This is a genomic window from Deltaproteobacteria bacterium (assembly GCA_016874775.1).
Classification (GTDB): domain Bacteria; phylum Desulfobacterota; class Binatia; order Bin18; family Bin18; genus VGTJ01.
Genome location: VGTJ01000028.1, coordinates 1 through 41,691, shown reverse-complemented (window position 1 = coordinate 41,691; position 41,691 = coordinate 1). Strand labels below are relative to the sequence as shown.

At 51.4% G+C, this 41,691-nt stretch carries 41 protein-coding genes; 36 read left to right on the top strand and 5 right to left on the bottom strand.

Annotation, left to right across the window (positions count from 1 at the left end):
* Positions 1-389 precede the first annotated feature (389 nt).
* The 20 genes from FJ147_06980 (at position 390) to FJ147_06885 (ending at position 20,315) form a co-directional block, all read left to right on the top strand.
* Entirely contained in the window at positions 390-1,229 is an 840-nt protein-coding gene (locus tag FJ147_06980; protein ID MBM4255628.1) for a hypothetical protein, read from the top strand.
* A 93-nt stretch (positions 1,230-1,322) separates the two neighbouring features.
* Positions 1,323-2,735 carry a 23S rRNA (uracil(1939)-C(5))-methyltransferase RlmD gene (gene rlmD / locus FJ147_06975; protein MBM4255627.1) on the top strand — a complete coding sequence of 471 codons (1,413 nt, stop codon included), beginning with the start codon at positions 1,323-1,325 and terminating at the stop codon, positions 2,733-2,735.
* Between the two features lie 19 nt (positions 2,736-2,754).
* Entirely contained in the window at positions 2,755-3,498 is a 744-nt protein-coding gene (gene pgeF, locus FJ147_06970; protein MBM4255626.1) for a peptidoglycan editing factor PgeF, read from the top strand.
* 18 nt (positions 3,499-3,516) lie between these two features.
* A complete protein-coding gene (locus FJ147_06965; protein MBM4255625.1) occupies positions 3,517-4,518 on the top strand; it encodes an NAD(P)-dependent glycerol-3-phosphate dehydrogenase in 1,002 nt (333 codons plus the stop codon).
* A 112-nt stretch (positions 4,519-4,630) separates the two neighbouring features.
* Positions 4,631-5,155 carry a ribonuclease P protein component gene (gene rnpA / locus FJ147_06960; protein ID MBM4255624.1) on the top strand — a complete coding sequence of 175 codons (525 nt, stop codon included), beginning with the start codon at positions 4,631-4,633 and terminating at the stop codon, positions 5,153-5,155.
* A gap of 22 nt (positions 5,156-5,177) precedes the next feature.
* On the top strand, positions 5,178-5,417 hold the full coding sequence (gene yidD / locus FJ147_06955; GenBank protein ID MBM4255623.1) for a membrane protein insertion efficiency factor YidD: 240 nt from the start codon (positions 5,178-5,180) through the stop codon (positions 5,415-5,417).
* A gap of 24 nt (positions 5,418-5,441) precedes the next feature.
* A complete protein-coding gene (gene yidC, locus FJ147_06950) occupies positions 5,442-7,079 on the top strand; it encodes a membrane protein insertase YidC (protein ID MBM4255622.1) in 1,638 nt (545 codons plus the stop codon).
* 22 nt (positions 7,080-7,101) lie between these two features.
* Positions 7,102-7,935, top strand: a complete 834-nt coding sequence (locus tag FJ147_06945) for a KH domain-containing protein (GenBank protein ID MBM4255621.1) — start codon at positions 7,102-7,104, stop codon at positions 7,933-7,935.
* 3 nt (positions 7,936-7,938) lie between these two features.
* Positions 7,939-9,333, top strand: a complete 1,395-nt coding sequence (gene mnmE, locus FJ147_06940) for a tRNA uridine-5-carboxymethylaminomethyl(34) synthesis GTPase MnmE (protein ID MBM4255620.1) — start codon at positions 7,939-7,941, stop codon at positions 9,331-9,333.
* A 20-nt stretch (positions 9,334-9,353) separates the two neighbouring features.
* Positions 9,354-11,216: a tRNA uridine-5-carboxymethylaminomethyl(34) synthesis enzyme MnmG gene (gene mnmG / locus FJ147_06935; protein MBM4255619.1), complete on the top strand. Its 1,863-nt coding sequence runs from the start codon at positions 9,354-9,356 to the stop codon at positions 11,214-11,216.
* Positions 11,217-11,222: 6 nt separating this feature from the next.
* A complete protein-coding gene (rsmG, locus tag FJ147_06930; protein MBM4255618.1) occupies positions 11,223-11,900 on the top strand; it encodes a 16S rRNA (guanine(527)-N(7))-methyltransferase RsmG in 678 nt (225 codons plus the stop codon).
* Between the two features lie 595 nt (positions 11,901-12,495).
* A complete protein-coding gene (locus FJ147_06925; GenBank protein MBM4255617.1) occupies positions 12,496-13,302 on the top strand; it encodes a ParA family protein in 807 nt (268 codons plus the stop codon).
* Positions 13,299-14,198: a ParB/RepB/Spo0J family partition protein gene (locus FJ147_06920; GenBank protein ID MBM4255616.1), complete on the top strand. Its 900-nt coding sequence runs from the start codon at positions 13,299-13,301 to the stop codon at positions 14,196-14,198. The genes FJ147_06925 and FJ147_06920 overlap by 4 nt, the downstream gene beginning before the upstream one ends.
* Before the next feature lie 84 nt (positions 14,199-14,282).
* On the top strand, positions 14,283-14,714 hold the full coding sequence (locus FJ147_06915; protein MBM4255615.1) for an ATP synthase F0 subunit B: 432 nt from the start codon (positions 14,283-14,285) through the stop codon (positions 14,712-14,714).
* Positions 14,711-15,340, top strand: a complete 630-nt coding sequence (atpF, locus tag FJ147_06910) for a F0F1 ATP synthase subunit B (protein MBM4255614.1) — start codon at positions 14,711-14,713, stop codon at positions 15,338-15,340. Before FJ147_06915 ends, atpF begins: the two co-directional genes overlap by 4 nt.
* The gene (gene atpH, locus FJ147_06905) at positions 15,318-15,860 is read left to right on the top strand and encodes an ATP synthase F1 subunit delta (protein MBM4255613.1); all 543 of its coding nucleotides are present in this window, start codon (positions 15,318-15,320) and stop codon (positions 15,858-15,860) included. The genes atpF and atpH overlap by 23 nt, the downstream gene beginning before the upstream one ends.
* Positions 15,861-15,976: 116 nt before the next feature.
* Positions 15,977-17,485: a F0F1 ATP synthase subunit alpha gene (locus FJ147_06900; protein ID MBM4255612.1), complete on the top strand. Its 1,509-nt coding sequence runs from the start codon at positions 15,977-15,979 to the stop codon at positions 17,483-17,485.
* 4 nt (positions 17,486-17,489) lie between these two features.
* On the top strand, positions 17,490-18,347 hold the full coding sequence (gene atpG, locus FJ147_06895; protein MBM4255611.1) for an ATP synthase F1 subunit gamma: 858 nt from the start codon (positions 17,490-17,492) through the stop codon (positions 18,345-18,347).
* A gap of 8 nt (positions 18,348-18,355) precedes the next feature.
* Positions 18,356-19,771 carry a F0F1 ATP synthase subunit beta gene (atpD, locus tag FJ147_06890; protein MBM4255610.1) on the top strand — a complete coding sequence of 472 codons (1,416 nt, stop codon included), beginning with the start codon at positions 18,356-18,358 and terminating at the stop codon, positions 19,769-19,771.
* 133 nt (positions 19,772-19,904) lie between these two features.
* The gene (locus FJ147_06885) at positions 19,905-20,315 is read left to right on the top strand and encodes a F0F1 ATP synthase subunit epsilon (protein ID MBM4255609.1); all 411 of its coding nucleotides are present in this window, start codon (positions 19,905-19,907) and stop codon (positions 20,313-20,315) included.
* Positions 20,316-20,389: 74 nt separating this feature from the next.
* On the opposite strand, the gene FJ147_06880 is transcribed toward FJ147_06885, so the two are convergent.
* Positions 20,390-20,752: a hypothetical protein gene (locus FJ147_06880; protein MBM4255608.1), complete on the bottom strand. Its 363-nt coding sequence runs from the start codon at positions 20,750-20,752 to the stop codon at positions 20,390-20,392.
* A 78-nt stretch (positions 20,753-20,830) separates the two neighbouring features.
* Here FJ147_06880 and lnt point away from each other — a divergent pair, with 78 nt between their 5' ends.
* The 11 genes from lnt (at position 20,831) to FJ147_06825 (ending at position 32,576) form a co-directional block, all read left to right on the top strand.
* Positions 20,831-22,417: an apolipoprotein N-acyltransferase gene (gene lnt / locus FJ147_06875; protein ID MBM4255607.1), complete on the top strand. Its 1,587-nt coding sequence runs from the start codon at positions 20,831-20,833 to the stop codon at positions 22,415-22,417.
* A 140-nt stretch (positions 22,418-22,557) separates the two neighbouring features.
* The gene (locus tag FJ147_06870) at positions 22,558-23,607 is read left to right on the top strand and encodes a peptide chain release factor 2 (protein ID MBM4255606.1); all 1,050 of its coding nucleotides are present in this window, start codon (positions 22,558-22,560) and stop codon (positions 23,605-23,607) included.
* A 46-nt stretch (positions 23,608-23,653) separates the two neighbouring features.
* On the top strand, positions 23,654-24,067 hold the full coding sequence (locus FJ147_06865; protein ID MBM4255605.1) for a hypothetical protein: 414 nt from the start codon (positions 23,654-23,656) through the stop codon (positions 24,065-24,067).
* Between the two features lie 101 nt (positions 24,068-24,168).
* Positions 24,169-25,074: a PAC2 family protein gene (locus tag FJ147_06860; GenBank protein ID MBM4255604.1), complete on the top strand. Its 906-nt coding sequence runs from the start codon at positions 24,169-24,171 to the stop codon at positions 25,072-25,074.
* 14 nt (positions 25,075-25,088) lie between these two features.
* On the top strand, positions 25,089-26,471 hold the full coding sequence (rimO, locus tag FJ147_06855) for a 30S ribosomal protein S12 methylthiotransferase RimO (GenBank protein MBM4255603.1): 1,383 nt from the start codon (positions 25,089-25,091) through the stop codon (positions 26,469-26,471).
* Between the two features lie 37 nt (positions 26,472-26,508).
* The gene (locus tag FJ147_06850; protein MBM4255602.1) at positions 26,509-26,934 is read left to right on the top strand and encodes a TraR/DksA family transcriptional regulator; all 426 of its coding nucleotides are present in this window, start codon (positions 26,509-26,511) and stop codon (positions 26,932-26,934) included.
* Positions 26,935-27,013: 79 nt separating this feature from the next.
* Complete coding sequence (locus tag FJ147_06845; protein ID MBM4255601.1) at positions 27,014-28,381, top strand: glycerate kinase; 1,368 nt, start codon at positions 27,014-27,016, stop codon at positions 28,379-28,381.
* Positions 28,382-28,421: 40 nt separating this feature from the next.
* Positions 28,422-29,024: a sulfite oxidase-like oxidoreductase gene (locus FJ147_06840; protein MBM4255600.1), complete on the top strand. Its 603-nt coding sequence runs from the start codon at positions 28,422-28,424 to the stop codon at positions 29,022-29,024.
* Between the two features lie 217 nt (positions 29,025-29,241).
* On the top strand, positions 29,242-30,372 hold the full coding sequence (locus FJ147_06835) for a homoserine kinase (GenBank protein ID MBM4255599.1): 1,131 nt from the start codon (positions 29,242-29,244) through the stop codon (positions 30,370-30,372).
* A 174-nt stretch (positions 30,373-30,546) separates the two neighbouring features.
* Positions 30,547-32,037 carry an acetyl-CoA carboxylase biotin carboxylase subunit gene (locus tag FJ147_06830; protein MBM4255598.1) on the top strand — a complete coding sequence of 497 codons (1,491 nt, stop codon included), beginning with the start codon at positions 30,547-30,549 and terminating at the stop codon, positions 32,035-32,037.
* A gap of 20 nt (positions 32,038-32,057) precedes the next feature.
* Positions 32,058-32,576: a biotin/lipoyl-binding protein gene (locus FJ147_06825; protein MBM4255597.1), complete on the top strand. Its 519-nt coding sequence runs from the start codon at positions 32,058-32,060 to the stop codon at positions 32,574-32,576.
* Here the strand turns inward: FJ147_06825 and FJ147_06820 are convergent.
* Positions 32,573-33,487, bottom strand: coding sequence for a methionyl-tRNA formyltransferase (locus FJ147_06820; GenBank protein ID MBM4255596.1), 915 nt, complete (start codon positions 33,485-33,487; stop codon positions 32,573-32,575). The two genes, FJ147_06825 and FJ147_06820, sit on opposite strands and share 4 nt — an antisense overlap.
* Positions 33,488-33,508: 21 nt before the next feature.
* Entirely contained in the window at positions 33,509-34,441 is a 933-nt protein-coding gene (locus FJ147_06815; protein MBM4255595.1) for an N-formylglutamate amidohydrolase, read from the bottom strand.
* Between FJ147_06815 and FJ147_06810 the strand changes: the two genes are divergently transcribed.
* The 4 genes from FJ147_06810 to FJ147_06795 all read left to right on the top strand — a co-directional run bounded on the left by FJ147_06810 (position 34,394) and on the right by FJ147_06795 (position 38,089).
* A complete protein-coding gene (locus tag FJ147_06810) occupies positions 34,394-35,170 on the top strand; it encodes an IclR family transcriptional regulator (protein ID MBM4255594.1) in 777 nt (258 codons plus the stop codon). The two genes, FJ147_06815 and FJ147_06810, sit on opposite strands and share 48 nt — an antisense overlap.
* 96 nt (positions 35,171-35,266) lie before the next feature.
* The gene (locus FJ147_06805) at positions 35,267-36,019 is read left to right on the top strand and encodes an electron transfer flavoprotein subunit beta/FixA family protein (GenBank protein ID MBM4255593.1); all 753 of its coding nucleotides are present in this window, start codon (positions 35,267-35,269) and stop codon (positions 36,017-36,019) included.
* An 11-nt stretch (positions 36,020-36,030) separates the two neighbouring features.
* Positions 36,031-36,999 carry an electron transfer flavoprotein subunit alpha/FixB family protein gene (locus FJ147_06800; protein ID MBM4255592.1) on the top strand — a complete coding sequence of 323 codons (969 nt, stop codon included), beginning with the start codon at positions 36,031-36,033 and terminating at the stop codon, positions 36,997-36,999.
* 256 nt (positions 37,000-37,255) lie between these two features.
* The gene (locus FJ147_06795; GenBank protein ID MBM4255591.1) at positions 37,256-38,089 is read left to right on the top strand and encodes a hypothetical protein; all 834 of its coding nucleotides are present in this window, start codon (positions 37,256-37,258) and stop codon (positions 38,087-38,089) included.
* Here FJ147_06795 and FJ147_06790 read toward each other — a convergent pair.
* Complete coding sequence (locus FJ147_06790; protein MBM4255590.1) at positions 38,076-38,825, bottom strand: glucose 1-dehydrogenase; 750 nt, start codon at positions 38,823-38,825, stop codon at positions 38,076-38,078. The genes FJ147_06795 and FJ147_06790 overlap by 14 nt on opposite strands.
* A 114-nt stretch (positions 38,826-38,939) precedes the next feature.
* On the opposite strand from FJ147_06790, the gene FJ147_06785 reads away from it, so the two are divergent.
* Entirely contained in the window at positions 38,940-39,821 is an 882-nt protein-coding gene (locus FJ147_06785; protein MBM4255589.1) for an alpha/beta hydrolase, read from the top strand.
* 34 nt (positions 39,822-39,855) lie between these two features.
* Here the strand turns inward: FJ147_06785 and FJ147_06780 are convergent, their stop codons facing one another.
* Positions 39,856-41,577 (bottom strand): hypothetical protein, encoded by a 1,722-nt coding sequence (locus FJ147_06780; GenBank protein MBM4255588.1) that lies wholly within the window; start codon positions 41,575-41,577, stop codon positions 39,856-39,858.
* Positions 41,578-41,691: the final 114 nt, after the last annotated feature.

Here is a 41,691-nt window from a genome sequence, read left to right as displayed (position 1 = left end):
TCCTTTTCGCAGCGTGCCCGGTACTCCCACCATCGGTAGCATGGCGTATCCATCCTCTTCCTCTATATCTGCGCGCCTCTTGACCGCAGTCCACGCTCGCTTACCACCCTACCCTTCCAAGTCGTGTACCTCACCGCGACGCTCCTTGACCCGCAGGGGAATCCATTTCGCAATCAACGAGTGACGTTTGAGGCGGAATTTCCCGACGCTATTTTCATTCCCCCGAACCCGACGGAAAATGATCCACTTGCTTGTCTTGGTCAATCAGGAACCGGCAACAGTACACGTTGTACTAATCGTGGTGCTGAATTACCGACGACAATGGCTTGGCGGAAGTCACGCTATTCGCTATCGTTGGGCCCCCAAATGCTCCGAGGAATCCAGATCGTTTGATGCGCATTATTGCCGAAGCACCAAATTCGCTTGATGTCGCTTCGTCAATATCGGTCCCGTTTACCGCGGTCGGATTTCTCATCGGTGGAGACCTTTCGATTACTCCACCAAAAGTCGTGCTCGTAAACCCATTAGTACAACCAGGAATAGATGGCCCTTCCGTAACATTTACGATCCAAGGTGGGCGTCCTCCGTATAGCTGGAACAATGAGAATAAAGACCTTGGCAGGCTTAGCCCAACAACCCCGCCAACAGATTTGGGTCAACGCTTTGTGTACACCATCACTGGATCATTCCCTACTCCCACAGCGGAAGCACTGACCGACACGATCACTGTGACTGACGCAGCAGGAAAAACACAAACGACGACGGTTACCGTTATATTTGCTGATTGCGAACTCAAAGCAGACGAGAAAACCATAAAGCTCACTGGGCCCGTGGGAGGCGAGACCTTCTCAATTCGAGTGTCTGATGGTGTGCCACCATTTACCGTCACTGAAGATTTCCCTGGCACTCTTGCTGCCGGATCTCCACAAACACAATGTAACAGTTCACAAAAAGATTGCTCTCTCCTCTTCACGCTTGCAACTCCAGCTCGGGAAGTCGCCCCAGATACGATCATCATTCGCGACTCTCGCGGGTGCATTGCCAACATCGCACTGACCACCGAACTCTGTGGGAATGGGCGGCTCGACGCCGGAGATGAAGAGTGCGATGGCGGAGACTTCCCTGGATCGTTCAATTCATGCTCAGCTCTCGGCAAAACGGGAGTTCTGCGCTGCAAATCAGAATGTACAATCGACGATAGCAAGTGTCAGGACCCACCTACTCCTTAAAAACCCTTGCGAGGGGGCACGGCAGGCTGCGCCTCCTCGTCAGTTCTCCCCCCTCTCGTTGACGCCATACTCATGGGTTTGTAGTGTGCTGAGGTGGCGTCACGATATACTCCAACCGATAAACAAAATAATCGACGATCTTGGCAAGTAAACTCTCGCAAACCAAGTCCATTTTTACGGAAAGATGGTGATGAGAAGAGAGCAGACCGTTATGCCCGTCCACAGCGAGAAATACCTCCCTCTCGACCGCGAGGTGAAGAGCGCTCTCAGACATATTCAAGAAACCGTGAAAGTGCCCCTGTTCAACGTCCACCATGTCCACATTATCCTGCATGCTTTAGCTGTCCTTTCGTTCGGTTCCCCTACCTGCAACAGCTTGAGAAGAAATGCGAGATTGTTTCGCAGGCTATTAAGAGCTACCCCTCCCTTTCCTCTCTTTTAGTCCCTTCTCTCATTGCCTCCCCCCATCAGTTTGGTTATCGCATGCGCGCCAAATTGGCAGTGCGGCGAGTAAACGGGAAAATCGTTATCGGACTCTATCGGCCAGAGACACATGATGTGGTCGACACCTCTGCCTGCGCAGTTCATCCAGAGCCAGTCAATGAAGTCATACAATTTGTGCGTGAAGCGATGGAGCGCCTCGATATTGCTCCGTACGATGAGGTCCAAGACCGAGGACAACTGCGATATCTCGATATTCGTTACAGCTTGTGGCAAAAACAAATGGTGCTGACGCTCGTCACTCGCCATATGCATTTCCCGCAAGCACGAGATCTCGTTTTCCACCTTGAGCGCAAATTTCCTTTTATCAGTGGTATTGTTCAAAATATCCACGACAAACCTGGGAATGTCATTTGGGGAGATCGCTTCCATCCTCTTCGTGGCCGAGACACGCTGCTCGAAAGAATTGGGCCATTTCGTATCATCGTTCCTGTCTACGCTTTCTCACAAGTGAATCCTCCTGTTGCACGCCGCATCTACGAAACTGCATTAGAGTGGGCAAATATAACGAGTCAGGAAATCGTTCTCGATCTGTACTGCGGGATTGGCCCGATTTCTCTTTATCTTGCATCGAAAGCACAGTTGGTGATCGGCATCGACGACAATGAAGGAGCAGTGAATACCGCCAAACAGAACGCTCGTCGTAATGGGTACCACAACTGTCGCTTCTTCGCTGGGGATGCTGCGACTAAACTCCGCGAGATCACCACCTCGCTACCACAGATTGCTGTTGCCGTGATCAATCCTCCTCGAAAGGGATTGAGTCCGGAAGCGTTCAGTGCGCTGCTGGATGCCAACATTGGACGAATGATTTACATCTCGTGTGAGCCAACAACACTGGCGCGAGATCTCGACTGTTTTACTCAAGAGGGATACGTAGTGAAGAAAGTCCAGCCGTTTGACATGTTTCCACAAACCGACCAGGTTGAAACCGTTGCCCTTCTTGAACGCACCAGTAATCTCCATTCATCTCAGATAGCGCGAGAAGAAACGGCCCCATCGTAAGCGGAGTTGAGCGGCATTCATGAAAACGACCCAACTTTGGACTTTCCCCTTACCTCCACACTGGCTTCATGCAGAAGGGTGGGATCGATTTCCTGCACTCGTTCATGGTTTCTCTACGCATATCGAAAACCGCGACCAGCTCTCCATCGACCTTAACGCCTGCGGCTGGGATTTTCGCACGCTCAAGCAAGTCCACGGGGATGAAATTCTCTTCGTTACTGCTGGCTCAACGAAGGACGTAACAGAAGCAGATGGATTCATCACACAAGCAGAGGGCGTATTATTGGGAATCGCAACCGCAGACTGCGTACCGGTCCTTCTGGTGGCTCCACAACAACGAGTCGTTGCAGCATTGCATGCTGGTTGGCGAGGAACGCTGAAAGGCATTACTGCCCGTGCGTTGGAACTGCTTTCTTCTTCATGGCATGTCGAGCCCACCGAGGTGTGGCTCGCCTGTGGTCCTGCTATTGGGCCCTGTTGTTACGAAGTCAGTCGGGACGTGGGAGAATCGCTCTATGAGCGATGGGGAGCAGGGACTCCGGCAACTTGGCAACCCAAAGGAGAAAAAGGCATGCTTGATCTTCGCTTACTTAACCTTTTGCAGGGCGAACAGTCTGGGGTTCCTCGCAATCAGATGCAGATGGTAGGACCGTGTACTTTCTGTGATGTCTCTCGATTTGCGTCCTATCGCCGTCAAGGAGCACAGGCTGCTCGCCAATTCAGTGTTATTGGCTGGCAACAGGTGATGAATAACTCACGATAGTCACTGAGGACATTCCCCGTGCATGTTGCTGTCATTGGCGCAGGAGGCTGGGGAACTGCGCTCGCTGCATTGCTCGCCTCTATCGGGCACCACGCCTGTGTATGGGTTAGACGACCTGCTCTCTTTGAAGAACTACAAGTGACACGAGAGAATCACCGGTATCTTCCTGGGGTGACTCTTCCCGCAAGTTTGGCATATGCGAATTCTCTGGCAGAAGCTGTCAGGGGAGCTACGCTGATTGTTCTCTCCATACCGTCGCACGCTATACGGGCAATAGTCCGTCAACTTTCCCCTGTTCTTTCTGGGACACCACTCGTTGTTAGTACGACCAAAGGTATAGAAGAAGAAACGCTCAAAACTGCCACCAGTATCCTTCAGGATGAACTGCCCTCTGTTTTGCACCCTTGTCTTGCAGTGCTATCTGGTCCGAGCTTTGCCGCAGATGTTGCGCGAGGACTGCCGACAGCCGTCACTGTCGCTGCAGAACAAGAGAAAATAGCTACTACAGTTCAGCAAGTATTCTCATCACCCAAGTTTCGCGTTTACACCACCACCGATGTTGTCGGCGTAGAAGTCGGTGGCGCAGTAAAGAATGTCATAGCCATCGCCGCTGGCGTCAGTGACGGCTTAGGGTATGGTCACAGTGCGCGTGCGGCACTCATCACACGAGGATTGGCCGAGATTACTCGCCTTGCGGTACGCATGGGAGCTACCCCACAAACCTTATCTGGTCTTGCTGGTATGGGAGACCTTGTCTTAACCTGCACCAGCACCCTCAGTCGTAATTATACGATAGGCCTCCGTTTTGGGCGAGGCGAACAGATCAGTGATATTCTCGCTGGAATGACGACAGTTGCTGAAGGCGTACGCACTTGTCGCTCAGTTTTTTCTCTCGCTCAGCGCCTCGGCGTCGAAATGCCAATTGTTGAACAGGTCTGCGCTCTTTTGTACGGCAACAAACCAGCACAGCAGGTCGTCACCGACCTGCTGACTCGTGAAACCAAACCGGAATTTTCTTAAGCGCGAAACGATCAAAGACCGAAGGACCCAGGGGGGAAAATTGACAGACCTGCTTCAGTATGGTCAGATGCGGGCTCTTTTTCCATAAGAATAAGTCAAGAAATCGGTACGGATGAACCGCAATGAAAAGAACTTATCAACCAAGCAACCTTCGTCGCAAACGCACTCACGGGTTTCTCACCAGAATGAGCACGACCGCTGGCCGCGCAGTACTCAAAAGACGGCGCGACAAGGGCCGCAAGCGCTTAACCGTCACAGTCGCACCCAAACCAGCACATCGCTAAATCCCTCGGACCATTCATTCCCAAAATCTGTTCGGCTGCTTGAACGACGGGAGTTCCTTTTTCTTCAGCAGAAAGGAAAAAAACGACACAGTCCGCATTTTTTGGTGGCAACTGTCCCAGCCCGAGGACAACATTCCCGCTTCGGTATTACCACATCCCGCCGGTTTGGGAATGCCGTCGTTCGTAATCGTATGAAACGGCTATTGCGCGAGTTCTTTCGTACTCATCAGATGCTCATCTCTCCAGCGTGTGATATTGTGGTGATTCCGAGGTCTGGGGCAGATCAACTCACTCTTGCCGAGATCTGTGACGAGTTGGGAAAGGCATTTCCCTTTGTTCAGCCAAAGAAGTAAAGTGGCGCGATTCTTTCCTGCTATTATTCACTCGATTGCTGCTGTAGGAGTAATCGCATTGAAAGGTGGGATTCTATTCTATCGTGGCGCGATTTCTCCTTTGCTTGGACCAACATGCCGCTTTTCCCCCAGCTGTTCGGCCTATGCACTCTCAGCAGTCCAACGATATGGCTTTATCAAAGGTAGTTGGCTCAGTATCGTGCGCATTATCAAGTGCAACCCGTGGCATCCAGGGGGCCATGACCCCCTGCCTGAGCGATGAGTTTCTCATAAGAGGCATTCAGTAGTGGACAATAAAAGTTTTCTTGCGGTGGTCCTGTCGCTTCTCGTGCTTGTGGTGTATCAAGCCTTAGTCTCGTATTTTTATCCACTACCGCCTCCCTCGACACGAAATCCATCTGCTCCTCAGACGGCTTCACCGACAACAATGCGGACGCCAACGATCGAGCAGCCTGCCCAGGCACAATCGGCACCTCAAGACTCGCCTCTGACAACAGCCCCTGTTGCGGCAGCACAGGAGATCAGCGTTGAGAATGAGGTCTATCGTGCGGTTTTTACCTCCGCCGGTGGACGGATCAAGAGCTTTCGTCTGAAACAGCACCCTGGTGATGAAGGGAAACACAGCCCGCCGCTCGAAATGATTCAAGCAGGTGGTCGCGGCGAGTTACCACTAGGTGTACTCCTCGAAGGAAACGGAGTCACTTTAAGTGACGACGGCGTTCGCTATACGGTGACTGGCAAGGATACGATCCTGCAAGGCAGTGACACCGCGACGCTCGAATTTCGTGGCACGACAGCAAACGGTACGACTATTGTCAAAACTTTTTCTTTCTCGGGACAGAGCTATGGCATCGCGCTCGACACAAAACTAGCAGCCCCTATTCAGGAAGGGCATGCGCTCTCGCTTTTGTGGACGCACGCCTTTGATCAGCACCATGCACCATCGTATAGCGAACCAGGACCGGTTGCCTTAGTGGGCCGGAAATTTGTCTACAACACCAATTCTGGCGTCAAAGCCGAGCCGCAATCCATTGGACCAGATCGTGTTCGCTGGGCTGGGTATGCTAACACGTACTTTCTGTCTGCGATAATTCCTCCCGAAGGAGAGAAAAACGCCCTTCTCTTTCAGGCCAACGATGGTACGGTGACAACAAAACTGTCGATTCCACACGAGTCACAAAATGTGCAATACACCATATATATCGGTCCGAAACAGACCGATGCACTCAACACGGTCAACCCATCTCTTGATCGGGCAATTGACTTCGGATGGTCACACTTCATCGCCAGACCCTTATTATCTTTGCTCAAGGTGTCTCACTCACTTACGGGGAATTACGGTCTCGACATCATTCTTCTCACGGTTCTGGTAAAGCTCGCATTTTTTCCGTTGAGCGCCAAAGCTTTTCGATCCATGAACGAGATGAAGAAGGTCCAGCCCCAGCTTGAACAAATCCGCGAACAGTACAAAGATGATCGTGAAAAACTCAACCGCGAGATGATGGAGTTATATCGTCGGAATAAGATCAATCCACTGGGAGGTTGTTTGCCCATGCTGGTGCAGATTCCCGTGTTTATCGGCCTGTACCAAGTCTTTATGTATGCGATTGAATTGCGGCAAGCACCGTTCTTTGGATGGATTCAAGATCTCTCACAGCCTGACCGCTTAGGGTCAATGTGGCTCCCGTTTGTCGAGCCTGCTGGAATTCCGGTGTTGACGATATTGATGGGAGCCACAATGGTGATCCAGCAAGCAATGACACCGATGCCTGGAGATCCGGTGCAGCAGAAAATGATGATGATCATGCCGGTGATATTCACCATTATGTTTATCAATTTCCCTGCCGGATTAGTGCTATACTGGCTGGTGAATAATGTCCTGAGCATTGCTCAGCAATACGCCCAAAACAAAGGGATCGTATAACGCCGAGGGGGTAAGAAACGCAATGAATGCCGTAGAAGCTGAAGGAACAACGCTTGAAGAGGCAATCGCCAGTGCGCTGCGACAACTCCAAGTAGAGCGCGACCGTGTCGAAATCGAGGTCATCGCACAACCAACCAAAGGCTTTCTTGGTATCGGTGGCAAAAAGGCACGCGTTCGTGCTTCGCTCAGAGTTCCCCTTTCTGCACGAGCCAGCGAACCGAGAACAGAAACTCCACGATCTTCGCCGCGACCACCTGAACAAAAGACAGCCCCGCAACCGCTGCCGACACAGAAAGCGGAGGCTGCATCAGAGGCAGGGTCTCGTACGCACACGCCACTCTCTCCCGAAATAGCCGAGAAAGCCTGCTCGACGTTGAAAGAAGTCCTTGGACTGATGGGTACAACTTCCACGCTCAAAGTGGAAAATCGAGGAGATGAGAGTGTCATCAATGTCACTCACGTCACCGACTTACCTGAAGGCTTTCTCATTGGCCATCGCGGACAGACGTTAGATGCCCTTGAGTATCTGGTCAATCGCATAGTCACCAAAAGTGACGACATCGACGCCCACGTTGCTGTCGATGTGGAAGGGTATCGGGAACGCCGACGGAAAAGCCTGGAGAATCTCGCTCTCCGCTTAGGAGAGCGCGCCAAACGGCGGCGCAAGTCCGTCACGCTCAGTCCGATGAGTCCACGAGATCGTCGTGTGATTCACTTAACACTAGAAGGCGATCCGCTGGTCACTACGAAGAGTTCTGGTCACGGGTACTTCCGTCAGGTCAGTATTGTTCCAGAAGAAGGACAACGAAAAGAAAGAAGTCGCTCCGCAGGCCGACCCCAAACCGCTGAATCATGACCAGTGTATACGCATGACACGATTGCCGCGCTTGCGACCCCGACTGGCTCTGGTGGCGTCGCAATTGTTCGTATAAGTGGCCCGCAAGCCGAAGCCATTGCGCGCAAAGTTTTCCGCCCATCTGCTCCACGGGAAACATTCGTTTCCCATCTCCTCCATCTTGGTCACATTCTCGATCCGGTTCTTAACGCGCCGCTTGATCAAGGGCTGCTCGTGATAATGTATACACCACGCAGCTATACTGGAGAAACTGTCGTTGAGATTCACTGCCATGGTGGCGTATTGCTCTCACGACGCGTGCTCGAAGTAGTGTTAAGCCAAGGCGCACGGTTAGCTCTTCCTGGAGAGTTCACCCAACGTGCATTCTTCAATAATCGACTAGACCTCTCACAAGCTGAAGCTGTTCTGGATCTGATTCAAGCTAAGAGTGATCGTGGATTACAAGTCGCGTGGCAGCAATTATCCGGACGGCTATCGGAGGCTTGTTCCACCCTGCGAGAGCGGCTCATCAGCATTACAGCATACGTTGAAGCGTTCCTTGATTTTCCAGAAGACGATATCCCGGAGAAAGCACAGGGCGAGCTCCTAGAGGAAATGCACGTGCTCGCAGATGATATGTCATCACTACAAGCCACTTTCCGCCAAGGCAAAGTGTTCCGAGAAGGTGTTCGTACTGCGATTGTAGGTAAGCCAAATGTTGGAAAGTCGAGCTTATTGAATCTCCTTTCTGGGACTGAGCGCGCCATTGTCACCGCAGTACCAGGAACCACTAGAGATGTTCTTGAAGAGACGATCACCGTAAATGGAATACCCCTGCTTATCTGGGACACCGCAGGGATTCGTCACACAATCGACGAAGTCGAACGTATAGGTGTTGAACGTGCCCTTGAAGGCCTCAATGCTGCGGAGATCGTCATTGCGATGTTCGACGCTTCGCGCCCATTAGATCAGGAAGATGAATTGATTTTTTTGCTGATCAAAGAGAAACCAACCGTTGCACTTCTTAATAAGACAGATCTGCCAGTTGTCGTGCATCCACAAGATCTTGCCCAACGCCTTGCGCATAATTCTCCAATTTCTTTCTCAACCAAGTCAGCCACCGGCATGAGTGAACTCGGGCAACAAATCGAGCAACTCGCTCTCGGCAACGAATCACCACAGGATGGTAAGTCACCCTTTTCTGGCACCATTGTGACTCAGACACGACATCGAGATGCCCTCCTCAAAGCAGGACAAGGCCTCCGTCAGGCACAAGCAAATTTACAAAACGGTGTGCCTCTTGACTTGGTAGCCGTTGACCTCCACGCGGCTCTCGATCACATTGGTGAGATCACTGGTCATGTGAGTAGTGAAGATATTCTTGATCGCATCTTCCGAGATTTCTGTATTGGTAAATAACTAACTAGGTGGTATCGCTCATGGTCTACGATGTTATCGTCGTTGGCGCTGGTCATGCTGGTATTGAGGCAGCACTTGCTGCCGCTCGTCTGGGTAGCAAAACCCTCATGTTAACATTGAATCTGGACCATATCGGCCAGATGTCATGCAATCCCGCAATTGGTGGAATCGGTAAGAGTCACCTTGTCCGAGAAATCGACGCACTCGGTGGCGAGATGGCCAAAGCCATTGACGAGACTGGCATTCAATTCCGGGTACTCAACACCCGAAAGGGACCAGCTGTTCGGGCAACTCGTGCACAAGCGGATAAAGCCTTGTATCGACAGCGGATGAAACGTGTTATCGAAACGACAGAGAATCTCACCTTGCGCCAAGGCAGTGCAGAACGGTTGTTAATCGAAAATGGTGAAGTCCGAGGTATAGAAACTCAGATAGGCGAAACCTTTCTTGGACGTAAAGTCATTCTAACCACAGGGACATTCCTCAAAGGCCTCATTCATGTCGGCCTCAAGAATTACTCTGCCGGACGAGCAGGAGACTTTTCCGCTGAAGGGCTAAGCGACCATTTACGGGAATTGGGATTTCACGTTGGGCGACTGAAGACCGGAACCTGCCCACGACTGGATAGCCGTACAATCGACTATAGTGTCACTACGCCTCAATATGGGGACGAACCCGCTCCGCCGCTGTCTTTCTCGACTGCCCACATCGATCAACCACAAGTGCCTTGTCATCTGACCTATACCAATGCCACGACTCACCAAACGATTCTTTCTGGATTAGATCGCTCCCCTTTGTACTCAGGTCTGATCCAGGGCAGAGGTCCACGCTATTGCCCATCAATTGAGGATAAAGTCGTCCGCTTCAAGGATAAGATTCGCCATCAGATTTTCCTGGAACCCGAGGGACGTGACACGGTCGAAGTGTACCCCAACGGACTGTCAACCAGCCTTCCACTAGACATTCAATTGCAGATGGTTCGCTCGATTAAAGGACTTGAGCGAGCAGAGATCATGCGCCCTGGCTACGCGATTGAGTATGACTATGCTGACCCTACTCAGCTTTTTCCGACTCTGGAAACCAAGCTGGTGCGCGGGTTGTACCATGCCGGCCAGATTAATGGCACCACCGGCTACGAAGAAGCCGCATCTCAAGGACTTATGGCGGCAATCAATGCTGTCCTCAGCTTACGGAAGGAAACGCCTCTTATTTTCACCCGCGATCAGGCTTACATTGGTGTCCTGATTGACGATCTCGTCACCCGAGGGGTTGGTGGCGAACCGTACCGTATGTTTACCTCGCGAGCAGAGCATCGTTTGCTCCTGAGAGAAGACAATGCCGACTTGCGGTTACGAGAATATGGTCATGCTGTCGGCCTGGTACAGGCGATTGACTATCAACAGACAACTCAAAAAAAGCAAACTATAGAAGATGAGGTTCGCCGACAGGAGGAAACGAGCATTGTGCCTAATGAGAGGAACAATACCCTAATGGGCACGTTTGGCAGTGCTGCCCTGAAAAACCCAGTCTCCCTGGCACAGATCCTCCGCCGTCCAGAAGTGTCATTTGCGATGACCCAAGAGCTCAGTCCCGCGCCTACCCCTGTTTCCCGTGAAGTTGCGGCCGAAGTTGAGATTGCAATCAAGTACTCCGGTTATATTCGCCGCCAGGAAGAAGGAGTTGAACGCCTGCGGCATATCGAAGATGTTCGCATCCCAGACAACCTTGACTACAAGAACGTCCAGAGTCTTTCGGCAGAAGTACGGGAAAAACTGATCTCCCTACAACCACGTTCACTTGGACAAGCTTCGCGCATTCCTGGGATTACACCGGCCGCGTTGTCGATTCTCGCTGTTCATCTCAAACGTGTCGGGGCATCTTGAGGATCTATGCTCGCACTAGAGCATGTAGATCTGCTGGTCAAAGGCGCTAAACAGCTCAATGTCGAACTGACTGAGGAACATGTTGCCCGGGTTGCTATCTATCTCGAAGAACTGCAACGCTGGGCAAAGATCGTCGACCTGGTTTCTCAGTCAGACCCAGTAACAGTCATTCGCAAGCACATTCTTGATTCTCTGGCAGTTCTCCCGCTTTTGCCCCAAGAGGGACGATTACTTGACCTTGGCAGTGGCGCGGGCTTTCCAGGACTGCCCATTGCCCTTGCGAGACCTACCCTTTCCGTGAACTTACTCGAACCCCGTCGCAAGCGAGCCAATTTCCTCAAGGATGTCATCAGAAAAGCGACTCTCCCCAATGTCCGTGCTTATGAAGGGCGTGCTGAAGAATTTACGACCAAGGAAGGTTGGCGATCCGCCTTCGATGTTATTGTTTCTCGTGCCACGTGGAACATTCGTGAGTATCTCACCCTTGCAGGCCCTTTCCTAGTTCGAGGAGGAGTTATGGTTACTATGAAAGGAGCTGCAGCAGAAGAGGAACTGAGAAGCGAAGAGAATTGGCTCCAAGAACATGGCTATATGATCCAAAAAGTGGAGAACTACGACTTGCCCTTTGGTAAGGAACAACGGTCACTTATCATCTTTTCCAGGCACGATAGAAACAGACCATGAAGGAAACTCACTGTCCGCTTTGTTATGAGACGCTTGAGATAAGAGACGTAGCACCTTGTGAAGAATGTGGTGGGGATCCTGACGAATTACGACACTTCCGAGGTGGAGAGCACAGCTACGCCGAGTATGAGGTGTTTCCTGGTCTTAACCTGATACTTTGTGACTTTTGTGATGTGGATTTTGGTTCGTACAATCCCACATCTTTTGGGCTAGTTCCTAAATCTCGTATTGGATTCGAGAAAATGAGTCGAATTCGCTTATTAGTGACACTGCAATAGACCACGATAAGTTTTGCAAAAAATGTGGTTGCCGGTTAGCTTTTCTTCGCTTTGTACAATGTGCGCGGAAAAGAATGCTGGTTAAAGGATCTTGATCTGAGTGTTTTTTGCAATGTTCCACGTGGCACATTGCCGCAATTGTGCCACGTGGAACATTCGACTGTTTTACGTGGAGACGTGGAGGCGCATGAGACAAGGCTTATTGGCAGGAGATTCTCTACGTTTCCGCATGAAATACCCTTCGTAACCTCCATGATCATAAAGAGATTTCACGGGGCGCTTTTCTTCTTTTCCGCTCTATGTTAGGGGAAGCAACCGTGGGCAGGATCATCTGTATCGCCAATCGTAAGGGTGGGGTTGGAAAAACAACTACTGCTATTAATCTTTCTGCTTCTCTGGGAGTTGCCGGAGAGCGTACGCTTTTGGTCGATTGCGATCCGCAAGGCAATGCGACAAGCGGTATTGGGGTTAAGGCTGAGGCTGAGACTCCGACTATTTATGAAGTTCTTTTGGGCGAGTGCAAATTGCTCGATGCGATTCAGAAAACCGCCATCGCCAAACTTGATGTGTTGCCAGCCAATCATGATCTCATCGGTGCAGAAGTGGAGCTGCTCAATATTGAAGATCGTGAGTATCGTTTACAAACCCTTCTCCGCAAAGCCCGCGAGCAGTATGCGTACATCCTGATTGATTGCCCTCCGTCCTTGGGCTTGTTGACCGTGAATGCGTTGACCGCTGCTGACAGTGTGTTGGTGCCGTTGCAGTGTGAGTATTATGCCTTGGAAGGACTTCGCTCACTGTTAGAGACTATGTCGGCCATTCGTGAACAGTTGAATCCTGATTTGGCGATTGAAGGGATTCTGCTGACCATGTTTGACGCGCGCAATAATCTCAGCCAGCAGATTGCCGATGAAGTGCGCGAGTTCTTTCCTCACAATGTGTTTGATGTCGTGATTCCGCGCAATGTGCGCCTGACGGAAAGTCCGAGTCATGGCTTGCCGGTGATCCTCTACGACCCGTCGTGTCGTGGAGCACAGAGCTACGTAGAACTGGCGCGAGAAATCGCCAAGCGTGATCCGCAGGCGTGGTCTGCGCTTGCGCATGCGGAAGGAGCCGAGCGATGAGCGAAACTGTGAGTTTAGTGAAGCGTCGCGCTCTTGGTCGTGGACTAGGGGCACTGATTCCGCAAGGGACGGCAACAACCCCTCCTCCTGCTGACCGCCGAGTGTTGATAGCCGAGATCCGCCCCAACCCCAACCAGCCACGGCGTTATTTTGACGATGTCCGGCTCACCGAACTTGCCGAATCGATCAAACAGCAAGGGATTTTGCAACCGCTGATCGTACGCAAAGTCGAGCCAGGGTACGAATTGATCATCGGAGAGCGGCGCTTACGAGCAGCCCAAAAAGCCGGTCTTGATCGTGTTCCGGTCATTGTCAAAGAAGTCACTGACGCGCAAAGCATGGAAATGGCGCTGGTTGAGAACATCCAGCGTGAAGAACTCACTCCTATCGAAGAAGCTCTCGCCTATCGTCAGCTCATGGAAGAACTCCACCTCACCCAAGAAGAGGTTGCCACACGGGTTGGTAAAAGCCGACCAGTGATTACGAACTTATTGCGGGTCTTAAATCTTCCTGATGAGATCAAAGAAGAAATTGACCGTGGTGGACTCTCAGTTGGTCACGCGCGGACTCTTGTTTCACTGGGAACACCAGAGCAACAAATTGCCATTGCGCGCCGCATCATGCGCCAAGGGCTATCAGTCAGAGAGACCGAAACACTGGTATCACAAGCAGTTTCTCAACCATCAACAGAAGCATTGCCGCCTCCTACGGCCTCAGGTTCCACTGGAGAACAAACAACTGCCCATGATATTCATGTATCTGCATTAGAAGAAGAGCTTATGCGCACATTCGGCACAAAGGTGCGTCTACGGCCAAAAAAGAAAGGTGGCCGCATCGAAATCGAATATTATTCCAACGAAGAGCTTGAAGGGATCCTTGCTCGCCTCCGTAGATGAGCTATTGCTCATCCTCTACACTCACAGAGACAATCTCAACGGCTCGAACATGAAGGCTGTCCAATCAGTAAGGAGAATACGTCTGTGTTATCGATCGACCCGCAATGGCTAGTCTTCCAAATCATCCTCTTTCTCGCGGTATGGATGTTTTTACGCAAATTTCTCTTTGAGCCCCATTTAGCTGTCCTCCAGCAACGCACCCAGCGCAGCGAAGGAGCTCTCAAAGAAGCTCAGCAAGTCAGGGCCGATGCCGAATCAATAGAGACTCGCTATAAAACCCAACTCGCCGAAACTCGGACTGGCACCATGCAGCAAGTCGATACGGTCTATAGAGCTGCAGAAGAACAGGCAAAAGTCGTGACAGACGAAGCTCGGAGCGAGGCGAATCAGACGCTGGCCAATATGCGGGCAAGCTTACTGCAAGAGATTGAAGCTGCAAGAAAGGACCTAGAGTCTCGCACCCCAGAATTTGCCCGTACGATTGCGGAAAAACTGCTCGGGAGGCCCTTGACGTGAGTATGAAGAGCCATTTAAGAAAAGTGGTCGGTTTCGCCACGACAGGTTTTTTGCTTGTCTTACCCTCTCTTCTTTTAGCGATGGAGGAGGAAGGACATGGAGGAAATGGGGAAGGACATCACGGTGAGCACGTTCCTTCCGTATCAGAGCTGCTTTTCCCCGCAATAAATTTCCTTATCTTCGCCTTTATTCTGTGGAAATACGTTATTCCTCCGGTTCGCGGTGCGCTCCGTCAGCGGCGTGAGAAGATTGCTCAGGCTCTTTATGAAGCGAAGCGAGCAAAAGAAGAAGCGCAGAGTCTGCGCAGCGAATACGAACAGCGACTAGCTGGACTCGCGGCTGAACAAGAAAAGATGCGCGCCCAGGCTCTGGAAGCTGCCGAGCGAGAACGGGACCGTATTGTCGAAGAAGCGCGACAAATGGCAGAACGGGTAAAGAACGAGGTACAACAGATTGCTCAACGCGAAGTCGAAGAAGCGCGAAGGACGCTTCGCCAAGAAGTCGCCAATCAAGCGGTGCGTATGGCAACAGAGTTGGTTCAATCGCGCCTCGGACAAGCCGACCACCGTCGTTTCGTTCAAGATCTCGTGACTGAGGTACAGAATGCCGCAAACTCCAGCCGCTAGACGCTATGCCAAAGCCTTGCTTGACCTTGCTCAAGCGCAGAAAGCTGAAGAGGTTATTGCTAACGAGCTATCGCAAATCGTCACCGCCATTGCTGATCCAGCAATCGAAAAGGTGATGTTACTACCGACCCTTCCTCTCACTGCACGGAAGGAGATCGTTGAGCAGCTCATTACGTCAGCAAAACCGAACCCAACCTTGAGTAGTTTTCTGCGGGTGTTAGCTGATAACGACCGGCTATCCATGCTGAAAGATGTGTACGATTCCTACCAAGCCCTGCTTGAGCAAGCGAGTGGGAAAGTTCGTGCGCAGATTCGCACGGCAGCGGCATTATCGAACAAAGAACTGAAGTCGATTGTAGACGCGTTCTCTCGCCTGACCAAAAAGACCGTTCTCCCCACAGTAACGGTCGATCCTACGCTCCTAGGGGGTGTCGTAGTGGAAATCCAAGGCAGGGTATGGGACGCAAGTTTACTCGCGCAGCTTCGTCGCATGGGCGACGCGCTCGCGCAACAGATATGAAATGAAAACATCTCGCTAAGAAAAGCAACGTACGTTTATTTCTACAGCGCAACGCGCAGCGAAACTGCCACTGAGGAGTTCGGACTGCGCGTTGCCATTGCAAGGATGAGGGAGCAATGGAACTGAAAGCGGCTGAAATTAGTGAAATCATTAAGCGACAGATTCAGGGCTATGACAAACAGGTAGAAGTCCGAGAAACCGGAACAGTCCTCTCTGCAGGTGACGGTATTGCTCGGGTCCATGGACTCGACCGTGTTGCCTCTGGTGAGTTGCTGTTGTTCCCCCATGACATTTTCGGGATCGCTTTGAACCTGGAAGAAGACAACGTCGGTGCCGCCGTCTTCGGTGAAGTTCAGGCCATTAAGGAAGGCGATGAAGTTCGTCGCACCGGCCGCATCGCTGAAGTCCCGGTTGGTGATGCCATGCTTGGTCGCGTCGTAAACGCGCTTGGCCAGCCAGTCGATGGCAAAGGTCCGATTTCGACTAAAGAGACCCGCCGCATCGAAATCAAAGCGCCCGGTATCGTCTTGCGTCAACCTGTGAAGCAGCCCTTACAGACTGGGATTAAAGCCATCGACTCAATGATTCCGATTGGGCGCGGACAGCGGGAATTGATCATCGGTGACCGGCAAACTGGCAAGACCGCGCTGATCATCGATACCATCATCAACCAAAAGGGCGGTGATGTTAATTGTATCTACGTCGCGATTGGACAAAAGCGCTCAACCGTTGCGCAAGTGGTCGAACGCCTGACGCGCGCTGGTGCGATGGATTACACGACCGTTGTCATCGCCACTGCTTCTGAAGCTGCGCCGCTGCAATTTATTGCCCCGTACGCCGGAACCGCGATCGGTGAGTTCTTCCGTGATACCGGGAAGCATGCCTTAGTGGCGTACGATGACCTTTCCAAACACGCGGTTGCCTATCGCCAGCTTTCCTTGTTGCTCCGCCGTCCACCGGGCCGCGAAGCCTATCCTGGTGACGTGTTCTATCTCCATTCGCGCCTGCTCGAACGTGCTGCCAAGATGAGCGACGCACAGGGTGGTGGGTCGTTGACTGCACTCCCTGTGATTGAAACCCAAGCCGGTGACGTTTCGGCCTACATTCCAACCAACGTCATTTCCATTACTGACGGTCAGATCTATCTGGAAAGCGACTTGTTCTACGCTGGTGTTCGTCCTGCGGTGAACGTCGGTATTTCAGTGTCGCGCGTCGGTGGTTCTGCTCAGATTAAGGCGATGCGGCAGATCGCTGGTTCGTTGCGTCTCGACCTCGCGCAGTATCGTGAAATGGCTGCCTTCGCTCAGTTCGGTTCAGACCTCGATGCTACGACTCAGAAGATGTTAGCGCGTGGCTCGCGGTTAGTGGAGATCTTGAAGCAAGGTCAGTATCAGCCGCTGCCGGTCGAACGACAGATTCTCTCCTTGTATGCTGGCACGAACGGATATGTCGATCAGCTCCCCGAAAGTGCGCTGAAGAAGTACGAAACCGAGTTGCACCGCTTCGTCGAGAACCGTTACCCAGAAGTGTTTAGCGATATTCGTAGCAAACGCGAATTGACTGACGACGTCAAAGAGAGAATGAACTCAGTCCTCAAAGAGTTTAACGAAACGTTTACGGCGTAAAACTATGGCAACGCTCAAAGCAATCCGCCGGCGCGTCTCGTCGGTCCGCAACATCCAGCAGATCACCAAAGCGATGAAGATGGTCTCTGCAGCCCGGCTACGCCGTGCTCAAGAAGCCGCAATCGCTGCGCGCCCGTATGCAGAAAAACTCGAAGCCGTCTTACAAAATCTGTCGGCAGGACAAGAGATTGCGCACCCGTTACTCGCCACCCGCGAGGAGAAAAATATCGATTTATTGATCGTGACTTCTGACCGCGGTTTGTGTGGTGGGTTTAACTCCAACTTGATTCGCATGGCCGAAGCGTTCATTCGAGAGCATCCTGAACAAAAAGTGACGCTCTCGATTGTCGGTCGGCGTGGCTATGATTATTTCAAGCGCCGCTCGCATGCTATTGGTGAGCATCATACCGATGTCTCTGGCCGTCTGAATTCAGCTTTGGCACATGATATTGGAGTGCGGCTGAGCCAACGCTTCACCAGTGGTGAGACTGACGGTGTGTATGTATTGTATGCACGCTTTCGTTCGGCGGTCGCACAAATACCCACGATTGATAAGGTGCTGCCGATCGTTGCCAAAGAACGGACGTCGACCCAAGCGCCGACGGAATATCTCTACGAGCCGCAACCGCAAGAGTTGCTCGAAACGTTGCTCGGTCGCTATATCGACATGCTTATCTATCGAGCGATGCTTGAGTCGGTGGCGAGTGAGCATGGCGCACGCATGACGGCGATGGACAATGCGACCAATAATGCAGTCGACATGATTAGCCGTTTGACGCTCGATATGAACCGCGCTCGCCAGGCGGGTATTACACGCGAACTATTGGAAATTGTTTCTACCAGTGAGTCACTAAAAGGATAAAGAAGAGGATTCTCATGAACGTCGGAAAGATCACGCAGGTGCTCGGAGCAGTCGTCGATGTCGAGTTCGAGAACAGTGCACTGCCACCTATTTACAATGCGCTGCAGGTGACGAATCCAACTGTCAGTGACAGAGAATGGAACCTGATTCTCGAAGTCGCGCAACACTTAGGTGAAAATACCGTTCGCTGTATCGCCATGGACAGCACCGAAGGTCTGGTTCGTGGCACTCCGGCTCGTGACACTGGCAATGTCATTACCGTCCCTGTCGGAGAAGAGACGCTCGGACGTATCCTCAATGTCGTTGGTGAGCCAGTGGACCAGGGCGCCTCACTCGATCACGTGAAACGTTCGCCTATTCACCGTCCGGCACCGAGCTTTGCCGATCAGGCGACTGAAGTCAAAATCCTTGAGACCGGTATTAAAGTCGTTGACTTGCTCGCCCCCTACCCGCTCGGCGGAAAAGTCGGACTCTTCGGCGGTGCGGGTGTCGGCAAGACTGTTATTCTCATGGAGTTGATTAGCAACATCGCTACCCAGCACGGTGGTTACTCCGTGTTTGGTGGTGTCGGCGAGCGTACCCGTGAAGGCAATGACCTGTGGCTCGAAATGAAAGAGTCAGGCGTTATCAACAAAACTGCCCTTGTGTATGGGCAGATGAATGAGCCGCCCGGTGCACGTGCTCGTGTCGCGCTTTCCGCCTTAACTGTGGCTGAGTATTTCCGCGATGTTGAACACAAGGACGTGCTGTTGTTCGTCGATAACATCTTTCGCTTCGTGCAAGCGAACTCAGAAGTGTCGACGCTCCTGGGACGTATTCCTTCGGCAGTTGGTTATCAGCCCACGTTGTCGACCGACGTCGGTGATTTGCAAGAGCGCATCACGTCAACGAAGAATGGCTCGATCACCTCAGTGCAAGCCATTTACGTCCCTGCTGACGACTTGACTGACCCAGCGCCAGCCACGACTTTCGCTCACCTTGATGCGACCACCGTGCTGTCGCGGCAGATTGCCGAATTGGGCATCTACCCAGCCGTGGACCCGTTGGACTCCACCTCGCGTATGCTTGATCCTAACGTCATCGGTGAAGAGCACTACCAAGTCGCTCGTCGGGTGCAAGAAATTCTGCAACGCTACAAAGACCTGCAAGACATCATCGCCATTCTTGGAATCGACGAATTGTCAGAAGAAGACAAAATCGTCGTCTCGCGGGCGCGCAAAGTGCAGCGCTTCCTCTCACAGCCGTTCCACGTGGCCGAACAGTTCACCAACATTAAGGGTGCATATGTGAAGGTGAAAGACACGATCCGCAGCTTCAAAGAATTGGTTGATGGCAACTATGACGACCTGCCTGAGCAAGCATTCTACATGGTCGGCACCATCGAAGATGCGAAGGAAAAGGCCCAGCGGTTGGCAGCGCAATAAGAAAGTTCAAGGTTTAAAGACTGTGCTTTGGGGTTGGGGGCTAGGGACTTGGAGTTGTTGAAAGAAAAAAACTAGCCCCCAGCCCCTAGCCCCTAGTCCCAAATTTCCCTACTGACTACCGAAAACTAACGCTATGGCAGAAACTCTTCGTCTCCGTATTGTGACTCCCGAGCGACAGGTGTTCGATGAAGAAGTTGATGAAGTCACCGCGCCCGGAACTGTCGGTGAGTTTGGAGTGCTTCCTAATCACGTGACTTTTCTCTCGTCTCTGCAGCCTGGACGCTTGCTGTATAAGCAGAAAGGTCAGACGCACACACTGGTTGTTGGGCGTGGATTTGCTGAAGTGTCGGATAACACCATGACGGTGCTTGCTGATAGTGCCGAAGAAATCGGCTCTATCAATGCTGAACGTGCACGAGTTGCACTACAGAAAGCGGAAGAGAGTCTGAGGAATCTTTCTCCGACTGATCCAACCTTTGCTGAGCTTGATGCGGCACGCCGCCGGGCGCAGGCGCGTATTGAGATTGCTGGGGCTGGTCACTGAAGGTTAAGTGTGAATGCTTCTGTGTAGGGGCACAGCTTGTGCGCCTCTACAATAGAAATCGAGGCGGTTCTCGTTTATTCGTACTGATATCTCTTGACCGACCTCTTCCTCTTGAGTTTGTTAATCTCCCGCCGCTGACGTCTGATTTCTCGGTTCTGTGCACTAATCTGCGCTTGTTGATAATTTTGCCGGTTCTCTACTCCCTGTAGCTGGTCCCCAATAATACCACCGCCAAGAGCCCCCATTGCTCCACCGATCGCCGCTCCTGCACCAGGGGCACCAACCGCAGCACCAATGATTGCACCAGTTGCAGCTCCTAGCCCACCACCAACTAAAACACCTTTCTCTCGTTTGTTGAGCGGTTGTGAACAGCCGGCTACCAACGTAAGCAGCAAGAAGAGGATAATTCCAGATCGCACAGGTTTTGCCACCGACATGATCAACTCCTTCAAGAGAATGACATCAAGATAAGTCTATAGGACATTTTTAACAGAACCAAACTCTCCCTGGTCTCTATGACTCTTTCCCTTCGTTCTTCCTCGCGATACAGTTTTTCCCCTATGGCTGTAGTCACCTCCCTCAGCGGTGCTTTCCTGAGCGGTGTTTTACTTGCTTTGGCATTCCCCAAAATCGATTTCAGCTTCTTGGCTTGGATCGCTTTTGTCCCACTCCTTTGGCTTGTACAAGAGCAGACTCCACGAAAAGCATTTGGTTATGGTTTTGCCGCAGGTATGGGATTTTATCTTGGTACTGTGTATTGGGTCGTACACACCATCGGTTTGTATAGCAACATTCCTCCACTCGTGGCTGTCGGTCCGCTGCTACTAATGTGTATGATCCTCGCTTCGTATACCGGCGCTTTCGCTGCAGGACTGCGATTCTACCAACAGCGCAAGGGATCGATCGCCGTGTTTGGTCCCATTCTATGGGTGACACTTGAATGGTTACGCTCGTTTTTCTTTATCGGATTTCCGTGGGTCAAGCTTGGGTACTCTCAATATCCTCACTTGAACCTCATGCAGGTGGCTGAGTTTACCGGTATCTATGGGGTTTCCGCGCTCGTTATTTTCGTCAACCTGGTAATTTTTACCCTTCTCTTTTCCTCTTCGTCACGACGATGGCCCCTCTTCCTCTCTCTCGTTGTGCTCATTGGCGGGCTTTACTCGTGGGGAATGTGGCGACGTGAGCAGTTAGCTGCTCTGCCAATCGCTCATAAACTCCGAGTTGGCCTCATTCAGGGAAACATCCCGCAAGACACCAAATGGAACCCAAATTTTCAAGAAGAAACGATGGTCCGTTACGAACAACTTACCAGACAAGCAGTGGCTCAAGGTGCAGAGTTCATCGTTTGGCCGGAGACCGCAGCGCCCTTTTATTTTCAATCCTCACTCCCACCGCATATGCCGGACCGTGAGAAAGAAGAAGCCTATCAAGAACGACTTCTTCGTCTCGCAAGAGAACTGCAGACACCTATCTTGTTTGGTAGTCCCGCCTTTACCGTAGACGGACAAAAAGTGTCAATGTTTAATCGGGCGTATTTGCTCTCATCTACAGCGGAAGTTCTCAGCTCGTATGACAAAATCCAACTCGTGCCCTTTGGCGAGTATGTTCCTTTTCATAGTTTGTTATTCTTTCTCGATAAATTGGTTGTCGGTATCGGTGACTTCGCTGCTGGAACAACCACCACGGTGTTTACGTTACCCCAAACAAAGTTCGGCGTCTTAATCTGTTACGAAGGAATTTTTCCAGCCCTCACTCGTCAGTTTGTCGCCCAAGGCGCAGAAATGCTCGTGAATATCACCAATGATGCCTGGTTTGGCCGCACGTCTGCTCCATATCAACATCTTGTGATGGAAGCGGTGCGCACCATTGAAAATCGCGTCCCGCTGATTCGGGCAGCCAATACAGGCTTCTCTGCTGTTGTCGGTATTGATGGACAGATTCACAACCGCACGAATTTGTACGAAACGACAATCCTGGTTGAAGACCTGAGCTGGCCACAGGTCAGGAGCTTTTACTCACGATACGGCGATGTCTTCGTCTGGTTCTGTGTTGTAAGCACCGGTCTCATGCTAGGATATAGCTGGGTAAAACAAAGATAAGTGAAAATTCCCCTTTTGATGTGTCGCTGAGTCATAAAGAGTCAGCAGTTTTTGTCTCATCTACATCAAGTAGAGATATGCGGAGGTTTCCATGTTGTTAGAAGTAAAAGAGAAATTGGCGCAACTACGGACGCGGGTCGATAACCTCGGGAGGCGTCTTTGACATCGCGGGAAAAGAAGCCCGTGCAGCAGAACTCGAGACACTCACCGTCGCAGAAGACTTCTGGAAAGATCAAGAAAAAGCGCAGACAATTCTCAAAGAGAGATCAGGGTTAGTCGCAACCATCACCCAATGGAAAAAATACCAGCGCGGGCTTGATGATGCAGCGGTGTTTCTCGAAATGGCTGAGGCTGGCGACACAGAAGCGGAAGCTGAAGTAGAACAGCAAACGACACAACTGGAGAAAGAGGTCAGCCAAGCCGAGCTCGAACGTATGCTTGGCGGAGAACACGACGCTGGCAACGCAATTCTGAGTCTCCATCCCGGTGCAGGCGGTTTAGAAGCACAGGGCTGGGCAGATATGCTCTTACGCCTGTATTTGCGCTGGACAGAGCGTAAAGGGTACAAAACAGAAATAGTCGACTATCAACCAGGTGAAGGCGGAGGACTCAAAAGTGCAACGTTAACTGTTGAGGGGCCTTATGCCTACGGGTACCTCCGAGCTGAGGCTGGGATTCATCGCCTCGTTCGCATCTCACCATTTGACGCCAACGCTCGCAGACATACTTCTTTTGCCTCGGTGTTTGTCTATCCAGATCTTGACGACACCGTCGAAGTCGACATCCGCCCAGAGGATCTGCGCGTTGATACCTATCGGTCGAGTGGTGCTGGTGGACAACACGTAAACAAAACCGATTCGGCGGTACGCATTACTCACCTGCCAACTGGGATTGTTGTTGCATGCCAAAACGAACGTTCGCAACATCGCAATCGCGCAATGGCCATGAAAGTGTTGCGGGCTAAACTCTATGAAGTCGAGCTCGAAAAACAAAAAGAGAAAATGGAGGATCTGCACAAGAGTAAAAAGGACATCGCCTGGGGAAGTCAAATCCGTTCGTATGTCCTTCATCCCTATCGTATGGTCAAGGACCATCGCACAGGAGCAGAAGTCGGCAATACAGATGCGGTGCTGGATGGAGACATTGATACATTTATCGAAGCCTATTTGCTCCACCGCATAGCTGCATAAGCACGGTTGTGCAAACAGTCACGCTTCATGAAGAAGAGGAACCGTCATGGAGGAAGACAAGAGAGGTCGCGATCTTGCACAAGCAGTGACGATTCCAGAAATTTCCTTGCGGCTTCAATACGTGCGGGAAGCAAAAGGACTATCCCTGCGAGAAGCAGAGGCGGCAACCCGAGTGCCTGTACATTACTTACGCCTGCTAGAAGGAAGAGGGGACAGCCGTCTCCTCTCCGATATTCTCGATCTCGTACCATTTCTTCGCACCTATGCTTTATTTCTCGGGCTTGATCCGGAGGAAACGATTGCACAATTTGTCCAGTCCGTTCATACGAAAGAAGACGCGCTTAGTGAACTCAGTGCCCCCCCATCGACCCCCCAGTCAACTGTTCGCCCAATGCTGCTTCTCATTAGTCTCGCAAGTGTCGTTCTTATCGCCGTCCTCTGGCTCATTCGCAAATCGTAACGAATCCCTTGGCAATAGGTAGAGAAGCATATAGACTCCAGCGGTCTTGAATACGCTCCGTAGCACCTCGGCTCTGGAGCACGTCCTGAGGAGGGACCGCCATGAGCGCTATGACAATTGAAACAATTCCACAGTTAACTGATCCAGTGTTGATCGTTGCTTTCGCCGGTTGGAACGACGCTGGCAACGCCGCAACCCATGCTGCACAGTTTCTTGTACAACAGCTGCAAGCTCGTCGTTTTGCGACTCTCGATCCGGAAGAGTTTTACAACTTCAGCGAGTTGCGTCCCCAGGTACGGCTTCGGGATGGCCTATATCGTGAGGTTATCTGGCCAGCGAATGAGTTCTCATATAGTGATGCTGCAGTTCTTCCCCGTGGCCTCGTGCTAGGAGTTGGTATCGAACCACATCTCAAATGGAAAACCTATTCAGCAGCGATTCTTGACCTCGCCAAACAATGTGGAGTGCAAATGGTACTCACACTCGGCGCACTGCTAGCCGATGTTTCATATTCACGTCCGGTCCGTGTCGCCGGTTTTGCGAGCGACCCAGCTTTGGCCGCACGATTGCAACTGACCTCTTCGCGCTACGAAGGGCCAACTGGAATTGTCGGTGTCTTCAACGATGCGTGCCGTCGTTCAGGAATTCCCTCGGCTAGCTTTTGGGCCAATGTTCCGCATTACATTTCCGCCGCACCAAATCCGAAAGCCGCCCTTGCATTGGTCAAGAGGGTGGAAGCGTTTCTTCATTTCTCAATGGATACAACTGAACTCAGCACCCAGTCGTTTACCTTTGAGACAAAGGTTGCTCAGGCGGTGGCTGAGAACCCCCAGATGGCAGCCTACGTTCGCCAACTGGAAGCGCGAGAGCAACAGGAAGAAGGATTTGAGGTAGAGCCTGCACTAAAAGCAAACGGCGGCGGGAATGGGCATGCTAACGGGAAAGATATGGAAGCTGAGTTACAGCGCTTCTTACAACAACGCAAGAATAAGAAGGACGATGAGTGAAAAATCTCTCACCGATGGAACAATCAGTGTACATGGTCAACCTCGGTTGTCCCAAGAACTTGGTCGATGGCGAGGTTATGCTTGGACTTTTGGCGCGCGAAGGATATACGCTCACACTCGATCCTGAACAGGCTGGCGTATTGATGGTGAATACATGCAGTTTTATCAATGAAGCGAAAGAGGAATCGATCAACACCATCCTCGAACTAGCGCAACATAAGGAGCAAGCACCAAGCAAACGGCTAATTGTCACAGGCTGTTTAGCACAACGCTATAGCCAGGAATTACGCGAGTCTCTCCCCGAAGTCGATGTCTTCGTTGGGACTGGCGAGTTTCTGCGAATTACCGAGATTTTGCAGCAAAAACGATCGCAGCTTGATGGGCCGGTGAGCTACGTTGGCGCCGCCCACGTTCTCCACGATCATACAACTCCACGCATCGCGACGACAGCGTTCTATACAACGTATCTCAAGATCGCTGAAGGTTGTAATCATAAGTGCGCGTTTTGCATCATCCCCAAGATTCGTGGCCTACAGGAGAGTCGTCCGATTGACTCGTTAGTGACCGAAGCGGAAACGCTGGCTGCACAGGGGGTAAAAGAACTCAATCTGATTGCACAGGATCTGACCGCGTATGGACGCGAACGACGAGATGGAACAACGCTACTCGCGTTATTGCGAGCGTTGAGCCGCATCGATGGAATTGCCTGGATCCGTCTCTTGTACTGCTATCCCAATTATCTTGATGAACCGCTACTACGTTTTATCGCTGAGGAAGCGAAAGTGTGTTCGTATCTGGATATGCCACTCCAACATATCAGCGATCGTATGTTGCGCGCGATGCGTCGAGAAAAAGGAGGAGATGGTATCCGGCGGTTACTTGAGCGTATTCGTACCTATATTCCTGGTGTCGTTTTACGGACCTCGTTCATTGTCGGATTTCCTGGTGAGCAAGAGGAAGATTTTCAACAACTGCTTGATTTCGTGGGCGAAGCGCAAATCGACCATGTCGGCGTATTTCGCTATTCACAAGAAGAGGGAACAGCAGCGGGAACATTACCCAATCAAGTCCCAGAAGAGGTCAAACAGGAACGCTGGCACCGCTTGATGAAACAACAGACCCAGATCGTTCGACGAAAAAACCTCGCCCTGGTTGGGAGCGAGCAAGAAGTTCTCGTCTGTGGCTATGACGAGCGTGGTCGGCTCTGGGGGCGGATCCGGGGGCAAGCACCGGAAATTGACGGGATTGTGGCCATGGAACAGGCGCAGGGTGAGGTGGGAGAGATTCTTCCCATGCGGATTTCCGCAGTGTCAGGGTATGACCTTCGGGCAAAACCGCTTATAGAAAAAGCAAAAGAATCTCACCAAGAGATTGACTTAGTGCATCTTCCCCTCTAGATTCCCCGATTACTTTTCGTGTCGGAAGGAGTGGGGTATGAGAAAAACCTTCTTGAAAAAGACTCGTGAGGCCCTTGTTGCACGGAGGGAACAGATTCTTAAACAACTCAACGAGGAAGTGAAAGAAGGCAGAGAATCCGCTCTTGATGAAGGAATGGACACTTACGACCTCGCCAGCGAAGAGCGGAGCCGTGAGATTAATCTTATCCTTAGTGATCGTGACCGCGATAAGCTGCAAGCCATTGAGGATGCACTGGAACGCATTGAAGACGGCTCTTATGGCATCTGTGAGTCCTGTGAGGAGGAAATTGCTCCCGAACGGCTTGAAGCATTGCCATTCACTCGTCTGTGTGTTTCTTGTCAAAGTGATATGGAGAGAGAGGCGAAACAGCACCGCCGCCCGGACGATGACCGTGGCCATCGCCGAACGAACTTATCAGACTTTGATGAAGACAATTTCTAGTCGTTCTGCGAGCAAAGCGTAGTGAGGGAGTACGATTCGCTTCCTCACTTTTCGCTCTCCCATCTCACACACAGCTGAGATGTCCTTCCCTCTATCAATACGAAACCAGCTACAAGCATTGTTTTCTGCGGCAGTGGCAGCCGTTGACCCGCGTGTTCTCATAAGTCGTATAATACAGAAAGAGCCCAGCGGTTTACTTGTCCACCGCCCTGGAAGTGATTCTTCCCAATTACACTTTCCAGTTCACCGGCGAATCCTCATCGTTGGCGCTGGCAAAGGTGCTGGTTTTCTCGCCCAAGGGCTTGAGCAACTTCTTGTGGAACAGGAAATCACAGGAGTTGTCGTTGTCCCTGTTGGCCAACAAGTCGATCTTCACCATGTCACAGTGGTGCATGGCGAGCATCCGATTCCAGGACCAGGCAGTGTGCAAGGGGCAGCAGCGATCTTCGATCTTCTTGCACAGAAAAGACCGGATGACTTGATCTGTTTCTGCTTGACCGGTGGCGCATCAAGTTTGCTCGTCAGTCCGGTCGATGGCATCTCACTTGCCGATAAAGTCGCGGTCAATCAACTCCTGCTCGCCTGCGGCGCTGATATCCATGAGGTCAACAGTGTCCGAAAACATCTCTCTCGTATCAAAGGTGGCGGACTTGCGCGTGCCGCGTTTCCCAATCACATAGTGGGTTTTATTCTCTCCGATGTCCTTGATGATGATGTAAGTACGATCGGGTCAGGACCAACTGCGCCCGACCCAAGTACGTTTGCCGAGGTATGGGCGATCGTCAACCGCTACGCCCTTCTTCATCAACTGCCACCGTCAGTCCGCTCTTATCTGTCCAGCGGGAAGAATGGCTTCCAGAAAGAGACTCCCAAACCCGGAGATGCAGTTTTTTCTCATGTCCATAACATCCTTGTCGGCTCCAATCGCTTAGCCCTTGAAGCAGCTGCCAGTAGGGCGCAAACACTCGGTTTTGTTACACACCTGATCGCGACCTCCCTATCCGGGGATACGACCGAAACCGCGCGAGTTTTTGCCGCTACTCTTCGTTTGTTACACAGGACGAGCCAATCTCCGCTCTGTGTGCTTGCTGGAGGAGAAACAACGGTCCACCTCACTGGGACAGGTAAAGGCGGGCGTAACCAAGAATTCGCACTTGTTGTCGCTGACGAATTACGGGGAGAGCGTGGTTGGGCATTATTAAGTGCAGGCACCGATGGTATTGACGGACCAACCGATGCTGCAGGTGCATTTGTTGATGGCAACAGCCTGAACAGAGCACGCCAGTACGGGCTCGATTCTTCGCAGTTTCTTAAACAAAATGATAGTTACACATTCTTTTCCACGCTCGGGGATCTTTTTGTACCTGGCCCCACTGGGACAAACGTAATGGACATCAAAATAGCTCTTCTCTGGCCTTCGACGTTCACCGCTCACACAGCCTCTTGAACTCTTGCATAAAAGCCGAGACATTATTAAGAGAGGGATTATGACACGAAACCGTACAACAGACACGGCTGGCCGCGTTCCCCCAGGGCAACATTTAGTGGAGAAATGGCCGGTACTGAGCTATGGACCCACGCCACGCTTCAATCCTGCGGTCTGGGATTTTCGCCTTTTTGGTTTAGTCGAGCGCCCAATACGTCTCAATTATCAGCAGTTCCGCGCATTGCCGCAGACTCGGCTGACCACAGACTTTCACTGTGTCACCACCTGGTCCCGTCTCGATAACCAATGGGAAGGGACACTCGCCACAGATGTCGTTACGCTCATTCAACTCAAACCGGAAGCTCGCTATGTGACTATCCATTGCGAAGGTGGTTATACAACGAACCTGACACTTGGGCAGTTTCTTGATGACGACGTGATTCTTGCTCATCGTCATGATGGTCAAGATCTTGAGCCTGATCACGGCTGGCCACTTCGCTTAGTAGTCCCGAAGTTGTATGCCTGGAAAAGCGCTAAGTGGGTAAGAGGAATTGAGTTTTTAGCCCAAGATAAACGTGGCTTCTGGGAAGTACGTGGATATCACAATCGCGGGAATCCGTGGAAAGAAGAACGCTATAGCGATCAAGAAGAAGACGAAGAATAGTATCCTAACTCATTCATACTCCTTCTGATTTTCTTCACTCGATCCTTCGTACCCTTCCTGTCTTGACTGAACGCCTATTCAATTTAATTTCTATTATGAATGGACGTTCAGTCAAAATTTTCTTGACAATCCCCACCTGAGAGCGCTAAAGAAAGCTAGCGCACTCCTCCGACCAACGGCCTCCAGGTGCGACACCGGAGTACCGGAGAAACAGAACATGGCAGTGTACACCCCCTTAGATCACCGGACGGTGGCGAATTTCGTCACCTCGTACGGTCTAGGTACCCTCAACAAAATGACCGGCATTCCTGCTGGATCTGTCAATACTCACTATTTGTTAGAAACTTCCAAAGGTCGGATCATTCTCAAAATCGATGAAGTGAAAAGCGTAGCTGATGCTGAACGTGAGCTGGCATTGTTCCTCTTCCTGCGTACTCGTGATTTCCCCTGTCCTCAGCCACTCGTGGATCGTCAGGGACAGTATTATCGCCTGTACAAAGGAAAGCCACTGTCTCTCTATACGCTGTTAAATGGAAAAAGTGTCCCAGAAGCGCAAATGTCAAAGGCTCAACTGGAACATATCGGACAGCTGCTTGCTACTCTTCATCAAGTCGGTTCTGATTATCCGAAAGATGAAGAGAATCGCTTTAGTGCCACCCGGATTCTCGCTCTTTACCAGGAGGTCAAAGAGCGACTGCCTGGGTATCTGCGTCATTTGACACACATGCTTGATGACGAAATGCTCTACCAACAGGAATATCAAGAAGATCGATTACCAAAGGGGATCATCCACGGGGATTTGTTTGCAGATAACCTGCTGTTCCGCAAAGACAAGGTTGTGGGTGTCCTGGACTTTGAGGCGGCTTGTCAGGGGAAATTTATTTATGACGTCGCAACCGCAGTAAATGCGCTCTGCTATATTGATGGACGCTTTGAGATTGACCGTTTTGACACCTTCCTATCAGGCTACCAGAGCGTACGAACGCTCACCCTTACGGAGTGGGATGCCTTCCCCAATGAATTACGCTTCTCCGCTTTTCGTTTTACCATCACGCGCCTCAAAGACTTCTTTCTGCGCCCCATGGAAGCACGAGATCGCGTAAGCAAAGATTTCCGCGAGTTTTTTGATCGACTGCAGGTCTTACGTCGCGAACGTCCCGGTGGTATGAACCGACTTCTCCTGGCCATGGCAACTGGCTATGATTATCGCCAGTACCAAAAACCTCCGGCAGCTCGAGATAAGCCGGAAGGGCGAACACCAATAAAGAATAGGAGAAGCGGAGGAAGACAGCGAGAAGCCTTGACGTTGCAAGTGCGAACACAGAAACGAGTCGCTGCGGCTCGCTAACACGGGCCATAGCCCCCTCGCACTTTGCTATACGCTGCGACCCTTTGGACACGTCATTCTGAGTGAAACGAAGAATCTCTCTGGGAATCCCTTCGTTTCATTCGAGGAGACATCCCTAGGGCACCACCCTCGTTATGAGTTGAGCTCAGGCTGTTGCCCCCCATCACCACCATTATGTTCAAGAAGATTCTCATCGCCAATCGCGGCGAGATTGCCAGCCGGATCGCACAAACGTGTCGTGAACTCGGTATTGCTACCGTTGCCGTATACTCTGAAGCTGATCGCTCCTCACCTCATGTGTATGTAGCTGATGAAGCGTTGCATATTGGTCCGGCGCCAGCGAAGGAAAGTTACTTGAATGCCGAGGCGATCATTACTGCCGCACAACGAACCGGCGCGCAGGCAATCCATCCAGGCTATGGCTTCCTATCGGAAAATCCCACCTTTGCCCGTTTAGTAAAAGAGGCTGGCCTTACCTTTATTGGCCCCTCGCCCGATGCCCTTGCTGCGGTTGGTAATAAAATCTTCGCTCGCCAGACAGTGACCAAGCTCGGAGTCCCGGTCGTTCCTGCGTTAGAGAACCCTTCGCGTGACCCTGAGGTTCTGCAGACACAAGCGCGTGACCTTGGTTATCCGCTTCTGATTAAGGCGGCCTCTGGCGGAGGTGGCAAAGGCATGCGCATCGTGCGCGACGAAAAAGACCTGCTCGAAGGAGTTGCTGCAGCCGAGCGCGAGGCACTTGCCGCGTTTGCCGAAGGAACAGTCTATCTCGAACGCTACATTGAACGCCCACGTCACGTTGAAGTGCAAATTCTTGGTGATATGCATGGCACCCTCATCCATCTGGGTGAACGGGAATGTTCGATTCAGCGGCGATATCAGAAGATCCTGGAAGAAACTCCTTCACCAGCAGTGAATGAGAAACTCCGTGAGGAGATGACCGCCGCAGCGCTCACCGTGGCCAAAGCTGCCGGCTATTACAACGCAGGCACGGTGGAGTTTATCCTTGATGATTCCGGGCATTTTTATTTCCTTGAAGTGAACGCACGGCTACAAGTCGAACACCCAATTACAGAATGGATCACAGGGTTAGACCTCGTCCGTGAACAGATTCGCATTGCCAGCGGCGCGCGGTTGGGTTTCACTCAAAGTGATATTCAACGGCGTGGACATGCATTTGAATGTCGAATTTATGCCGAAGACCCAGCCCACGGCTTTCTCCCCTCTCCAGGCAAAGTGTTACTGTGGCAAGCACCGACCGGTCCTGGCGTGCGCGTTGATGCCGGAGTCGTTTCGCATACCGAGGTGTCTGTTTATTATGACCCGATGATCGCTAAGCTCTCGACTTGGGGTCAGGACCGAGAACAAGCACGTCGTCGCATGGAATCGGCCCTGCGCCAGTGTCTCGTCTTAGGGCCCACAACAAATATCCCATTCCTCCGTGACCTGCTTGCCCATCCGGCCTTCATCGCTGGAGCCACCCATACCGGTTTTCTTCCTGAGCATTTCGCCCAGTGGCAGGCTGAGGCAGCACCACGTCTCAACGTGGCCGCGTTTGCTGCTGCAGTTAGTCACAAACAGTCCACTCCACAAGCTGCACAAAGTGTACAATCTGCTAGTGAAACCCCGTGGCAGCACCTTGGTGGTTGGCGTATTGGCAATTAATCCGCTAAGAGAGAGCACGTATGAAAACAACATTGCATGCACGGGGAAATGCGCTGACGGTCGAATATCGGCAGAACGGCGACGAGTACACTGTTACAGTGGGGGATACAGCGCTACAAACACAGATTCTCGCGACACATGAAGGTGCGCTAACGCTCGTGGTTGATGGGCAACTCCTGCACGCACATGTCGTCAGTGACGGACCGCGGACGCTCGTCGCTCTTGATGGGCACGTGTACGAATTTGCCCGTGGGGAAAAGAAAAGTTCTCACAGCCGTCAACGTGAAGCTGGGCGCTTGAGCCCAGAGATCCGCTCACCAATGCCGGGAAAAATTCTTGACGTTCGAGTGACAGAGGAAGCAAACGTTGAAACTGGACAGGTCCTGGTCGTTCTTGAAGCGATGAAAATGGAGAACGCGTTAACTGCAGAAGGACCTGCCCGTGTTCGCAAGATTCACGTTGCTGCCGGAGAACTGGTTGAACTCGGCCAACTGTTAGTCGAACTCGAATTCCCTCAGGCTGCAACACAGGGTGATTAGCCTAACCGCGCACCAACCTGGATACCACTTTGTTTGGCAAACTCTGACGCTGCAATTTTTCCACCGTCACCACGGACTTTTTTCGCGATGATTGTTCCCCCCGGTGCAGCAATGTGTAAGTCTTCGCCTTCAATTGCGGTCACTTGTCCTGGTGACGCCGCAGATGAGCCCGATTGCAGCCGACAATCATACAACCGCACCATCTTCCCTTGCCATGCGGTATGCGCTCCGGGTTGTGGGTCGCATCCACGAATCCGATTGTAAACAACCTGGGCTGACTGCGTCCAATCAATCCGTCCATGTTCATCTCCACACGGAGGATCATAGTTTGCTCGTGACTCATCTTGGACGATACGAGGTGGATTGCCCGCTTTGATCAGGTCAACCGACTCAGTAATCGCGTCAACTCCAACCGAGAACAATTTATTGAAGTATAATGTCCCGGTCGTATCGTCTGGTCCGACGTCAACTTCTTTCTGCAAAAGAATTGGTCCAGTATCTATTCCTTCATCAACCCAAAACAAGGTGATACCGGTTTTCGATTCACCGTTGATCAACGCCCAGTTAATCGCGCTACGACCACGGTATTTTGGCAACAACGATGGATGAAAACAGATGCTGCCGTATCGTGGTAGGTTGAAGACCTGTGGCGGCACGATCTGTGTGACAAAGGCAAGGATGGCTAAATCCGCATTGAGGGCTGCAAACTGATCGCGTACTTCAGGCGTCTTCAAGGTCTTATGTTGATGTACTGGAATCCCGAGCTGAATCGCGCGTTGTTTCACTGGGTCGAACTTCCCGCCTGGAGCATCTGGCGGACAGAATACCGCAAGGACTTCTTCGCCTTTGGTAGTCAGTTTTTCGAGCGTCTTTTCAGCAAATGCAGCTTGGCCAATAAGAATGATACGCATGGATCTTTTCCCTTCCTTCACTCATGCTTGTGCTTTACCAACAGGCTGAGGAAAAAGGACACGGCACACACGGCCAATCACTGTCGCCATACGTCGTGCTCCCTCAGCCGTGGCGATGAGATTATTATTTATTTCGAGTTCAAGGTACACTAAATCGTTTCGTTCGCCATGAGTACGGGCACTAAAAATCAGTCCATCATATCCTGAGTATGGCTCGTTATAGAGGACACGATGGCCATCATGGCCAAGCCGTCCCCCAACCTCCTGCGCTAAATCCTCGTAACGATCGAATAACACTCCCATATCAAACCGACGTTCTTTCTTTCCTAGAACAGGGGTGAAACTGTGGATACTCAGGAGAACTGGTTGATCGTTTTTTCTTTGTGCAAGTAAATTGTCAATTGCTTCATGATATGGTCGGTAGAATGTATCGATGCGATTCTGCCGTTCCTCTGGTGACACATCGCAATTTCCTACGATAACCGTACGATCACTTTCCTTCACGATGATGTCATGGTCATTGAGATCACGGTTACAATCGATCAGCAGGCGGGAATATCGAGAACAAATTGCTGGTGCATCAAGGGTTTGCGCGAGATAAGCAACAACCGAACGTGCGCCAATATCCCACCCGATATGTTGTTGAACTTCTGCTGGCGAAAGGCCGAGGTTCTGATACTCCTGCGGTAGTGCATAGGAGGCATGCTCACAGGTCAGAACCAAAGGAAACTGTCCTTCTAGATTAATCAGCTCAAACGCATTGTTATTCTGCCGCATGCCTTCTGAATTACTGAAGGAGGGGGGAAGTTGCAAGTCGTCCCGGATAAAACTCCGTTGACAAATGAACAGGTTATTCATATAAAGTAAAACGTTTTTTGCTATCTGACCGAGGTGCAAGGAGGCAGCATGGTTCGCCGTGAAAAGAGCAATTACATTATCCAGGCTGTAGCTCATGCCCTGGATGTGCTTGAGCAGTTCCACGGTGATGCAGAGTTGGGAGTCACAGAACTTAGTAAGCGATTACGACTTCATAAAAACAATGTTTTTCGAATTCTCGCGACGCTTGAATCACGCGGTTATATTGAGCAGAACCGATCAACTGAGAACTATCGTTTAGGAACACGTTGTTTGCAAATGGGGCAAAGTTACATCCAACACATGGGGTTACTCAGGCAAGCACGTCCGATTATGGCGGATGTTGTCAAAGCATGTCATGAAAGCGCGTATGTAACCGTCATGCGCAAAGGAAAAGTTGTTCCCCTTGATATGGTCGATTCTGACCAACCAGTCCGTATCGTCTCCCACGTTGGGGAATCACTTCCGCTGTACTGCACGGCTGCCGGAAAAATTCATCTTGCCTTTGAACCAGCTGAAGAAATTCAACGCAACTTTCCAGAAGGACTCGAGCGTTACACTGAAAACACAATTGTTGACCGTCGGATCTTGGTCGAACAGTTAAAAGAAGTTGCTACTGTGGGCTACGCACTGGAAAACGGTGAGTATCTTGCTGACGTACGTACCATTGCAGTCCCCATCCGAGATTACACACGTACTGTAGTTGGAAGCCTTGCTGTAAGCGGTCCCGCGTATCGTATTCCTTCTGAACGGATTGAGAAGGAACTCTCGCCTTTGGTACTTAACGCCGGACATGAACTCTCAGTTCGCTTAGGCTATAACGCATAGAACGACAGCGCTTGACAGGGTCATGCAGACACGCTGAAGTAGGGCGGCATCTCAGCCGTCCCCCCACCACATCATCACATATGGAGGAATAGTGGAGTGAAAACGCTAGTTACGGTCAAGCGCGTTCCTGACCCTGAGACAACGATTCGCGTAAAACCCGATGGCTCAGGAATCGTTACTGACAACGTGAAGTACGTCATCAACCCATTCGATGAAATCGCAATTGAAGAAGCATTACGCATCAAAGAAAAACTCGGCGGTGAAGTGGTCCTTGCCAGTATTGGCACCAAGGTTGTTACCGAACAACTCCGCACCGGGTTAGCAATGGGCGCTGATCGGGCAGTTTTGATTATCAGCGAACAAGAACTCGACTCACTGGCAGTGGCTCGTGTTTTTACCAAACTGGTTGAGACCGAAAAACCGGACCTCGTCATCATGGGCAAACAAGCAATCGATGACGACTCCAATCAAGCTGGCCAGATGCTTGCCGCCCTTCTTGATTGGCCTCAAGCAACATTCGCCTCAAAAGTCGAACTCGCTGCGGATCAGAAGTCAGCCCAAGTTACTCGCGAGGTCGATGGTGGATTAGAAACGATTGGCTTCTCTTTACCGGGCATTATTACTGCTGACCTCCGTTTGAATGAACCTCGCTATGCCTCACTGCCAGGTATCATGAAAGCTCGGAAGAAAGAGATTAAAGAGGTTGCGATTGCCAGCTTAGGTGCTGAGATGACCCCACAACTGAAAGTACAAAAGCTCGAACCCCCAGCCAAGAAACAAGCTGGCAAGAAACTGGAAACCGTCCAAGCGCTCGTGGATTCGCTCCACACTGAAGCGAAAGTCATCTAAGGAGTACTGACGTGGGTAACGTTCTTGTTTTTGCTGAACATCAAAAAGGCAAATTTCCTAAGAGTACGCTGATCGCATTACAAGCAGGAAAAGAAGCGGCAAGCAAACTCGGCGGCAATTGTATCGCCACTGTTTTAGGGTCAGGCATTGATGCAGCAGCGAAAGAAATCTCTGGCTATGGAGTCGCTAAAGTTATTGCTACCGATGACCCAGCGCTCGCCAATTACCTCGCTGATGCTTATGCCTCAGCACTCGAACAACTAATCAAAGCGAACGATGTCTCGTTGTTAGTCGCCACATCAACCGCTGTGGGCAAAGACCTGTTGCCACGAGTGGCTGCACGTCTCGGGGTTGGTATGGCCACCGATGTGGTTACGATTAACGCCGACGGCACGTTTAAGCGACCGATGTATGCAGGTAACGCACTGGCAACGGTCTCACTCGATGGTGCAGTAAAAGTCATCTCGGTTCGGGGAACGGCATTCGATGCTGCGCAACCTGGTGGACACGCCCCTGTAGAAAAAGCGAGTATTAATCTCGATGCTAGCGCGAAGAAAATGCAATTCGTCTCTTTTAATGAGATCAAGTCTGATCGTCCACAACTGACCGAAGCACGCATTGTCGTGTCTGGCGGTCGCGGTTTGAAGTCGGGAGAGAATTTCACCACCTATTTGGAACCGCTCGTTGATGCACTCGGTGCAGCGATGGGTGCAAGCCGCGCGGCCGTCGACGCGGGTTTTGTTCCGAACGACCTGCAAGTTGGCCAAACCGGAAAAGTTGTCGCACCAGAATTATACTTTGCGGTTGGCATTTCCGGCGCGATCCAACATCTGGCAGGTATGAAAGACTCCAAGGTGATCGTCGCGATCAACAAAGATCCCGAAGCACCAATCTTCAACGTCGCCGATTATGGTCTCGTTGCCGACCTCTTCAAAGCTGTCCCCGAGCTGACGGAGGAAGTGAAGAAGCTCAAAGGATAAACGGTAAGAGCGACCCGCCTGCTGACTTGTGACTTCATCTGGGCACGGTGGTCCGTGCCCTGGTATTGATCTCCTTCCCCACAAAATTCCAAATATATCACTCTCAGTTACATTTCTCTACTAACTGCAGGTTTCTTTGTACAAGCAGAACAAAGAAAGACGGGAAAGGGAATTTCTCGGCTATTTTCTCTGTTTACACGGTTAGGACCCGGATCCATTGCTCCGGTTATAAGCGAAAGCAAGGAGGTCAGATACCGTGACACAGGAAGAGGGCGCGCATCTCCCTTTCATGCCCATCATAAAGAAAACGGCCTTCGTTCTTTGCGGGCTCATCCTCGTCCTTACTATTCGCTTTTTCCCAACGCTCCTAACAGAGCTCAAGCAATCTCTACATACCAACCTCTTTCGCTATAGAATGAGAGAGTTGGACCGTGCCCTTCAAAACCGACCGATTCCTCGTGTTGCTGGGGTATCGAGAGAAGTGGTGGAGAAAATTGTTAAACGCCATGAAAGCGAACTCAAAAAAATCCCCGGTGTAGAAGGGATCTTTGTTGCTGGCGATAAAATTATCATCCACATAAGGGTATACACAGATAACAAAGGACAAAAGCTAGAATATCTGCCAGCTCACCTCCAGGCTCTCCCTCAGACAATAGAAGGCATCCCAGTTACTGTTTCATCCTTGTCTGTTTATCCTCCTCCACCAGGGGTAATTATTCTCAAACCTAAAGGAAAAAGAGAACGTGCAAAAACCTGCCCAGCAAACTTGTATGAAACAAACTTGCATGGATGGCGCTTCTGTTTTGATCCCGTACATCCTGAACCGATTCCAGGTTTGATGATGCTTCCTATTGCTGGCATTCCTCCCGAACAGGCATACAAAATTCTTGATCGCAATCGTAACAGACTCATGGCTCTTCCGGGGATTGAGTCAGTTGGAATGGGCGCAAACGGTATTTATGTCACAGCAGCTCATCCCTCCATACTGCCAAAAGAAGTCGAAGGACTCCGGCTAGAAGTGCACCCGGTCTCAAAAGTGGAAAAACGCGAAGCGCGCTACACGGCAAACATTGCTCTTACCGCGCCGTAAACCCACCGTCGATCACTAACTCACTTCCTGTCACAAACGACGACTCGTCGGATGCCAAATAGAGGACACCATAAGCGACTTCCTCAGGCTTGCCGTCACGTCCGAGTGGTGTCATGCGTAAGACCATATCGCGTCGCTCGGGGCTGAGCGGAGCCGTCATCGGTGTTTCGATACGACCTGGATGGATGGAGTTCACACGAATCTTATCTTGCGCATATTGAACCGCAGCGTTTTTGGTCAGTAACCGCACAGCACCTTTGCTTGCCTGATACGCTGGGATATTCGAGAGACCAACGAGGCCAGCAATCGATGAGATGTTGATAATCGACCCGCCCCCAGCACGCCGCATGGCTGGGATAGCATGCTTCATCCCTAGAAACACGCCAGTCTGATTGATGTTGATCACTTCGTTCCACGCTTCCAAGCTGGTTTCATCAAGCGGCGCCATCCGCACAATACCAGCGTTATTAACCAGAACGTTGAGTTTGCCATAGGCTCGCTCGGCCATTTCCACTGCTCGTTGCCAGTCGCTCTCTTGTGTCACATCCAGATGGATATAGGTTGCCGCACCACCTTGTTGCACAATTCCTTGCGCAGCCTTTTGGCCTACCTCATCAAGGACATCACCTATAACCACCTTTGCGCCTTCGCGAACAAACAAGCGTGCCTCGCACTCCCCCATGCCGCGTGCTCCGCCGGAAATCAATGCAACTTTACCATCGAGTCGTCCTGCCATAGCAACACCCTCCTTAGCTGAAGCTATACACCCCTTTCCATAGCACTCTCAAGGTGAGGAGTTGCGACAGAGTCAGGTCCCCCGTACAATTGCCCCAGACAAAAGAGAGCACTTATGTCAGCACAACAAGTTATCGGTCCCACTTCGCATTATTTCTATTCGCAGCGTCTCAAACTGCACTATGTTGATTGGGGCAATCCCGACAAGCCGCTGCTCGTGCTTGTCCACGGTGGGCGGGATCACGCACGCAATTGGGATTGGGTCGCCCAAGCTCTCCGTAGTGATTATCACATTATCGTTCCAGATCTCCGTGGTCACGGCGACTCAGAATGGGCACGCGGCAGCGAATACACAATGGTTGAGTACGTTGTGGATATCGCTCAACTGCTGTCACAACTTGACACTTTTCCGGTAAGGCTAATTGGCCACTCGCTTGGTGGCGGCATCGTTCTGCAATACACCGGTGTCTATCCAGAAAAAGTCAGTAAGGTCGTATCGATTGAGGGCCTCGGTCCACCACCAGAGATGATAGAGCAGCAGTCAAAACATGCGCATGAACGGATGCAGCGGTGGATTGCCGAGATGCGTAACTTAGCTGGGAGGCTCCCGCGTCGTTATAAGACGCTTGACGAAGCCGTGCAGCGCATGCGCGAAGCAAACCAACGCCTCAGTGAAGAGCAAGCGTATCACCTCACCGTCCATGGACTTTGTCGCAACGAAGACGGGACCTACACGTGGAAATTTGACAACTACGTCCGAGCGCAATCACCATACCGTTTTAATCTTGACGACGCATGGGAAATTTGGGGGCGGATTACCTGCCCCACTCTGTTATTTCGCGGCATGGAATCGTGGGCCTCAGACCCGGAAAAAGATGGACGCATTAAAGCATTCCAGAATGCCCGGCTCGTGAATGTTCCTCGTGCAGGTCACTGGGTTCATCATGATCAATTGGCAATCTTTCTAAACGAGGTACGAGGATTCCTCCGCAGTTAAATCGCAATCTAACAGCTTGCTCTGAACGAAGTGATCAGGCAAAGTTCACTCCACAGAACGCTCGGGTCTGTAGATACCCGAATCGGCCAAAGCGGTATTTGCGCCACTCAAAGATTCGCACGGGTTCGATCGCGTCGCGGACGAACACGCGCAACCAGAATCGGCCCTGTTGGGAGTCAGCAATTGGCGAAAAAGTAAAATGCGTCGGTGCCTGCTCGTCTATCTGTACTAAAGGCAACAGCGTGTGGAGCATGATAATATTGGCAGGTGAGACAATCTCAATCCCCAAGCTGCCCTGGCTGGCCGGGAGATCCAGGATAGGAGCAAGTAACAGTCCGTTGAAATGAGACTGCTGTAGCTCCAACGGATAGGTCAGAAAAGGAACAAACCGTAAATCGGTACTGGGCTGGAGTCGATAGCCCTTGAGGTGAGGCGTCAAATGTAAACTGTCGTCTTTGAGTTGTTGGAAGGCAGGCGCAACCGCCTCGCGAAGATCACCACCAAGCTGAAAGCGGGACAACCAACGGGTGGTACGGCGTTGACGAAGAGCGGTCAATTCAGCCGACACTATGGGCTTCCTGATTTCAAAGCGGGCAAGCTGTTGCGCAACAGCGGCAACTTTCCCTTGGAGTTGATCATATAGTACCTGTTTCCCCATCAACTCTTCTTGCTGTTCCGTAAGTCTTTGCTGCTGCGTACGTATCTGTTGCTCCAGCTCCAACAGTCGACCTTGAGTCGCCCGCAAATCGCTTTGGAGTCGTTCCGTTTCCTTACTTTGTTCGGCCAAGACCGTCTGTAACTGCGCAATCTCCTCCGTTCGAGCGGACAGCTGTTGCTGGAGTTCCTGTTGTCCCCCTCCTGCTTCCAAAAGCTGGTCGTGCTTCACTCCGTTACAGCCTAGATCAATAGACCTTGTCACGTGGTCGGCGGAAGCAAGCTTTTCTAAAATGTATTGTCTCTCCTCCATATCAGCTATTGCGCCGGTGCGGTCACGCGCAAGCCAGAACTGGTGGAATTCGTGCTCAGGCAGAGTCGTTCCAAGAGAGAGCGTACAGTTCTGACAACAAGGAATCTCAGCACGGCGATCCATGCGTACGGCATGCCGAATCCGTTGCATGCTACTGTTATTCAAAAGCGAACCAAAGTCTTGTTCTGGGAAGCCGCCAACATTAAAGGTTTCGTTATAAACTGCGCAGCATGGTTGCGCCCAACCATTGACAGTAAAATACAAAGAATCGCCTTCGATAAAATTGCATCCACCAAAGACACGCTCCTGAAGCTTCCCGTGTATTGGTAATTCATCATTCCCACTGTAGCCATGCATGTCACGCGTCTCGACCGAGACCCCAAGAGGGGCAAAGGTTGCTTCAAGCCGCTGGAACGCTTCTACTCTTGAAGGAACAATTAAACCTGGAATTTCTCCTTCACGCGGAAGAATGGTACACGTCGTCAAGAGCAGATCAGGGCGCTGCTTCTTCGCCTCTTGGGAAAACGCTCGAATATTCGCAAGTACTTGCTCGTAGTGAGGACCGCGTAAACACTCAAATCTCTCTTTATCGCCAAATCCATCAAAGGAGAACACAAGCTTTTTCACGATGGGTATATCGAGAAGGGCTCGCGCTTTGTCTCCCTTGAGAAGCGAAGCGTTAGTATGCTGAATAACGAGAGCGTTACGAGCCACCTGAGAGCCATGCAGAATCTCTAGACACTGCCGGAAGTGTGGATGCGCTAATGGTTCTCCAAAATAAGCTACCACGGCCAGAGGCCGTGGTATTAAGAAGGCCCCTCCGAAGGGGCCGAGCACATTCCGAAGCCCCCGCTGGGGGCGGTAACTCTTAGGAAGGCCCCGCTGGGGCCTCTATACGGTTAC

Bases quoted from the DNA above. Each gene is read 5' to 3' on its own strand.
- pgeF (MBM4255626.1), top strand. From the start codon at position 2,755: ATGAAAACGACCCAACTTTGGACTTTCCCCTTACCTCCACACTGGCTT.
- rnpA (MBM4255624.1), top strand. From the start codon at position 4,631: ATGAACCGCAATGAAAAGAACTTATCAACCAAGCAACCTTCGTCGCAA.
- FJ147_06945 (MBM4255621.1), top strand. From the start codon at position 7,102: ATGAATGCCGTAGAAGCTGAAGGAACAACGCTTGAAGAGGCAATCGCC.
- mnmG (MBM4255619.1), top strand. From the start codon at position 9,354: ATGGTCTACGATGTTATCGTCGTTGGCGCTGGTCATGCTGGTATTGAG.
- rsmG (MBM4255618.1), top strand. From the start codon at position 11,223: ATGCTCGCACTAGAGCATGTAGATCTGCTGGTCAAAGGCGCTAAACAG.
- FJ147_06920 (MBM4255616.1), top strand. From the start codon at position 13,299: ATGAGCGAAACTGTGAGTTTAGTGAAGCGTCGCGCTCTTGGTCGTGGA.
- atpH (MBM4255613.1), top strand. From the start codon at position 15,318: ATGCCGCAAACTCCAGCCGCTAGACGCTATGCCAAAGCCTTGCTTGAC.
- FJ147_06900 (MBM4255612.1), top strand. From the start codon at position 15,977: ATGGAACTGAAAGCGGCTGAAATTAGTGAAATCATTAAGCGACAGATT.
- atpG (MBM4255611.1), top strand. From the start codon at position 17,490: ATGGCAACGCTCAAAGCAATCCGCCGGCGCGTCTCGTCGGTCCGCAAC.
- FJ147_06885 (MBM4255609.1), top strand. From the start codon at position 19,905: ATGGCAGAAACTCTTCGTCTCCGTATTGTGACTCCCGAGCGACAGGTG.
- FJ147_06880 (MBM4255608.1), bottom strand. From the start codon at position 20,752: ATGTCGGTGGCAAAACCTGTGCGATCTGGAATTATCCTCTTCTTGCTG.
- lnt (MBM4255607.1), top strand. From the start codon at position 20,831: ATGACTCTTTCCCTTCGTTCTTCCTCGCGATACAGTTTTTCCCCTATG.
- FJ147_06865 (MBM4255605.1), top strand. From the start codon at position 23,654: ATGGAGGAAGACAAGAGAGGTCGCGATCTTGCACAAGCAGTGACGATT.
- FJ147_06860 (MBM4255604.1), top strand. From the start codon at position 24,169: ATGAGCGCTATGACAATTGAAACAATTCCACAGTTAACTGATCCAGTG.
- rimO (MBM4255603.1), top strand. From the start codon at position 25,089: ATGGAACAATCAGTGTACATGGTCAACCTCGGTTGTCCCAAGAACTTG.
- FJ147_06850 (MBM4255602.1), top strand. From the start codon at position 26,509: ATGAGAAAAACCTTCTTGAAAAAGACTCGTGAGGCCCTTGTTGCACGG.
- FJ147_06845 (MBM4255601.1), top strand. From the start codon at position 27,014: ATGTCCTTCCCTCTATCAATACGAAACCAGCTACAAGCATTGTTTTCT.
- FJ147_06840 (MBM4255600.1), top strand. From the start codon at position 28,422: ATGACACGAAACCGTACAACAGACACGGCTGGCCGCGTTCCCCCAGGG.
- FJ147_06835 (MBM4255599.1), top strand. From the start codon at position 29,242: ATGGCAGTGTACACCCCCTTAGATCACCGGACGGTGGCGAATTTCGTC.
- FJ147_06830 (MBM4255598.1), top strand. From the start codon at position 30,547: ATGTTCAAGAAGATTCTCATCGCCAATCGCGGCGAGATTGCCAGCCGG.
- FJ147_06825 (MBM4255597.1), top strand. From the start codon at position 32,058: ATGAAAACAACATTGCATGCACGGGGAAATGCGCTGACGGTCGAATAT.
- FJ147_06820 (MBM4255596.1), bottom strand. From the start codon at position 33,487: ATGCGTATCATTCTTATTGGCCAAGCTGCATTTGCTGAAAAGACGCTC.
- FJ147_06810 (MBM4255594.1), top strand. From the start codon at position 34,394: ATGGTTCGCCGTGAAAAGAGCAATTACATTATCCAGGCTGTAGCTCAT.
- FJ147_06815 (MBM4255595.1), bottom strand. From the start codon at position 34,441: ATGAGCTACAGCCTGGATAATGTAATTGCTCTTTTCACGGCGAACCAT.
- FJ147_06790 (MBM4255590.1), bottom strand. From the start codon at position 38,825: ATGGCAGGACGACTCGATGGTAAAGTTGCATTGATTTCCGGCGGAGCA.
- FJ147_06785 (MBM4255589.1), top strand. From the start codon at position 38,940: ATGTCAGCACAACAAGTTATCGGTCCCACTTCGCATTATTTCTATTCG.